Here is a 55,513-nt window from a genome sequence, read left to right as displayed (position 1 = left end):
CGGCTTCCGCGGCAGCAGACGCCCGCGCCGCCCGCGCCGCCGCAGCGGTGCCCGCGCCCGCGACCACCACGGTGACCACGGAAACCGTGAAGACCACCCCTACTGCGACGCGCAAGGCCGCTCCGGTCAAGCGCAAGGTGGTGCAGCGCACGACGAGCCCGGCCCGCGCTTCCGTGGTGGAGAAGACGACCACGACCGTCACCCAGCGCTGACGGCCGACGCCGGACCCCGGACATGGCGGCTTCCTGAGCGGAGCCGCCATGTTTCATGCACGGGAATGGATCGCGTCGGAACAATCGCAGGCGGCGCGACTTATCCAGCCTGACTTAGCGACAGCGAGGCCGATCATGTTGTGGACCATCCTTATCATCCTCCTCATCCTCTGGGCATTGGGCGCATTCATCGTGCCGGTGGGCGGGGGACTGATCCACCTGCTGCTGGTATTGGCGTTGGTCGTCCTCGTCTATCAGCTTGTGGCGGGCCGACGGGTTCCCTGATCGTTTCACCAGGATGATTGTCGGCACCCGTCCGGCAGTCATCATGGCCGTTTCCTGCAGAGTTGATCCGGATCAGTAAGATTTTCAGGAACGCTCGCCTGCCCCGGGATTTTTAGCCATGATGAATGAGAGGTTTTATCGTGGCGACACAATGGGAATATCACGGGTCACAATTTCTGCAGCAGCCGTTTCAGGAGGAACTTACCTACTGGAATCGTGAACGGCTTTCGCCAGCATTTCCTTCGGACATGACGGCGGAGAGATTCGACCGCGATCGGCGGATGCTTCGTCTGGAGCATGGCTTTATCGAGGAGCTGCGCGCGGAGGTTCGCGAGGAAGCGGCGCAGGCGCCGACCGACCCGGACGGGTTCATCGCCTGGTTCGAAGGGCTGAAGGAAAGCGGGCCCGGCCAGAAGGACGCGCTTTTCCCTTGGCTGGCGCAGGAGGCGAGCCGGGACGAGATTCGATGGTTCCTTTCGCAGGAAGCGGCGGGAGAGGCGGGTTTCGACGATCTGGTCGCCCTGACGCAGGTGAAGCTGCCGCCGCGCGCCAAGCTGGAACTGGCGCGCAACTATTGGGACGAGATGGGCCGCGGCAACGCCAAGGGCATGCACGGCCCGATGCTGGGCCAGCTGGTCGACATACTCCACCTCGACATCGAGGTCGAGAGCACGGTCTGGCAGAGCCTGGCGCTCGCCAATGCGATGACGGCGATGGCGACGTCGCGCTGTTATGCCTGGCACAGCGTCGGCGCGCTGGGCGTGATCGAACTGACCGCGCCCGGCCGTTCCGCCCATACCGCCCAGGGCCTGCGCCGCATCGGGCTCAGCGGCAGCGAAAGGCGCTATTTCGATCTGCATGCCGTGCTGGACGTCAAGCATAGCCGCGACTGGAACGACGAAGCCATAGTGCCGCTCGTCGCCGAAGACCCACGGCGGGCGACGGCGATGGCGGAAGGCGCGCTGATCCGCCTGCGGTGCGGGGAGCGTTGTTTCGAGCGCTATCGCGCGCATTTCGGATTGGGATGAGGCGCCATGGCGGCAAATCCCAAAATCCTGCTGGTGGAGGACGATCCGGCGATAGCGGGCATCATCGCGGACCTGCTGGAAGACGCGGATTATGAGGTGGACGGTCCATATGCCAGCCTGGCGGACGGCATGGCGGCGGTCGCGGCGGACTTCCCAGCGGGCGCGGTGCTCGACGTGCGGGTGAGGGATGGGGATGTCGGTCTGCTCGCCGACGATCTGGACCGATATGACATCCCTTATCTGTTCTGCACCGGCGCCTTTGCGCATCCTGCCGTCAACGCTCATCCCGGCGCTCCGCTCGTGCCCAAATGGGCCTTGTCCCGCCAGTTGATCGATGCCCTGCGCCGGATCGTGCATTAGAATGAGGATGGCCCGCCATGAGCGCATCGGATGGGAAGGGCGATACGGCGGAAACCCTGTCGCCCATCATTCCCGAAGATATTGAGAACGCCGCCGCCGCGTTGCTGAAGGACTGTTGTTCCGCCGAACTGACGCTGGCGACGGCGGAAAGCTGCACGGGCGGGCTGCTGGCGTCGCTGCTGACCGATGTGGAGGGCGCGAGTCACGCCTTCGAGCGCGGCTTCGTCGTCTATAGCGAGGATGCCAAATGCGAATTGCTGGGCATCCGCAGCGAGCGGATCGCGGCCTGTGGCGCGGTCAGCCGGGAGGTCGCCATGGCGATGGCCGATGGCGCGATCGAACGGTCCCATGCGGACATCGCGCTTGCCATAACGGGCTATGCCGGCGCGGCCCCGCCCGGGGAAGAAGCGGGCCTGGTCCATTTCGCCTGCGCCGCACGAGGCGGGCCGACCGAGCATCGGGAAGAGCATTTCGGGGACATAGGGCGAGGACCCGTGCGGATCAGGTCCATCCGGGTCGCGCTCGAGATGATGAGGCATGCCCTTGAGCGAGGTTGAAAGGTTCGCGTCGATCCATAGCCACGGCCTTGTCCGTGTCGCCGCGGCGACGCCCAAGGGCAGCGTTGGCGATGTCGGAGCCAATGCACAGGCGATCCGGACGCTTGCGCGGCAGGCGGCGGGCGGCGCGGCCGACCTCCTGCTGTTTCCCGAGCTATGCCTGTCATCCTATGCGATCGACGACCTGCACCTGCAGGAAGCGCTGCTCGACCGGGTGGAACGGGAGGCGGCGGCGCTGATCGAGGCGAGCGCCGGCTGGCCGGTGTTGCTGATCGGTGCGCCGCTTCGGCGCGGGGGGCGGCTCTACAATTGCGCGCTGGTCATTGCGGACGGGCGGCTGCTGGGGGTGGTGCCGAAAAGCTATCTGCCCAATTACCGCGAATATTATGAAAAGCGCTGGTTCGCGTCCGGAGCCGGTCTTTCCGGGCTGGAAATCGACGTCAGCGGCCATGTCGCGCCGTTCGGCACGGACCTGCTGTTCGCGGCCGACACCTGTCCCGACTTCATCTTCCATGTCGAGATCTGCGAAGATTTCTGGGCGCCGCTGCCGCCCTCCACCATGGGGGCGATGGCGGGCGCGCTGATCCTGTGCAATCTTTCGGCCTCCAACATCACCATCGGCAAGGCGCGCGACCGGCATCTGCTATCCGCCTCCCAGTCGGTGCGCTGTCAGGCGGCCTATGCCTATTCGGCGGCGGGCACGGGCGAGAGCACCACGGACATGGCCTGGGATGGGCAGGCCATGGTGCATGAACTGGGCGAACTGCTGGCGGAATCGGAGCGGTTCGGGGATGCGGCGGAACTGCTCTACGCGGATGTCGATGTGCAGAGGCTGCGGCTGGAGCGGATGCGCAACGGCACCTTCAACGACAATGCGGCCGCGGCCGGGCATCCGGAAACCCGCTTCCATACCGTGCGTTTTCCCTTTCTGCGCGGCGGCAAGGATGTCGGCCTACACCGGTCGCCCCGGCGCTTTCCCTTCGTCCCCGCCGATCCGGGGCAGCTTGCGGCGGATTGCTACGAGGCTTTCAATATCCAGGTCGAGGGGCTGGTCACGCGCTTTCGGGCGACCGCGGGCCGGCATTTCGTCATCGGCGTGTCGGGCGGCCTCGATTCCACCCATGCCCTGATCGTCGCCGCCAAGGCCTGCGACCGGCTGGGCCTGCCGCGCTCGGCCATATTGGGCTACACCATGCCGGGCTTCGCCACGGGCGAGTTGACCAAGGGCCATGCCTGGGCGCTGATGAACGCATTGGGGGTGAAGGGGGAGGAGATCGACATCCGCCCCGCGGCCCGCCAGATGCTGGGCGACATGGGGCATCCCTTCGCGCGGGGGGAGCCGGTCTATGACGTGACCTTCGAAAATGTGCAGGCGGGTTTGCGCACCGACTATCTGTTCCGGCTGGCCAACAGGCATGGCGGCTTCGTCGTAGGGACGGGCGACCTCAGCGAACTGGCGCTGGGCTGGTGCACCTATGGCGTAGGCGACCAGATGAGCCATTATGCGGTCAACAGCGCCATTCCCAAGACATTGATCCAGTTCCTGATCCGCTGGTGCATCGCGACCGGCCAGTTCGATGCGGCGACTGCGCGGATATTGGACGCGATATTGCATACCGAAATCTCCCCCGAACTGGTGCCGGCGGGGGAGGACGGCGCCTTGCAGAGCACAGAGGATCGGGTCGGCCCCTATGCGCTCAACGATTTCTTCCTGCATCATATTGTGCGCCTGGGCCTGCCGCCGTCGAAAGTCGCCTTTCTGGCATGGCACGCCTGGCGCGACGCCGGAAGCGGCGCATGGCCGATGGATTATCCGGAGAGCGCCAAACGCGCCTATGATCTGCCGACGATCCGGCACTGGCTGGAAAATTTCCTCTACCGCTTCTTCACGATCAGCCAGTTCAAGCGGTCCGCGCTACCCAATGGCCCGAAAATCTCCTCCGGCGGCGCGCTGTCGCCCAGAGGCGACTGGCGGGCGCCGTCGGACGGGACCGCGACGGTGTGGCTCGACGAATTGGCGCGTGGCCTGGATGGCGACGACAACGGGGGCTGACCTCCGCCGAAGTCGTCGTGGGATCACGCGGCCTGACGCCGGAACAATGTTTCGAACACGGATTTTATCACCCATGCCGATATTCCACATTCACCTGTTCAACGACGACAATGTGATCGACGAAGCCGGTCAGCAATTTGCTGACGTGGCGGAGGCGCGGGCCGAAGCGATCCGCAGCGGGCGCGAAATCATCGCGGAACATGTCATCCACGGCCGGCCTGTCAATCTCGATCATCATCTGGTCTTGCAGGACGATCAGGGCCGCAAGCTGGAAACGATCTATTTTCGCGATGTCGTGACGTTCGGTGGCTGACCTGCGGCGATTCTGCAGGCCGCCCCCCTCGCGCATCATCGCCCTGCGGCGGTTGCGCCCTCTTGTGGGGAGCGTCGGCTGATGCCGCATCCAGCCCTGCAATATTTCCTGAACCGGCTTCTGATCCGTTCCCCGCTGACGGAGGAGGAACGGCAGGCGATCCTGTCCATGCGCTTCCATTTGGCGCAGGTGTCGCCCAATGTCGACATCGTCCCTCCCGGTCATCGGGTGACCTATTCCTGCCTGGTGGCGGAAGGCCTGGCGGGGCGGTTCGGGCAGTTGCCCAACGGCATGCGGCAGATCACGGCGATGTATATTCCCGGCGACATGTGCGACCTGCATTCCGCCATGCTGCCGCGCGTGGAATGGGCGGTTCAGGCCCTTTCCGCGCCGCTGACCTACCTGAAGATCCCGCATGAGGAACTGCTGCGGGTCTCGCGCGCCCATCCGCGCGTGGCGGAGGCCTTCTGGCGCGACTGCGTGGTCGACGCTTCGATCATCGCCCAATGGGTGGTCAGCCTTGGCAGGCGGGATGCGGCGGCGCGCACCGCGCATCTGCTGTGCGAAATGGCGTTGCGGCTGGAATGTGCGGGCCAGGGTTCGCGCACGGCCTTCGAATTCAAGGCGACGCAGGCGCATATTGCCGACGCGCTCGGCATCACGCCGGTGCACATGAACCGCGTCGTGCGCTGGCTGAGGCAGCAGGGTGTCCTGTCCTGGACCGGGCGGACCATCCGCGTGCTGGACTGGGACGGCCTCGTCCGCATCGCGAGCTTCGACAGCGGCTATCTGGAAATGCGTCGGGAATAGGCTCATAGCAGCCAGCTCGCCGCCAGCGACAGGGCGCAGAGGAAGGTGACGCCGGTCGTCGTCCAGCCCAGCAGGTTGGTCCAGCGGCCATTGGTGCGCGCGCCGACCACGGCCGGGCGGTTGGTGAGCAGCATCATGAGCAGCAGCAGCGGCGGCACGGAAAAGCCCTGGACGATGCCCGACCAGACCAGCGCCTTCATCGGGTTGAAGCCCAGGAAGTTCATCGCCACCGCCAGCACCGTCACCGCCGCGATGATGGCATAGAACAGCCTGTTGTCCTGCGGCGCGTCATGCAGGCTGCCCGCGCGGCCCAGCCCCTGCACCACGTCATAGGCCGCGCCCGTGGTCATCACCGGCACCGCCAGGAAGCCCACCCCGACCACGCCGGCCGCGAACAGGAATTTCGCGGCCTGACCGGCGATGGGTTCCAGCGCGGCGGCGGCGTCGGCGGCGGTCTCGATCTCCGTCCGTCCGGCGGCGTGCAGGGTGATCCCGGTCGCGAGCAGGATGAAATAGAGGATGAGGTTGGAAAAGATCATGCCGGTCAGCACGTCGCGGCTCGTCCGCTTCATCTCCGACGCGGTCGCGCCCTTGCGCTGCCAGAGCCGGCGGCGGCCCAGGGCGATCTGCTCCTCCACCTCCTGATTGGATTGCCAGGTATAGATATAGGCGGAAAGCGAGGTGCCTATGCAGGCGACGATCAGCGACAGCGATTGCGCATCGATCCCGAGTGCCGGGATGAAGGTGGCGCGCAGCACCGCGATGGGATCGGGGCGGGCCATGACCGCCGCCGCCACATAGGCGAAGAGGATGAGCGCCAGCCAGCGGAACACGCGCCGGATGAGCATGTAGGAACCGAAATATTGCAGGGCGAAGATGATCGCCGCCGCGCCCACCACGATCAGCGGCACCGGGATCGGCACCAGCAGGTTGAGCGCCGCGCCGATGCCGCCCAGGTCCGCCGCCGCCTCTATGATGTTGCCGGCGAAGGCGAGCGTCACCAGCGGCAGCAGCAGCCAGCGCGGGAACTGATCGCGGATGCAGGCGAACAGGCCCTTGCCATAGACCTGCCCGATCTTCGCGGACAGATAGACGACGACATACATCATCGGCAGCAGGACCGGCGCGATCCACAGGAAGGCAAGGCCGTAGCGCGCGCCCGCGCTGGCATAGGTGCCGATCGCGGAAGGATCGTCGTCTGCGGCGCCGGTCACGATGCCGGCGGCGAGCATCTTCATGACGCCCCGGCGCGGCCTGTCCACCGGCCTGCGGGTTTTCAGCGGTTCACGGGATTGGGCAGTCAATTTCCACCTCGAATGGGCAAAGCCGTGGTTCAACACGGTAGGCACGGCGGGAGGTGCATGGCCGTTAACCCATGATAGCGGGCCGGTTTCCACGGCGCGCCGATGGCGGAATTTCGATCACATAGGTTAGCGGATCGTCCGGGTCGCGCCGGCGGTCCGGAACGCGCTCCACCGGGCGGGAATTGGGGCAGGCATGGCGGATCACATGGCAGATTGGGCGGCTGCGATGCGCGCGGGGGACCATGCCGCCGCCTGGGCGATTTCGGAACGGGAACTCCAGCGGCGCGATCCCGCCCGCCGGGACGATCCGACGCTGCCCTATCATCAGCGCTGGGTATGGGACGGGCGGCCTTATGAAGGCAGGCATTGTCTGGTGCGCTGCTATCATGGCCTGGGCGACAGCATCCAGTTCGCGCGCTTCCTGCCGATGCTGGCGGCGCGCACGGCCTCGCTGACGGTGGAGATGCAGCCGCGGCTGATCGACCTCATCGCCGGACCGGGCGGCGGCATCCGCTTCGTCCCCTTTATCGACGCCCATCCGCTGCCGCAGTCGGAATGCGATCTGGAGATCACGGAACTGGACTTCGCGCTTCGGCTGACGCCCGCCGATGCGGCGATGCCCTATCTCGCGGCGGAAAGCGGCGTGCTGCCGCATGGTTGCGTCGGGCTTTGCCATGGCGCGGGACCGTGGGACCCCGCGCGGTCCATTCCGCCGCACCTGCTGGCGCCGATCTGCGCCATGGCGCCCTGCATCAGCCTAATGCCGGAGGCGACGACGCTGCCCGTGCTCAATCCGGACGGCTGCCCCTTCGACATGAAGGCGACGGCGGCCCTGGTCGCCGCGACGGATCTGGTCATCACCGTCGACACGATGATCGCCCATCTGGCCGGCGCCATGGGCAAGCCGACCTGGCTGTTGCTGAAGTCCGATCCCGACTTGCGCTGGCCGGTCGGCGCGCGCGGCACGCCCTGGTATCCGTCGATGCGGATCTATGCCCAGCCCAGCGCCGGGGACTGGGAAACGCCATTGGCCGAACTGGCGCGCGACCTTGCCGCCTGTCCGGCGCTCGCAGCGGAAAGGTAGCTGAACATGGGATATATGCCGACCCCTTCCGTGCCGGTGTCCTGGGGGGAGCTGCTGGACAAGATGACGATCCTGCAGATCAAGCAGGAGCGGATCGCCACGCCCGCCGCGCGGGACAATGTGGGCAGGGAATATCGGTTGCTGAGCGCCATTGGCGAACAGGCCCTGCGCGACGGGGCCGTGGGCGGTTTGGTCGAAAGCCTGAAGCGGGTGAACGAGGCGCTTTGGGAAATCGAGGACGCGATCCGGGGGGAAGAGGCGGCAGCGCGGTTCGGCGCGTCCTTCATCGACCTTGCCCGGTCGGTCTACCGGATGAACGACCGGCGCGCCGCGATCAAGCGGGAGATCAACCGCCTGCTGGATTCCGAACTGGTGGAGGAAAAAAGCTATGCCGCCTGCGCAGCGGACTGAGATGCGGCGGCTGGGCGTCCTGACATTCCACCGTTGCATCAACTACGGTTCCTATTGGCAGGCGCGCTGTCTGGTCGAAGGGTTGCGGCGCATGGGCGTCGAGGCCGAATTGCTGGACCATGAGTCGCCGCGCGTCACCTGGGCGGAGCTTCGCTGCGCGCTCAGCCCCACCCTGCCGCAGCGGACGCCGCGCAGCGATTTTCCGGCCTATGCCCGCAAGACCCGGAAATTTCGCGAGGCGTTCGAGCGGTTGCCCCTGTCGCGCCGCTTTCCCATCGACCGGCCGGAAGAGATGGGCGATTATGACGCCGTCATCGTCGGCAGCGACGAGGTGTGGAACCTGCGCCACCCCTGGTATGGTGGATGTTCGGCCTTTTACGGAAAAGGGGTTCGCGGGACGCTGATCTCCTACGCGGCCAGTTTCGGCAATCAGAATGCGTCGGAGGGACTGTCCGACCATTGGGCAAGCCAGATCGGCAACTTCGCGTCCATTTCCGTGCGCGACCAGAACAGCCGCCGGATGATCAGAACCGCGCTGGGTCATGACCCCGACATCGTGCTGGACCCTTGCCTGCAATTTCCCGGACCGGCGGCGCGCAGGGGCGGGTCGGGCGAAGGCTATGTGGCGCTTTACGGTCATAATTTCCCGGAGTGGTTCTGTCTTTCCGTCCGCAACTGGGCAAGGACGCGCGGGCTCCCGATCCGCAGCATAGGCTATCGCAACGACTGGGCGGACGAGCAATGGCTGGAGGCCGGACCGCTGGAATTCGCCGAGCTGATGGCGGGCGCCGACGCCGTCGTCACCAATTTCTTCCATGGCTGCGTCTTCGCCCTGCTGAATGGGCGTCCTTTCGTCACGGCGCCCTCCGCCTACCGCATGAACAAGGTGCGCGACCTCCTCTGGGAGCTGGGCGCGGAAGGGCATATGATCCTGCCGGAGGATGATGATCGGGTCGTCGCCCGGAGCCTCGACGAACCGCCGGCATCGGCCGTGCAGCAGCGCATCGATCGATTGCGGGCGCAGTCGGGCGATTTTCTGCGGCGGGCGCTGGCGATGCCGTCATGAGCGCGGCGGCGGTCAGCCCCCGCGACATGGTTTCGTCGGGCCTCTGCATCGGCTGCGGCGGCTGCGTCGCGCAGGCCCGGCCCGAGCAGGCCCGGCTGGAGTGGAACAGGGACGGCCAGCGCAACCCGGCCGGCGATCCGGATTGGTACCGGCGGCGGAGCGAGGGCTTTTCGGCATGCTGTCCTTTTTCCCCGCACGCCATGAATGAGGATGAGATCGCCGGACAGCGCTTTCCGGCAGCGGCGGCGCAGGACGATTATATCGGCCGGTTCGACGCCGCCTATGTCGGCCACGCCGCCGAAGCCGGCTATCGCGAAAGGGGCAGTTCGGGCGGCATGGTAAGCTGGGTCGCGGGCGAACTGCTGCGCCAGGGGATGGTGGATGGCGTGGCGCATGTGACGCGGGCCGATCCCGCGACCGAGGGGCGTCTGTTCCGCTATCGCATAGCGCGCGATCTTCCTGCTTTGTGGGAGGGCGCGCAGTCGCGCTATTATCCCGTCGACATGGCCGAGGTGCTGCGCGAGATCCGGGAGGTGCCGGGCCGCTATGCCGTCGTCGGCATTCCCTGCTTCATCAAGGCGGTGCATCTCGCCCGCGCCGCCGATCCGCTGCTGCGGGAGCGTATTGTCTTTACGCTGGGCCTGGTGTGCGGGCATATGAAAAGCCGCCATATGGCGTCCAGCTTCGCCCGGCAGATGGGTTTCGACCCCGCCGCTGTCCGGCAGATCGACTATCGCGTCAAGGACCCGGAGCGGCCGGCCAACTGGTACAGGGCGCGGCTGACCGATCGCGCCGGCGAACAGCGGATGCGGGATTGGTGGCATCTGGTGGATGGTGACTGGGGGTCGGGATTCTTCCAGAACAGCGCCTGCGACTTTTGCGACGATGTGGTGGCCGAGACCGCCGACATCGCCTTTGGCGATGCCTGGGTGGAACCCTATTCCTCCGACGGGCGCGGCACCAATGTCGTGGTGGTGCGGTCGCCCGCGCTGCACGCGATGCTGCGCGAAGGCATCGATGCGGGAAGGCTGGCCTTGCAACCCGTCGATGCCGGTTTCGTGCGGGAAACGCAGGCGGCGGGCTTTCGCCAGCGGCGGGAAGGACTGGCCTATCGGCTTTGCTGGAGGAAGGCGGGCGTCCGGCCGCGCAAGCGCGTGCGGCCGGGCAGCGCGGGCCTGTCGTGGCGGCGCAGGATGATCTATCGGCTGCGCCACGCGATCAGCAGGGGCAGCGGCAGGGTGTTCCGGCTGGCCGAGGCTCTGGGCAGGCCCGGCCTGTTCCTGCTCTGGGCGCGGGCCATGCTGAAGCTCTACCATGGCCTCGCTTATTCGCGCGGCTGGCTGGGGAAGCTGTTCGACCGTTTTGCGTGACCCTTGGCCGCAATGGTCGGCGGGCGCCTGCTGCGGGCTTACCCCTTGTCGCGTTCCACGAATTTGCTGAACCGGCTTTCCTTCCCGTCCTTCCTCTTGTCCTGATAGAGGAAGGCGAGATTGTTCTCATCGAAGATGCGGAAGAATTCATCCCACTCGATTTCGTCCAGCGCCTCATCCTTTTCGCGAAAGTCGATGCGCAGCAGGCCGCCGCCCTTGCCATTGTCTTCGGTCGCCTTGACGACTGCGGGGCGGCCGCCGCGATCCTCCACCCATTTGCGGATGGTGTCATGGTCGGTGGTCGTGTCCGATGTGCTCATGATGAATTCCTTTCCTTATCCTGTCGCCGCGGCGTAGATGCCGTCCATGATGTCGGCCACATGCGCCAGTTCTTCGCATTCCGGATCGAAGCGAGGGGAGCGCGCCAGCTTTTCGGCCCATTCCGCCGCCATTCGGCCGCCCCATGGATCGCCGGGCTCCGACAGCGTTTCCCGCGCCGTGCCGCGGAACAGCTCTGCCCGGAAGTCGTAGAAGGAGCCGCCGATGTTGCGGAATGCGGCTCCCGCCCTGTCGCCGTAAAAATCGGCGGCGATCACCGCATCCTGCCCGGCGTGGAGGTTCCAGGAGCAGGCGATCCGGACCATGCGCCCGTCCGCCAGATGCAGCGTCGCCATGCCCAGATCCTCGACCTGCCGGCCGCGATCCTCCAGCGGGCGTCCTTTCGCGAAGAGGGCGGCTTCGATCCGATCCACCTCGGGGAAGTCGAGCACCCAGAGCGCCAGGTCGATCAGATGCACGCCAAGGTCCATCATGCAGCCGCCGCCCGACAGTGCGGGATCGTGGAACCACGGCTTGTCCGGGCCATAGGCATTGTGGAAGATGAGGTCGACGGCATGGACATGGCCCAGTTGGCCGGCGCGGACATGCTCCCGCAGGGCGCGCATGCCTGCGGTGCCGCGATAGGACAGGTCGACGCCCAGCAGCCGGTCGGCCGCGCGGGCGGCGTCGATCACGGCCCGGACCTCCGCCCCGGTGCGGCCCAGCGGCTTCTGGCAGAAGACCGGGACGCCCCGCTCCAGCGCGCGGATCGACTGTTCTGCGTGGAGTGCGCTGGGGGTGGCGATGACCATGCCGTCGAGCGGCTGTTCCAGCAGCGCATCGAGCGACTCCAGCCGCACCGCGTCGGGAGCGAGCAGGGCCGCCTCCGCGCCGTTGCCGGGCAGAGCGTCGGCAATGGCGGCCGCCTCGATCCTGCCGGTCGCCAGCATGGCCTCCATCCGGTTGCGACCGATCCAGCCCACGCCCAGAAAGCCGATGCGCGGGCGGGTGAGGAGGGCGGGGGCAGGGGCGATAGCGGCACTCATGGGACGATGATCGCCTTTACGAAACCGTCCGGCTTGTCGCGCGTGGCGTCCAGCGCCTCGCCCAGCCGGTCGAGCGGATAGCGGTGGGTGATGAGCGGCGCGGGATCGATGCGGCCGGAGGCGACGGCCGCCACCGCTTCCCTCATTCCCTCTGCATAGGCCGCGGGATCGCGCTCATGGGCGTTGATGACGTCGATGCCGCGCCAGTTCCACAGCCACATGTTCACCTGGCGCGGCCCGTCCTGATGATAGCCCGCGACGATCAGCTTGCCGCGCTCGGCGGTGAGTTCGCCCGCCAGGTCGAGCGGCCATTGCTTGCCCACCGCCTCTATCGTCCGTTCGCAGAAGCGTCCTTGGGTGAGCGCGCCGACCCGGTCGATGATCGCCTGATGATCGTCCATCGCGATCGTCTCCGCCGCGCCGTGATCGCGGGCGAGGGCGAGCGAGGAGGGGCGCCGCGAAATGGCGACGACGCGGGCTCCCGCCTCCGTCGCCAGCCGGGTGAGCAGCGCCCCCAGAAAGCCGATGCCGATGATCGCGATGGTCTGGCCGGGCTGGATGTCGGCGCGGCGGAAGATGTTGAATGCGCACCCCAGGGGCTCGCCGGGGAAGGGCAGCCCGTCCAGTTCGGACGGCAGCCGCACGATGGCGCTTTCGTCCGCGAGGTCATGGTCGGCATAGCTGGCATAGGAAAGCGCCGCCACGCGGTCCCCCACCGTTACGGAGGTCACGTCCTTCCCGATGGCATCGACAATGCCCCAGCCCTCATGGCCGAGCGCGCCCGGCTCCAGCGGGAAGCTTTGCCATTCCGGTCCCGCCCAGGGGGTGAGGTTGGAGGCGCAGACGCCGCATCCCTCCAGCCTTATGCGGACCTGACCGGGGCCGGGCCGCGGCATCGGAACCCGGTCGATCCGCACCGCGCCGGGGCCGGTGACAACCGCCGCGCGCATGGTCGCCGCCTTTTCGGCCGGTTCGCGCTCCGCCATCAGCAATGCGCTCATTCCGCCGCCAGCGCGATCGCGCCCTCCCCACGGATAAAGGCCTCCAGCGCTTCATGCGCCCGGTCGTCTGTCATCTGCATCGGCGGATGCTTGCAGAAATAGGCGGCCGCCGGATGGATGGGGCCCCCCAGACCGCGATCCAGCGCGATCTTGGCGCAACGGATCATGTCGATGGCGACGCCCGCCGAATTGGGGCTGTCCTCCACCGACAGGCGCAGTTCGAGGTTCATCGGCACGCCGCCGAAGAGTTGGCCCTCCATGCGCAGGAAACAGACCTTGTTGTCATTCTGCCAGGCGACATAATCGGACGGGCCGATATGGATATTCTCATCCTCCAGCCGGGTTTCCGCGACCGACTGCACGGCTTCGGTCTTCGAAATCTTCTTCGACTTCAGCCGCGAACGGTTCGACATATTGAGGAAATCGGTATTGCCGCCGGTGTTGAGCTGGTAGGTGCGGTCCAACTTCACGCCCCGCTTGGCGAACAGGTCGGTGAGAACCCGATGGACGATGGTCGCGCCCAGTTGCGCCTTGATGTCGTCCCCGATGATCGGCACGCCGGCCCGCTCGAACCGGTCCGCCCATGCGGGGTCGCTGGCGATGAAGACCGGAATGTTGTTGACGAAGGCGACGCCCGCCTCCAGCGCGCATTGCGCGTAGAATTCCGTCGCCTGCTGCGATCCCACGGGCAGATAGTTGAGCAGCACGTCCACCTTCGCCTCGCGCAGCCGTTCGACCACCTGCGCGCGGTCGGGTTCGGCGGCGTCGGCAGGCAGGAAGGTGCGATCGTCGGGATGGTCCGCCATATGATCGGCGCAGCCGTCGAGCAGGCGGCCCATCTCCACCTTCACCCCGCTTGGGCGGACGTCGCCGCAGAAGGTCTGGGTGCAGTTGGGCCGGGCGAAGATCGCTTCGGCAATGTCGCGGCCGACCTTCCGCCGGTCGATGTCCCAGGCCGCCGCCAGTCGGATGTCGCAGGGGCGATAGCCGCCCAGTTCCCAATGCATCAGGCCGCTATGGTCGTTGCTCTCGGCGCGATAGTGGGACAGGCCCTGCACCAGCGAACTGGCGCAATTGCCGACGCCGACGATGCCGATGTTGATAGGTTGCATGATGCGTCTCCGTCAGGCGGTGCGGGCGACCGGCAGGGCGGCCGATGCCGGCGCGTAGCGGTCGATCATCCAGGCGCAGAAATCCGCGAAGGCCTGCGGATCGTGGGCCGCGCTGCTGTGATGGGGGGCGATGCCTAGATGTTCGGGCGTGAAGCAGAAGGTGACGGTGACGTCGAAATCGCCGAGCGCCTCCATCTGCCGGTCGAACCAGTCGACCGCATTGGGACGGAAGCTGTCGGCCCAGCTCAGGCCGGTGCGCAATTTCCTGACGCCCAGCCGCTTCATCCAGTCGACGGCATCGTTCAGGCGCGGGTCCTCGAAATGGAACCATTGCATCAGCCCCATCTCGCCAGCGACCCTGGCATAGTCGTCCAGTGCGGGCTTGGGCGTGCCGTCGGCGCGGATCAGCCCCATGTAGAAATGGCGGTAATAGCTCGATCCTTCCGCTTCCCGATGGCGCGTGGTTGCGCCCCATTCCTGCGGCAGGTCGTAAAGGCTGTACCAATAGATGCGCGGCACCCGCCCGATCAGCAGTTCGGCGGTGCGGTTGAGGCCGAAGACCTGCACTTCCTCCGCGCCGAAGGAGCCGACGCCGACTTCCGTCACCCAGACCGGCTTGTCGGGCACCACCGCCTCGATCTCCGCGATCCGGGCGGGCCAGTCATTGAGCGGCCAGAGGTTCCAGTCGAGAGGGAAGCCGTGCACCGCCACGACATCCACCGCGTCCAGCGCGCCATGGTCGCGCATCCGGTTCACCCAATGCGGATCGATGGGCGACATGCCGCCCAGCACGCGGGTCACGGCGGGATTGGCGTCGGCGATGGCGGCGCCCGCGCGGATCACCATGTCGGCATAGAGCGACCAGTCGGGGTCGACCTCCGGGTCCCAATGCGACTTGTTATTGGGTTCGTTCCAGATCATCGCGGCTTCGATCATGCGTCGGTTCCCTCCTCTGGCCCTTGGGCTGGATAGACGGCCGGCCTGCCCATCAGCTCCCCGAAGGGGATCGAGGCGGCGCGGCAGAGATAGACTTCCTCCTCCGGCTCGGCCTCTATGGTGAAGCCGGCGGCGCGCAGCAGCGCCTGCGCGCCGGCCTTGTTCGGGGCCCACCAGTTGGTCCAGTCATGCGCGAATTTCCGTTCGATGAAGTGCAGGCGCGGATAGGCCGGATTGTCGAAGAAGCCGGGCGGGCGGCTGGTGCCGGGGACGTGGAAGGGATGATCCTCCGGCACCAGCAGCACGTCGGACGAACCCTGCTGCATCGTCTGGAACAGCATCATGTCGCCCGCCACGTGCTCGCGGATCAGGTCGAGCGCGAGCAGGGGGTGCCGCAGATGGTAGAGCACGCCCATGAAGATCACGAGGTCGAAGCGGCGACCGAGCTTTCCGACGTCATAGACGGACAGGTTGCGGAACTCGATGCCGTCATGGCCCAGCGCTTCGGCGGCGAAACGGGCCTGGGCCAGATACCGGTCGTCGGAATCGATGCCCAGGACTTCGGCTGCGCCCCGGCGTTTCATCTCGAGCGAATAGAAACCGGCGTTGCAGCCGATGTCGAGTACGGATTTTCCGGAAAGGTCTTCGGGAACGGCATCCGCAAAGCGCGCGAATTTGAAAGCCGGATAATCGCCCAGGAAATGATCCGGCGCGGTTTCCACGCCGCCGATGCGAAGATTGTGGAACCATGGGCCCAATTCTTCGATCTGGCGGCGCAATGCGTCGGTCTTGCGGTCTGCGGCGAGATTCACTGTCTTCATGCGGGTACCTCGTTCAATCGGGTCACGCTACCGCCGCCTGGTCCCAGCAGGATCGTGCTGATCGAACCGGGATCGACTTCGAACCTCAGCAGATTGTCGAGGCTGAGGCCGAGATAATGCGCGATCGTCCCGCGGATGATGTCGCAATGGGTGACGCAGAGGATGGTCGCGCCCGCCTTTTCCCGCGCGACTGTTTCCAGATGCCGGACGGTTCGGGCGACCGCGCCGCCCATCGTCTCTCCGCCCGGCGTCGCGCTGGTGGAGCGGTTGCGGTTCCAATCGCGCCAGCGCGGATCTTCCTCCAGTTCCGGAAAGGACTGTCCGTTCCAGGAACCGAAATCGACCTCGTCCAGATCGGGGACGATGGCGACCTCCAGCCCCAGGGACCGGGCAATGATGGAGGCGGTTTCCACCGTGCGCTGGCGCGGGCTGGCATGGACGGCGTCTATGTCGTGCAGGCCGCGCCATGCCGCGACGCCGGCTGCCTGCATGCGGCCCCGCGCAGTGAGGGGCGACGCGCCCGCCCGCCCGCTCAGCAGGCGGCCATATTCGCCATGCATCCCATGACGGATCAGGTGAAAGCAGGTGCGGGGCGGTTCGCGGGAGGAGGACAGCATCAACATAGATGCTGCTTAACAGGACTAAGAGAAGGAAAGTTCCATAGCCGTAATTCTCAAACAGGTAAATGGAAACATCATGAATAACCTGTGTTTTTGTCGTATAACATGAGTTATTTTCATGAGTTTATATTGAGTAGAGATTCAACGGTTTTCTGAAATATTTCCGGAACCTGACGGTAGAAGAAGATGTTCATGATCCCGTTGCCACGGTTGCGGGGAATATCACATTCTCGCGACCAATCCTTGGCAAATCATCATCAATGAAGGGGAGCGGCCGTGGAAAAGATTCTTGTCACGGGTGGCGCCGGTTTTATTGGCCGGACGGTTTGCCGGGAGTTGCTGGAGCGCGGCCATGCCGTTCGCGTGCTGGACAGCATGATCGAGCAGGTTCATGGAGACATCGAGCGACCGGCCGATCTCGATCCGGAGGTTGAGCTGATCCGCGCCGATGTGCGCAACGGCCATGCGGTGGATCGCGCCTTGCAAGGCGTCGACGCGGTCATCCACCTCGCCGCGGAAGTCGGCGTGGGCCAGTCCATGTATGAAGTGGAGCGCTATACCTCCGTCAACGACGTCGGCACCGCCGTCCTCTTCGAACGGCTGATCGACCGTCCGGTGCGGCGTGTGGTGACGGCCTCCTCGATGAGCATCTATGGCGAGGGGCTGTACCGCGACGAGGACGGCCGGATCGTCCAGGACGCGGAGCGCGGGTCGATCCGCGACAATCAGAAGGTCTGGGACCCGGTCGACCGGCAGGGCCGCCCGCTCACCCCTATCGCCACGCCGGAATGGAAGCAGCCCAATCTCGCCTCCATCTACGCGCTCAACAAATATGTGCAGGAACGCACGACCCACATCATGACCGCGCCCTATGGCATGGAGGGCGTCTGCCTGCGCCTGTTCAACGTCTATGGGCCGGGGCAGGCGCTGTCCAATCCCTATACCGGCGTGCTGGCGATCTTCGCGTCGCGCCTGCTGAACGGGCAGAAGCCGATGATCTTCGAGGATGGCGGGCAGCGGCGCGACTTCGTGCATGTCGGCGACGTGGCGCGCGCCTTTGCCGATGCGCTGGAACTGCCGCAGGCGGCGGGCGGCACCTTCAACATCGGCTCGGGGCAGGACCGCTCCGTCACGGAGGTGGCGCAATCGCTTGCACTGGCGATGGGCCGGAACGACGGGGAACCGGAAATCGTCGGCAAGGCGCGCACCGGCGACATCCGCCATTGCTTCTGCGACACCGGCAAGGCGGAAGAGGTGCTGGGCTTCAGGGCGCGGCAGGACTTCCAGCAGGGCCTTGCCGTGCTGGCCGAATGGGTGGCGCGGCAGACCGCCGACGACCGCGTCAATCAGGCGCGGGCGGAGCTGGAAGCGCGGGGGCTGGTCGCGTGAAGCGCGCCGACGGAAGGCCCGTGCTGGTCACGGGCGGCGCCGGTTTCATCGGCTGCAACATCGCCGACCGGCTGGCGGGGGAGGGTGAGCAGGTCGTCGTCTATGACTCGCTGGCCCGGCCCGGCGTCGAGCGCAACCTTGCCTGGCTGGAGCAGCGCCACGGCGCCGCGATCACGCCGGTCATCGCCGATGTGCGGGACGATGCGGCGGTGGACGGGGCCGTCGCCGGCGCGAAGGCGGTCTTCCACATGGCCGCGCAGGTCGCCGTCACCACCAGCTTCACCGACCCGCGCGCCGATTTCGAGGTGAACGCGCTCGGCACGCTCAACGTGCTGGAGGCTGCGCGCCGCCGCGCCACGCCGCCACCCGTGATCTTCGCCTCCACCAACAAGGTCTATGGCGGGCTGGAGGATTTGGATTTCCCGTTGATCGACGGCGCCTATCAGCCGGCCTCGGAGCATCTGCGCGCCAACGGCATCGACGAGAGCCGCCCGCTCGATTTCCATACGCCCTATGGCTGCTCCAAGGGGGCGGCGGACCAATATGTGCTGGACTATGCCCGCAGCTTCGATCTGCCCGCCGCAGTGCTGCGCATGAGCTGCATCTACGGCCAGCGGCAGATGGGGACGGAGGATCAGGGCTGGGTCGCGCATTTCCTGATCAGCGCCCTGGAAGGACAGCCGATCACCCTTTATGGCGACGGTCATCAGGTGCGCGACATATTGGACGTGCAGGATGCGGTGGACGCCTATCTGGCGGTCTGGCGGCAGATCGGACGGGTGGGCGGCCGCGCCTTCAACCTGGGCGGCGGGCCGGACAATGCCGTCAGCCTGCGGCAGATCCTGGCCTTCATCGGCGTCCATCTGGGCAAGTCCATCGTACCCGACTTCGCGCCCTGGCGGGCGGGCGACCAGCGCTATTTCGTCGCGGACACCGCCTCGGCGCGCACGGCGCTGAACCTGAAGGCGCGCAAGCCCTGGCGGCAGGGCGTCGCCGACCTGGCCCGCTGGCTGGCGGAGGAACGGGCGGAGCGCGCCGGGCCCAGGCTGATGACCGCGAGCGCGCTGTGAGGGGCGGCGGGCATCTGCTGCTGTCCGCCGACGCGGTGGGCGGCGTCTGGCAATATTCGACCGACCTCATCCGCGCGCTCCAGCCCCATGGCTATGAGGTGACGCTGGCCGTCATGGGCCCTGCGCTGAGCGAGGCGCAGCGGGCGGAGGCGGCGGCCATAGCCAATTGCCATCTGGTGGAAACCGGCCTCGAACTCGAATGGCTGGCGGCGGAAGCGGCGCCCATCGTGCAGGCCGAGGCGCGGCTGGCGGAAATGGCGGGCGACCTTCGCGCCGACGCAGTGCAACTGCATACGCCGGCGCTGGTCAGCGCCGGCCGTTATCCCTGCCCGGCGATCGCGCTGCTGCACAGTTGCGTCGCGACCTGGTGGGAAGCGGTGCGCGGCGGTCCCATGCCGGAGGATTTCAACTGGCGCACCGCGCTGGTCGCGGCCGGCCTTCGGCAGGCGAGCCGCATCGTCGCGCCCAGCATGGCCTTTGCGCAGGCGGCGCGCCGCCACTATGGCGTGCTCCCCATGGCGGTCCATAATGGCCGGTCCTTTCCGGTGACGCCGCAGGCGATGCAGGACCATGTGTTCACCGCCGGCCGCCTCTGGGACGAGGGCAAGAATGTCCGGGTGCTGGATGAGGCGGCCGCCCGCATCGCCGTGCCGTTCAGGGCCGCGGGGCCGCTTGAGGGGCCGCAGGGCGGGGCGATCGGTCTGCGTTCGCTGCTGCCGCTCGGCCCGCTCGACAGCATGGCGCTGGCCCGGCATCTGGCCAGCCGGCCGGTCTTCGCCTCGGCGGCGCTTTACGAACCCTTCGGCCTTGCGGTGCTGGAGGCGGCGCTGGCGGGTTGCGCGCTGGTGTTGTCCGACATTCCGACTTTCCGGGAGCTATGGGATGGCGCCGCCATCTTCGTCGACCCGCGCGATGCGCAGGCTTTCACCTGGGCGATAGAGGCATTGCTGGGCGACGGCGCCGCTCGCGGGGAAATGGGCCAGCGCGCCCAAGCACGGGCGGGCGCCTATACCCCCGCCGCCACGGCCGCGCACATGGCCGCCCATTATCGCGCCGTCCAGCGGAAGGTCGCCGCATGAAGATCCTCTATTTCACCCATTCGCTGCTGTCCTGCTGGAACCATGGCAATGCCCATTTCCTGCGCGGCGTGCTGCGCGAACTCGTCGCCATGGGCCATGACGTGCTGGCGCTGGAGCCGGAGGGCAATTGGAGCCTCGCCAACCTCCTGTCCGACCATGGGGAGGAGGGGCTCGCCGCCTATCGTCAGGCCTATCCCGAACTCCGTGCCCAAGGCTATGGCATGAAGGACGATCTGGTGGCCCTGCTCGACGGCGCGGACCTCGTCATCGTCCACGAATGGAATGAGCCTTCGCTGGTCGGGGCGCTCGGCCTGATCCGGGCGGGGCGGAGCGATTTCACGCTGCTGTTCCACGACACCCATCATCGCGCCGTGTCCGATCCCGACGCGATCCGGGCGTTCGACCTGTCGGGCTATGACGGCGTGCTGGCCTTCGGTGAGGCCCTGTCGGAGGTCTATCGAAGCTGGGGCTGGGGCGAGCGCGTCTGGACCTGGCATGAAGCCGCCGACACAAGGCATTTCCGCCCCTTGCCCGGTGAGAAGAGCGGCCTCGTCTGGATCGGCAACTGGGGCGATGGGGAGCGTACCGCCGAACTGGAGGATTACCTCTTCCGCCCCGCGCGGCAGGCGAAGCTCCCGCTCGACATCTATGGCGTGCGCTATCCGCAGGAGGCGCTGGCGACGCTGGAACGCTATGGCGTCGCCTATCATGGCTGGGCGCCCAATGCCGCCGCGCCGGCTATCTTCGCCCGCCACCTTGCCACCGTCCATGTGCCGCGCCGCTATTATACGCAGCTTCTGCCCGGCATTCCGACGATCCGGGTGTTCGAGGCGCTGGCCTGCGGCATTCCGTTGCTGTCCGCCCCTTGGGACGACAGCGAAGGGTTGTTCCGGCCCGGCGAGGATTTCCTCTTCGCCCGGACTGGCGATGAGATGAGGGGCCATATGCGCGCCATCAGCGAGGATGCGGACCTTCGCGCCAGCCTCGTCCGCAACGGATTGGAGACGATCCGCAGCCGCCATAGCTGCGCCCATCGCGCGCAGCAGCTGATGGACATCACGGCGTCGCTCGACGCGCAGCCGATCAGGAGCGTTGCATGAAGATCGCCTTTTACGGCTCCAGCCTGCTTTCCTCCTACTGGAACGGCGCGGCCACCTATTATCGCGGGATATTGGAGCAGCTTGCCCGGCATGGCCATCGCATCGCATTCTATGAACCGGATGCCTTCGACCGGCAGCAGCACCGTGACATCGACCCGCCCGACTGGGCGCGGGTGGTGGTCTATCCCGCCACGCCGGACGCGCTGAAGGGCGTGATGGACGAGGCCGCCGATGCCGACGTCGTCGTGAAGGCCAGCGGCGTCGGCGTGTTCGACGACGAGCTGCTGGACGGCGTCATGCGCCGCGCCGGCCCCCATGCGCTGCGCATCTTCTGGGATGTGGACGCCGCCGCAACGCTGGACGAGATGCGCGCCGATCCGGATCATGCCGTGCGCCGCGCCTTGCCCGGACTCGACATGGTGCTGACCTATGGCGGCGGCGATCCGGTGGTGAACGCCTATCGCGGCTTCGGCGCGGTGGAGTGCGTTCCCGTCTACAATGCGCTCGATCCGCAGAGCCACCATCCCGTGCCGCCCGATCCGCGCTTCACCGCCGATCTCGCCTTCCTTGGCAACCGCCTGCCCGACCGGGAGGCGCGGGTGGAGGAATTCTTCCTGAAACCCGCCGCCCTGTCGCCCGGCCGCCAGTTCCTGATCGGCGGCAATGGCTGGGACAGCAAGGCGATGCCCGGCAATGTCCGCCATCGCGGTCATGTCTACACCGCCGAGCACAACGCCTTCAATTGCAGCCCGCTGGCCGTGCTGAACGTCGCCCGCGACAGCATGGCGCATATCGGCTTTTCCCCCGCGACCCGCGTGTTCGAGGCGGCTGGGGCAGGGGCCTGCCTGATCACCGATGCGTGGGAGGGGATAGAGATGTTCCTGACCCCGGACGAGGAGGTGCTGGTCGCCCGCGACGGGCAGGATGTGGCGGATCATCTGGCGGCGCTGACGCCGGAGCGGGCGCGGGCGATCGGACAGGCGGCGCTCGCCCGCGTCCGGGCCGAACACAGCTATGAACTGCGCGGGCGCCAGGTCGACGAAATCCTGCGCGACCGGTCGGGGCGGCGCGCCGCCAGGCAGCATCAGATGGAGGGAGCATGAAACTCGTCGTCCTCGGCCTCAGCCTGTCTTCATCCTGGGGCAATGGTCATGCCACGACCTTCCGCGCCCTGCTCTCGGCCTTTGCCGGGCGCGGGCATGAGATACTCTTCCTGGAGCGGGACGTGCCCTGGTATGCCAGCCAGCGCGACCTCATCGATCCCGCCTTCTGCCGGCTGGAATTCTACGACAGCGTGGAAGCGCTGGAAGATTGGCGGCAGGAGATCGAGACGGCGGACGCGGTCATGGTCGGCTCCTATGTGCCCGACGGCATCGCGGTCGGCCATTATGTGCAGCGCATCGCGCGCGGGGTCACCGCCTTCTACGACATCGATACGCCCGTCACGCTGGCGGCGCTGCGCGAAGGGCGGTGCGACTATCTGTCGGCGGAACTGATCGCGGGCTATGACTGCTATTGCTCCTTCACCGGCGGCCCGACGCTCGACCTGCTGGAGCGGCATTATCGTTCCACCATGGCGCGGGCGCTCTATTGTTCGGTGGATGCGTCGGCCTATCGGCCGATGGACGTGCCGAAGAAATGGGATCTCTCCTATCTCGGCACCTACAGCCCGGATCGCCAGCCCACCTTGGAGAAGCTGCTGATCGAACCGGCGCGGCTGCTGCCCGACAGGCGTTTCGTCGTCGCCGGGCCGCAATATCCGGACGACATGGACTGGCCCGCCAATGTCGAGCGGATCGAGCATCTCGCCCCGCGCGACCACGCCGCCTTCTATTCCGCCTCGCGCTACACGCTGAACGTCACGCGCGCCGACATGATCGAGGCGGGCTGGTCCCCTTCCGTCCGGCTGTTCGAGGCGGCGGCCTGCGGCACGCCGATCATCTCCGACGTCTGGCCGGGGCTCAATGAGCTGCTGGAGCCCAATCGCGAAATCATCTTCGCCTGGAATCCGGAGCAGGTGATCGTCGCCCTCCATGAGGATCGCGCCGATGTGGGCGAGGCCGCACGCCGCCGCATCCTGGACCGGCATATATCGGGCAGCCGCGCCGCCGAGCTGGAAAACTGGCTGCAAGAGGCCGCCCGGATGCGCACGCGGGACATGGCGGCGGCCGAATGAAGAACGACAGGACAGAAAAGGACGGAGGGTCGATGAACGGAAAGCGTGAAACAGCCCTGGTGGCCGGAGGAGCCGGCTTCATCGGGTCGCATCTGTGCCGGGCGCTGCTGGACCGGGGGCATGAGGTGATCTGCCTCGACAACCTCCAGACCTCGCGGGAGGTCAACCTGCGGATGCTGGAGGGGCATCGCGCCTTCACCTTCGTGCGCGGCGACATCGTCGATCCCCTGCCCGATGCGGTCACGCGCCGGCGCGACATCAGCCGCATCTACAATCTCGCCTGCGCGGCTTCGCCGCCGCAATATCAGGCCGATCCCGAACATACGATGCTGACCAGCGTGGTCGGAACCGATCGCCTGCTGCGGCTGGCGGAGCAGGTCGGCGCGCGCTTCCTGCTCACCTCCACCAGCGAGGTCTATGGCGATCCGGAGGCGCATCCCCAGCGCGAGGATTATCGTGGCTGGGTGAACTGCACTGGCCCCCGCGCCTGCTATGACGAGGGGAAGCGCGCGGCGGAGGCCATGGCCTTCGACTTCGCCCGGCTGGGCCGCGCCGATGTGCGGGTGGCGCGGATTTTCAACACCTATGGCCCGAACATGCATCCCGACGATGGCCGGGTGATCTCCAACCTCGTCTGCCAGGCGTTGTCGGGCGAGGCCATCACCATCTATGGCGACGGATCGCAGACGCGCAGCTTCTGCTTCGTGTCGGACATGGTGGACGGGCTGATCCGGTTGATGGAGGCGCCCTTGTCCGACATGGCGCCGGTCAACCTGGGGAATCCTGAGGAATATACCATCCTGCAACTGCTGGATCAGGTCGTGGCCGCCACCGGCACGCGCTCCCAGGTCGTCTTCCAGCCGCTGCCGGTCGACGATCCGCGCCGGCGCAGGCCGGACATCCGCAGGGCGCGCCAGTTGCTCGGCTGGGAACCGCACGTTCCCTTGAGCGAGGGGCTGGCGATCACCTGCGCCTTTTTCGAGAAGGAGCTTTACGATCGCATGCCGGGCTTTGCATGCAGTCCTGCGTTGAGCGGCGCCTCCTTCGTGGGGGGCGCGGGCATCGCGGCCGAATGAGTGCGGGCGTCAGGCGCTGCCCTCGGCGCCTGGCGAGCGATGCGACGATCTCCCGGGGCGCGACCGGCTTTTGCAGCCGCAATGTATCGCCGAGATCGGGCGGTATGATCTCCTCGTCATAGCCGGTCAGGAACAGGAACGGCACGCCCCGTTCCTTCAGCAACCGGGCAAGGTCGAACGAGGGACCGTTTCCCAGGTTGATGTCCAGCACGGCGGCGGTGGGGCGTTCCTGGCGGATCGCAGCCATCGCCTTCTCCTCGGTCGGGAAAGGCCCCATGACCCCGGCTCCCGCGCCTCGCAGCGCTTCCGCCGTATCGAAGGCGAGATAATAGTCGTCCTCGACGATCAACACCGTCTGTGCCGCAAGGTCGGTCTGGCCCATCATGCCGGACTCAGCCTCCGTTCGCTTCGGCCGGGCTGGCCATGTGCGATCCGTCGGCGCCCGTTTCGGCAGTGCTGAAGAAGCCGCCCGCCAGAAGGATGGCGAAGGCGATCACGACCAGTAACAGGCTGATGCCCAGAACATAGCGGGTGACATGGGTGGAAGCGCCGCTTCGCGCCTCCTGCCGTGAGACATGGGTGACGATGCGGCCGTCTTCCTCTTCCTTGTGCATCGAAAACTCTCCTTTCGTTGAGGAGAGAACAGGCGCGCCGACGGGCTGGTTCCCGGAAAGGCGCGGCCCTGGTCGATCTTTTATCCGGTTGCAACAAGGGTCTGGCCGTCACGCCCCCCGTCAGCCGCTGTGGTGGAGGAACTCCGCTATGGCGCTGACATTATGGCCGACCTGCTCGACCGCCTGCTCCAGCCGGGCACGCGATGTGCTGAAACGCTGCTGCCAGTAGCGCGCATCGCTTTCCCGATCCAGCGAGACATGCTTCAGGTCCGGGGGAGCGGCAGGGGCGGCGAGGCTATGGATGTCCGTCATCGGCCTGCGTTCAGAAGGTCGAGATGATGTTTCACCACAGGCACGATCTTCGCCGCCGCGTCCTTGAGCGACCGGTCGGAACCGTGGGCGGCATAATCCTGATGCAGTTGCAGCGCCTGGCTGTGAGCCGCCTTCTGCTGCTGCCAGTAGAGGGTGTCGCGGGCGGCGCCCTTCGCCTGCTTCAGCGCCCTGACCTTCGCCTGCTGATCGGGCGTCAGAGTGGGCGGCGGCGCCTTGACGCCCGATGCCGCAGCCGCGCTTTTCAGCATGGCGGTGCTCTTGCCGTGATCCCCCACCATCATGGTGGCGAAGCTCTTGACCCTGGCATCCCTGGTCGTTTCCAGCACGATCTTGCTGGATGTCTGTTCGTACAGGTCGCCCGCGCCCGCTTTCCCCAGATAGGCAGTGGGCGATTCCGCCGCGGCGGCGGGCATCGCCACGGCGATCAGCGGCATCAGCAAGAGCATTTTGGACATGGTCGTTCCTCCTGCAAAGCCAGCGGTTTTCGGGGTTAGGAGGTTCCACGGCCCGACGCCCGCGCGATAACCTGCATTAGGCTGTGTGGGGATTCAGCCCATGGCGGGCTGCAAATGGCGGCTTTCTGCGCTTCCAGTGCTCACGTACTTTGAGTACGCTGCGCGCTGGTTCTCGAAAGCCACCATTTTCGCTCCACCCTGAACTGAATCCCCACACACCCTAGACAAACGGCAATTTTCCGGAGGCCGCCGGAGGGCGTGCCGCGTTCATCGGCTCTTTTTCTCGCTCCATCCCAATTATTTGCTGCGAGGAAACATAGGTGAATCCAGCATGAACCAGAAACGCTATGGTGGGGGCAGGTTCAATCGATATTGGTCCAGGGGGGCTTAACAGGGAGTAGTCCATGTTAAGCCAGGTTGCCGAAGGCGAAAACCAGGTTCATTTCCGAATGCATCAGTTTCTGGCCCGGGAAAATGAAAAACCCGACGCCATGCTTTATGTTCAGGAAGGGTGGGCGTGCCGATACCGGCTGCTGTCGGATGGCCGCCGCCAGATTACGGCGCTTTATCTGCCGGGCGATTATTGCGATCCGCAATGGGCGCTGGGCGGGGTGGCGTCCCAGCCCGTGGTGGCGATCACCAACGTCAGGGCGCTCCGGCTGCCCTGTCGCATACCCTCGCACGCCGGTTTCGACGGGCATAACGGCTTCTGGCAGGCGCTGTCCGGCATGATCGAGCGGCAGGCCAACTGGCTTGTCACCCTGGGCCGCAAGACGGCGCTCGAACGGGTGGCGCATCTGCTGCTGGAATTGTTCGAACGCATGCGGCAGGCGGGCCTTGCCTATGGCCAGCAATGCGCCATGCCGCTGACGCAGATGGAGATCGCGGACATGACCGGGCTGACCCCGGTCCACGTGAATCGCACGCTGCAATCCATGCGGGCGCGCGGTCTGGTCGAACTGCAATCCAAATGGCTGCGCATACCGGAGCTTCAGGCCCTGCGCGAAGTGGCCGCCCTCACCGGCCAGGACATGGCGGCCTGATCGGACGGGCGCGAACTTCTTGATGTCGCGCAACTTCTGCAACCGTCCAGCGCCGGAAAATGAGGCCCAACGGCAAAAATTACACCTGCATTAGCATATGTTAGCGAGCGTCGGCGGGCGGCTGGAGCAAGGTGAATCCTTCTTCGTTCGAACGTCGGTGCCGGCCGGTCGACCGAAGGAGAATGAGCAGCGCCACCAAGACGACGAGTCATGACACGATCCGGGATGAATTCCTCCACCCTTATAATGAGTCCCATGCCGCACTGCTCCGTCGTTCTTCCCGCCGGGGGGAGAGCGCCGCGTCGCGACGGCCCGGTCCTGCATGCGGCAGGCCGGCATTCCGCCATGGACAACCGGACCGCCAGCGGGGAGCATCGCGGCCGTGGCGGAGACGAAGACGGCATCCCATCCCGCTCATGAAAATGCCATCACCGATCCTGTTGCCGCTGCTGGCGCGCCTTGGCGGGCGCACGGCTCTCTCGAAGGAAGACGGCGCCGCTCTGCTATCCCTGCCGCACAGCCTGCGTCATTGCGAACCGGGGGACTATATCATCCGGGAGGGCGACCGGCCGCAATCCTGCCTGATCCTGCTGTCGGGCTTTGCCCATCGCCATCGCATATCGTCCAATGGCGGCCGCCATATCGTGGGAATACATGGCCGGGGCGACATATTGACGCTGCCGCCGGTGCAGCTCTTTCCATCGGAGGATTTCGTCCAGGCGCTGACCGATGTGCGCGTCGCCGCCATTCCGCTGGAGGACGTGCTGGCGCTGATGCGCGAGCGGGCGAACATCGCCGATGCGCTGTGGGCGGAGATGACGGCCGAAACATCGGTCTTCCGCGCCTGGATCAGCAATATGGGCCGGCGGGACGCCAGGGGAAGGATAGCCTATCTGCTTTGCGAGCTGGTGATGCGCAGCTATCCGGAAGGGGGATCGGACGGGTGCCGGCTGATCCTGCCCCTGTCCCAGGTGGAGCTGGCCGACGCCACCGGCATGACCACCGTGCATGTCAACCGGACGCTGAAGGCGCTGGAAAAGGCGGGGGTGATCGAGCGCGACCGGCGGCGGATCACCATCCCCAACTGGCGCCGCCTGACAGAACTGTCCGATTTCCGCCCCCAGGCCTGGCTCGGCCGGATGGACCGGCAAGTGGAGTTGGAGGAAGAACAGGGCTGAATGTCGATTGGCTCTAGTCGCTGGGGTGCAGCAGCCTCTTGGTCATGGGCAGGCTGATGTGCACCTTGAACGCGCCGGGCGTCCAGTCGATGGTGCCCGAACCGTCCAGTTCGAACGGGATCGTCTTGGTCAGCATCTCCGTGCCGAAGCCGGACCGGCGGGCGGCTGTCGGGCTGTCGCCGCCTTTTTCCTCCCAAAGGATGCGCAGCACCGGACCGGCCGGTTCGCGATCGCTCCACCATCGGACCCAGACCCGGCCGCCCTCTGACCCGAGCGCGCCATATTTGATGGAATTATTGCCCAGTTCATGAAAGGCGAGGGCCAATGTCGTCGCGGCGGAGGTGCGCAGCCGGACATCCGGCCCCTCCAGAAAGGCCTGTTCCCCCGCACGGACGGCGAACGCCGCCAGCTCGTCCATGATCAGGTCGTGCAGTTCAAGTCCATGGCGTTCCGCCAGGGCGAGATTGGATTCGATCCGGGCGATGGCGTCCAGCCGTCCCAGGAAATGGCTGGTGAGATGGTCGACGGAATCGCTGGTCGCGGCTGTCCGCCGGAAGATGGAGCGGACGGAGGCGATCAGGTTGCGCAGCCGATGCTGCACGTCGCGCAGCAGATATTGCCGCGCCGCCGCCTCCAGGGCGTCGACATTGCCGAACTGCACGACGCAGACGCGATAGTCGGGCGTCGTCACCAGCACGGCGGCGAACAGCCGCGCCTCGCATTTGCCGTCGTCCCAGCTCAGCCGTGCCGCCGACTCGCCCGATGCCGGCACGACCAGCCGCCCGCCGATCAGCCGGTCCGGCCGAATGCCGAGCAATTCCGTCAATGCCGCATTGGCGCGCAATATATTGTCGCTGGGCCCGACCTGGATCTGGGGCAGGGGAGAGGCATCGAAGAGTGCGAGGAAGTCGCGCCAGCCGTCGGTCGGGGATGGTGTCGTCACGATGCCTCTTGCGCCGCCGGATGCAGATAGGAAGGGTCGAAGGCGCAGACGCGCTCCAGCGACGCGAGATCCGGCACGACAAGATGGCGCCGGTGCAATTCTATCAGCCTTTGGCGACGCATTTCCTGCAATATTCTGTTGGTGTGCACCATCGTCAATCCCGTTGCGTCCGCCAGTTCGAGCTGCGTGACGGGAAAGTGGAAGCCGTTGCCGCTGACCAGGCCCACTTTCAGCAGCCGGTGATAGAGTTCGCAGAAGAGATGGCTGAACCGTTCCAGCGCGGTGCGGCGGCCCAGATTGACGCACCACTCCCGCTGGATGGACGCGGTGATCAGGGCGTTGATCCACATCGCCTTGGTGATTTCGGGATGGGCCAGCGCGATCTCCTCGAACTGGCTGCGTCCGACTTCGGCGACCCTGACCGGCGTGAGCGCGGTGACGCCATGGTCGGCGCGATGCAGCAGGAAGCAGAAGGGATCGCACAGATCGCCCGGCAGCAGCAGGCTGACGATCTGGCGGCGGCCGTCCTCCAGCATCTTGTACCGGGCCGCCCATCCCTCCAGCAGGAAGAAGATGGAGGTCAGCCGGTCCCCCTGGGTGAACAGGTCCGTGCCGGTGCGCAGCGGTTGAAGCGCCCGACCGGCCAGGCCGTTGATCACATCCCGGTCGCGCCGGCCGAGCGGCCAGTGCGCCGCCAGTTTCTGGGCAGTGATGCTATCCTTCATCGCAACCTGCGGGATATCGAGCGATGACATGGCGCGTTTCCACCTATGTTATTTTCTGCCGCCCATTCCCGTGCGACGGCTGGCGGGAGAGGAGAGATGAATGATGGAAGGGGTGACCCCCGGCGCGGTTCGCGTGCTGGTGGTGGAGGATGATTATTTTCTCGCGAGCGACCTTGGCGCCTTGCTGGCCGAAGAGGGGTTTTCGGTGATGGGCCCGCATGGCAGCCTGTTCGGCGCGCTCAAGGCCATTGCGGAGCACTTGCCTGACATCGTCATGCTCGACGTCAATCTTCAGGGGGAGATGAGCTATCCCCTGATCGACGAACTGGTCGCGCGTTCCGTGCCGGTGATCATCGTGACGGGCTATGACGAGCAAAGCCTGCCGTCGGCTTATGAAAGCTGCAGGCGGGTGATCAAGCCCTATTCCCGCACGGACATATTGGGGGCGATCGGCATGGTTCTGGCCGGCACGGACCACAGGCTCTGACATCGGGCTCTCCCTTTCTTTCCGAACCGGTCGTGCGCTGGACGTTCCGCCCGACCGGGGCGTCTGTCATTCACACCGATGGTCTGCCCTTGCCCATATCGGTGGGGCGGGGAAGGGACAAGGCCATGCATACTGCGTGACAATGGCAGTGGACCGGCCGACGCCCGGACGATCGGCGAGGATAGGGCGAGTGGCATGGCAGAGCAACCAGCGGCAGGTCTTCCTGTTCCCCGACGGATATTGATCTGAGTTAATAATCGCCTGCTTTCCCGGCGGATGACATATCGGGGTCGCCGCGCCATGGCGGGACGAAAGCTCAACCCCGGCCGCGGATCGAAAATTCCGACATCATCTGAACCAGCGCTTCGAACCCTTCGTCGCCCTTTTCCAGCGCATCGTTCAAGGCGCGTTCGATGATGTCGGAAACGAAATGGGAAGGGCCGGCATAGGCGAGGGACCAGGTGACGAAATGGCGATGCGGCGCTTCGCCCGATGCGATCGTCTGAACCTCCCTGTGGCGCCGGTCGCGCAGGATGCTCGCCTTGAGGTTTTCGATGGCGGCCGGCGCGCCTTCCAGATATTGGGCGAAGCGGTTGCCCGTGAACAGCAGCGCGCCCGTCACTTCCAGCGAGCGGTTGCGCGGAATGGAGACCTGGACGATCTCTTCCATGTGTTTTTCGGCTTGGGTTGCATCCAACTGGCTGGTGCTAATATAGGACCATCGAGCAAGCATGCGACGATGATGCCATTTGTCTGAGGAAAGTAAAGGCGAGGCGCATGATGGGACTGAAAATGCGCCCCGCCGGTTCCAGGCCGACCTCAGCGGAGGAAACGGCCCCCGGCTGTCTAGGAGATGAAGGTTAATGCAACCGCTCCGGGCGATACCGTAAAAATACCTATTTCCCCGCTAATCGGCGTGCAAGTCCAATCATTTATGGGATTCCGCGAATCTGTGGGAACCCGTATGACCGAGCCGCTAGAAAAGCCGTCCGACGACCGGAGCGCGATGATGGAGAAACGCCGGCACCCCCGGCAGACCGTCTTCAAGACGGCATTGCTCTATCCGGTCGTCGAGGAAGCGAACCTGTCTGTCGAAAATGTGTCCCATGCGGGACTGAGCGGACGGTGCGCCCTGTCGCTGGGCTTGCACCAGCAGGTGCATGTGAGCTTCGACGACGCCAGCTTCCGCACGGCGGAGGTCCGCTGGATCAACGGGCCCAAATGCGGTCTTCTGCTTGAAGAGACATTGCCCTGGATTCCGGGCGAGGAGCCTGATGCGAACCCCGCGCCCCAAACCTACGAGCCGCGCAGCCGCCGACTGGCGGTCGATTTCTCCGCAACGCTGGTGACTTCCACGCCCGTGTTGATCGGGACGATCCGCAACCTGTCGGCCGAAGGGATGATGATCGAAGTGGGCGGTCTGGGCGAAGGTACGCGGCTGCTTGTGAAAACCCGCGGCCTGGATGTACGGATGGGGCGGGTGCAGTGGTCGAGCGGCGGGATGATCGGGGTCTTCTTCGAACCCCGCCGGACGGCTGCGAACTGACGCGATAAAAAAGAAAGGATCGGAGCCGAAACCATTGGCGGCTTCGCGCGTTGGCGCGGGAATGATGGTCTAGGCAATTGGCTATGAACCCAGGATGTCCAGTCTATATCGTGGACCACGACAGCAGGATGCGCCAGGAACTGGTGCGAATCCTGCGCCGGGAAGGGTTCGGGCCCGTCCCCTTTTCCTGCGGTTCCGACTTTATCGAGGCGCTTGATTTCCTGGCACCCGGCATTGCGGTGATGGAACTGCACCTGGCCGACATGGCCGGGCCGGCGGTTCAGCAGGAACTGTCCGCGCGGCGGGTGGACATCCCCCTGATCGTCATGACGGCGTCGCGCGATATTCCGACGGCGGTCGACGTCATAAAGCGGGGCGCCATCGACTTTCTGGAAAAGCCCTTTGCCGACGGCCTGCTGCTCAAGGTGCTCGCCAATGCCTGGCCCATGCTGGAACGGAACATCGAGATACAGCGCCGGCGGGAAGCCGCCGCAGCCTATTTCGGCAGCCTCACCAAAAGGGAGCTGGATGTCGTGCGCGCGCTGAGTTCCAGCGGCAGCAACAGGGATGTGGCGGACGCGCTGCAGATCAGCATCAGAACGGTGGAAATGCACCGCGCCAGCATCATGAAGAAGTTCGGCGTCAAGAAATTCTCCGAAATCATCCGGTTCTTGCCCGATTCAGGATTACCCTGACCTGTTGAATATGTGAAATCGTCGCCATCATTCCCAATATACAGGATTGGAAATGACAAAGATGGATGTTCCCGGCCCCATATTCGGGGGCGGGATTGTCAGAAAGAAATGGACCGATCTCAGGCAGGCATCTGATTGTGAAACATCGTCTGCGTTTACGCCATGGTTAATGGTGAAAAAACCGAAGCAGGACAGAGTCCCGGGTGACGATGATTTCGGATATTTCAAGTCGCAGGAAGAATGCAGGCGAATAATAGGCAGATATAAGAAGGTGGCGGACGCCATGATTTCCGACGAAGAGGAATCAGGTGTCGACTGCCTTTGCTGAGCCTGTCGACTTTTCCATGAAGCGCTTTTGCGATTCGCCGATTTTTCTCAGCTTCGCGCCTGGCGGCAGCGCAGGGCGGCCATTGAGGCGAGCAGCATGACGCCCGCTGCAAAGGCCATGGTCCAGATCGGCTCCGTCGGGAAAAAATGCCGCATGATCGTGCCCATGACGGTGGCCACCAGCAATTGCGGGATGACCACGAAGGCGTTGAACAGCCCCATATAGATGCCGAGCTTCGCCTGCGGCACGCTGGAGGCGAGCATCGCATAGGGCATGGCGAGCGTGGATGCCCAGGCGATGCCGATGGCGACTTCCGACAGCAGCAGCATGCGGGCGTCGCGCAGGAACAGGAAGGAAAGGAAGCCCAACGCGCCCAGCATCAGCGCCAGGGCATGGGTCTGCGCCTGGCCGATCCGGCGGGCGAGCGGTTGCAGCAGGAAGGGTGCGGCCAGGGCGGCGACGCCATTATAGGTGGCGAAGAGGATGCCGACCCAGTTGCCGCCCGCATTATAGGCGGCGCTGGCGGGATCGGCGGACCCGAAGACATATTGGGCGACGACCGGCGTGGTGTAGATCCACATGATGAACAGCGCGGACCAGGTAAAGAACTGGACGAGCGCAAGGCGCTTCATCATCGCGGGCATGGCCGCGAAATTGCCGACCACCTGGGTGAGCAGATTGTCGGTGCGACCGCCCCGGTGCAGCCGGCGCGCCAGCATCCGCGCCGCGCCATAGCCGGCCAGCAGCGCGCCGAGCAGGTACAGTTCCTTCTCCAGCGACCGGATGCGGACGATCGCGACGACGGCCAGCCCGGCGACGATCCAGAGCGTGCCGCCGGGCGGGATGGCCGGGACAGCGTCCCTTTCAGCGACTGGCTTGCCCTCCGACGGTTCGAAGCGCGTCATCTGCTCGGGCGAATATTCGCGGGTGGTGAGCACGGTCCACAACACCGCCAGGAACAGGGCCGCGCCGCCGATATAGAAGCTGATCCGCACCGTGTCGGGAATGCCGGACCCGCTGGCGACATTGGCGACCCCCAGCCGGTCCAGCAGCCACGGGGTGGACGACCCGATCACCGCGCCCGCGCCGATGAAGGCGGTCTGGAGCGCGTAGCCCGCCATATGCTGTTCCTTCGCCAGCATATCCCCGACAAAGGCCCGGAACGGCTCCATCGAAACATTGAGCGAGGCGTCGAGCACCCACAGCATCATCGCCGCGGCGAGCAGGCCGGGCGCATTGGGCATGCCGACCAACGCCAGCGCCGCGAACAGCGCGCCCGCGAAGAAATAAGGCCGCCGCCGCCCGAAGCGGCACCATGTCCGGTCGCTATAATGGCCGATGATCGGCTGGACGAGCAGCCCCGTCAGCGGGGCCGCGATCCACAGCAGCGCCAGATCGTCCAGACTCTCGCCCAGCGACTGGAAGATGCGGCTCATATTGGCGTTCTGCAGCGCAAAGCCGATCTGGATGCCGAAAAAGCCGAAGCTGATGTTCCACAGGCCCCAAAAGCCCTGGCGGGGGCGGGACTGCGGTTCCAGATTATCTTGCGCCTGCTCCATGCGTCCCCAACCTTTGCTTTATACTTATTCCTATCCCCGTTCAGGCTCAGGGCGAACGGCGTGGGGTATCTTATCGTATTGAGCGCTTGCCCTTGCCCCCACCCGCCACGAAGCGGATCGCTTCCCCCCCACCCGGCGCGAGATCGATGCTCAACACATCCCCCCTCTTCACCGCCTTCTTCTCGATCACGATCGCATGACGCGCCTCGGTGCGATAGTCCGCCCCCGGCCCATCCCGATAAATCTCCGCCACATAGGACCGCCCGGCCTCCAGAAAGTCGAGCTTCACCTGGCTGGAGCGCGCCTCTTCATCCCCGACCGCGCCCAGATACCAGTCATTGCTGCCCTTGGCCTTGCGCGCGATGGTCACATAGTCGCCCACCTCGCCATTCAGCACGCGGGTGTCGGACCAGTCGGTCGGCACATCCTTGATGAACTGGAACGGCCCCGGATATTTCGCGTAATTTTCGGGCGTATCCGCGGCCATCACGAAGGGCGAGTACAGCACCACATAAAGCGCCAGCTGCTTGGCGATGGTCGACTGGATCGCACTCCCCTCCGACCCGGAAAGGCTGAGCACGCCCGGCGTGAAGTCCATCGGCCCGCCCAGCATCTGGGTAAAGACGAGATTGGCCTCATGCTCAGGCGGATTCTTGCCGCCGACCCAGGCATTATATTCCATGCCGCGCCCGCCCTCGCGCGCCACCCAATTGGGATAAGTGCGGCGCAGCCCCGTATCCTTCACCGGCTCGTGACTATCGATGCTGACCTTATATTTCGCCGCCGCCTGCACCACGCGGAGATAATGGTTCACCATCCACTGCCCCTCATGCCATTCGCGATGCTGCGAGCCGTCGGGATCGACCCGCTCGATCTGCCCGGCATCGGTGACATAGCCGGTCTTCACCACCCGCTCGCCATGGTCGGCGGCCCATTTGAACGCACTGTCGAGCTGCCCGTCATAATGGCTGGCCGAACCGCCCGTCTCATGATGGCCGATCAGCGTCACGCCCTTCGACCTGGCATAGGCGGCCAGCCCATCGGCATCGAAATCCTCGGTGGGCTGGGAGAAGTTCATGCCGTTGCCATTGCCGAACCAGTTGCCGTCCCAGCCGACATTCCATCCCTCGACCAGCACGGCGGGGATGCCGTTGGCGGCGGCGAAGTCGATAGCGCGGCGGACATTGGCGGTGGTCGCGCCATGCTTCGGCCCGCGCGCCCACGTCCACTCGCCCTTGATCATGTTCCACCACACGCCGACGAACTTGCCCGGTTTGATCCAGCCCGACACGTCGCCCAGCCTGTTCGGCTCATTGAGGTTCAGGATCATATGGTTCATGTACAGCCCGGCCGCATCGTCCGCGATGGCGATGGTGCGCCATGGCGTCGAGAAACCGGCGTCCCGCGAAACCTTGGGCGCCCCGGAACCCGGCGTCAGCGCGGCGCGGAATATGTTGCCCTGCGCCCGCGCCAGGTTCATCCCCGCATAGTCCACCAACGCCGCCTCATGCAGCGCGACATGGGTGCCGCTGGCGAGCTTCACCGTCATCACCGTCTGCGCGGTGCCGACCGCATCGAGCGGCGTCCTGTTGTAGAGATATTCCTCCCGGTTCCATTCGAAGGCGGGCTTCCACCAGGCGGTCCCGCCCTCCGCAAAGGCGAACTGGGTCAGTTCCTCCGCGATATTGGCGTGGTGCAGATGGGCCTGATCGGGCAGCGTGTAGCGGAAGGCCACGCCATCGTCGAACAGGCGGAAGGTCACGTCCATCTCGCGCTGAAGGTCGCTTTTCTCGCGAAAGGCGAGGCGGATCTCATTGTGATGGTCGCGGATGCTGGACCATTCGCCCCAGGGCTGGGTCCATGTCGTGTCGCTCTTGCCGGTCTGGCTGTCGGCTAGCGTCAGGTTGCGCTCGATCTTCGGCGCGTCGGTGAACAGGAAGCCAAGGCGGCTGTCCGCGATCAGCGCCTTGCCGTCGCGCTGCACGGCGTAGCTGGGGCGGCCTTCATTATCGAGGCTGACGGTCAGCGTGATGCGGCCATCGGGGGAAGCTGCCTTGGCTACCACATCGGCGCGGGCAGCCACCGGGGCCAGCGAAAGCGCGAAAAGCGGCAGGGTGAGCGCGGTCAGTTTCTTCATGGTAATTCCTTTTGAGTCTGCCCTGACGAGATCAAAGCGCGACGCGCTGCCGCGGAGGCAGGAGCCCAGTTCAGGTGGTGGGACTGGATTCCTGCCTACGCAGGAACATTGTACGATGCCTTTAAACGCGCGCGACAAGGCCGGAAGCTGCGGGGAAATGCCATCCTTCGACGCCGCCGGTCGACAGCAATGGCTGCCAATGACCCGCCGGCGTCCATGTCACAGGCTCGTCCCCAAGGTTGAACACGCACAGCAACCGCTCGCCCTCATGCTCCCGCTCGAACGCCAGCAATTCCTCCGGCGTCTCCAGAAAATCGATCGCCCCCACGCGCAGCGCGGGCGACCCGTTGCGCAGCGCCAGCACCCGCCGCGTCCAGTGCAGCAGCGAATCCGCATCCGCCTCCTGCACATCTACGGCGAGCGCGCGATGCGCCTCCCCGACCGGCAGCCAGGGCTTGGCCTCCGAAAATCCCAGATAGGGCGCATCGGACCGCCACGGCATCGGCGTCCGCGCTCCGTCGCGGGAAAGCGTCAGCGGCCAGTTGGCGATGGCCTCCGGGTCCCGCAAATCCTCGAACGCGATGTCGACCTGCGGCAACCCCAGTTCCTCGCCATAATAGAGGAAGATATTGCCGCGCAGGCAGGCGAGCAGCAGCATCTTCATCCGGCAATAGGCGTTCGGGTCCACCCCCTTGGCCCATCGCGACACCGCACGCGGCGCGTCATGATTTTCGAACGCCCAACTCGGCCAGCCCGTATGGGTTGCGCAGGGCCATTTGACGAGCGCCGTCTTGAGGAATTCGGCGGTCAGTTCCGGCGCATAGAGAAAGTCGAATCCATAAGCCGTATTCAGCCTGCCGTCGCCCTGCGTGAAGGCCTTCATCTCTATGTCGCTGTCCGCTCCGCCGACTTCGGCCACGGTGAAGCGATCCCGATATTCATCGAATACTTGCCGGACTTTTTCCAGGAACAGCGGAATGTCCGGATGGCTCTGGCTGTACTTCTTGATCTGGAAGTCGAACGGCCGTGTCCGCACTTTGCCATCCTCCGGCGCGGGCGGATTGTCGCGCAACTCCGGATCGTGCATCGAATGGTTGATGGCATCGATGCGGAACCCGTCCACCCCCCGGTCCAGCCAGAAACGGATGATGTCGAAGACGCTCTCCTGCACCTGCGGATGATGCAAATGCAGTTGCGGCTGCTGCGCCAGAAACTGGTGCATATAATATTGCCCGCGCCGCGCATCCCAGGTCCAGGCCGGGCCGCCGAAAACCGACTGCCAGTTGTTGGGTGGGGAACCGTCCGGCTTGGGATCGGCCCAGACATACCAGTCCGCCTTGGGATTGTCGCGGCTGGAGCGGCTTTCGATGAACCAGCGATGCTCCTCCGACGTATGCGCCCAGACCTGATCGACGATGATGCGCAGCCCCAGCTCATGCGCCCGCGCCGCCAGCGCGTCGAAATCCTCCAGCGTGCCGAAGATCGGATCGACGTCGCAATAATCCGACACGTCATAGCCGAAATCGCGCATCGGGCTCTTGAAGAAGGGCGACAGCCAGATCGCATCCACCCCCAGCGACGCCACATAGGGCAGATGGGCGGTGATGCCTTTGAGGTCGCCGATGCCGTCGCCATTGGAGTCGGCAAAGCTGCGCGGATAAATCTGGTAGATGGCGGCGCCGCGCCACCAGGGGAGGGTCGTGTCGGTCATTGGGGTACGGCACTCCGGACAGCGCAGACGCTGTAGCTGAGAGGGGGGAGGGAGACGGCGATGCTGCCGGGGGCGGAGGCGCTTGCGGCGCATTCGGCTCCGGCCAATGTGGTGAACTGGTCGGACCGAGCATCGACCTCGACCTGCGCCCTGATCGGCGCGGTGGACGTGTTGAAGGCGATCAATGTTTCCGCCCCGCTCTCCGGATCGAAGCGGGAGAGGGCGAACAGGCCCGGCTCGTCGCCCCGCGCCCGGATGACCTCCCGGCCGCGCCGCAACGCCGGATGGGCGGTGCGCAGACGGGCCAGCGCGGCGATCTCCCGATAAAGCGGATGGCCGGTGTCGAAGCGCGGCGTCGCCGTGGTGGCGTCGGTCCCCAGCAGGCGGTTGTCGTTATAGCTCGCGACCCGGCTGCCGAACATATCCTCCCGCGCATCCTGATCGCCGCCGTCCCCGACAAAGCCCTGCTCGTCGCCATAATAGACGGTCGGCACGCCGCGCATCGTCAGCAGCATGGCGTTGGCCAGCATCACCCGGCGCAGCACTTCCTCATCGCTCGCCTGCGGGAAAGCCTTGCGCACGAAGGTGGCGAAGCGCCCGGCATCATGATTGCTGACGAAGGTCGGCAAGGTCCGCGCCGTCGCCTCGCCATCGCGATAGAGCGCGTCGCCGGCCAGCATCCGTTCCCAGATCGCGGTCGCGCCGTTGCCCGCCACCGTCTCCAGCGCCGCCTGCCGGAAGGCGAAGTCCAGCACCGCCGGAAAGCCGCCTTCCTTCGTATGCCAGGCGAGCGGCCCGGCATCGACCGTCTCGACATAGACTTCCCCGAAAATATGGAAATTGGGGATGCCTTTCGCCCTGGCGCGGGCCTGCATTGCGGGAACGAACTGCTGCCAGAAATGCGGATCGACATGGCGCGCCGTGTCCACCCGGAAGCCATCCACGCCGAAACGGTCGATCCAGCCGCCGAAAATATCGATCATCCCCGCGATCACCCGCGGATTCTCCGTCATCAGGTCGTCCAGCCCCGCAAAGTCCCCCATGGTCGCGCTCTCGCCCGAATAGGTCGTTTCCCCGCGATTATGATAGTAAATCGGATCGTTGAGCCAAGCCGGGTTTTTGACCCGTTCCTCGCCCTTGGGCACATAAGGCGTATAGGCATAGGACGGGTCGGTCAGCCTGGCGAAATTCGCTTCGCCATGATCCTGATCGCCCGTGAAGCCCTCGTTGATCGGCTTGCCCTCGACGCCGCCCTGCCGCTGATAGGGATAGTCGGCCCGCGAACGATAGGGGCATGGTGTGTCCGCATTTGTGCTTGGGCATTCCCGGTAACGGATCACGTCCGCCGTATGATTGGCGATGATGTCCATATAGACCTTCATCCCCCGGCGATGCGCGGCCTCCACCAGCGCCGCGAAATCGGCGTCGGTGCCGAAATGCGGATCGACATGGGTGAAGTCGGTGATCCAGTAACCGTGATAGCCCGCGCTTTCCTGCCCCTTCGGCCCCTGCACCGGCTTGTTGCGGAAGATCGGCCCGACCCAGATGGCGGTCGCGCCCAGCCCCTGAATATAGTCGAGCCGCCGGATCAGCCCTTTCAGGTCGCCGCCATGATAGAAACCCTTGGAGGCGGGATCATGGCCGGTGACGAGCCGGTCGCCCTTCAACCCGCCCTTGTCGTTGGCCGGGTCGCCATTGTCGAACCGGTCGGGCAGCAGGAAATAGATGACCTCATCCTCCGGCAGCCGCGCCCGGAAATCGGATGGCTCGGCTGCCGGCGACAGGGCAGGGAGGGCCAGGGCAGCCAGCGCGGCAAACAGCATCGCCTTCCTTCCACGCATGGCGTTCCTCCCTTGGCCTTCTGGCTTGATCGCAGCGGCTTTCATAGGGGGTCTTAATCGGTTCGCACCCGCCGGGCCAAGCAGCCGACATACGTATTCAAAAGCTTATCTTTCCAATATCGGGGGCAGGGCGTAGGATCGCGCGATGGCCGTGAACGAAAAACCGACGTCCTTCGACATCGCGACGCTTGCGGGGGTTTCCCAGCCGACCGTGTCCCGGGCCCTGCGCGGCGACCGCACCGTCAGCGAAGCCACCCGCAAGCGGATCGAGGCCATCGCCCGCCAGCTCAACTATACGGTGGACAAGAACGCTTCCTCCCTCCGCCGGGGCAAGAGCAACACGCTGGCGCTGCTCTTCTTCGAAGATCTGCTGCCCGATGAAAGCTATATCAATCCCTTCTTCCTCTCGATGCTGGGGCCGATCCTGCAAACCTGCGCCAAGCGGGGCTACGACCTGCTGACCTCCTTCCAGCAGCTTTCGACCGACTGGCATGTCGATTATGAGGACAGCCGCAAGGCCGACGGCATCATCCTGCTGGGCTATGGCGATTATGAAAGCTATCGCGCCCGGCTGGAGCAACTGGTGGCGCAGGGCACCCATTTCGTGCGCTGGGGATCGGTCGACCCCAATGCGCTGGGCATGACCATCGGCTGCGACAACCGGCGGGGCGGGCGCGAAGCGGGAGAGCATCTGATCGAGCGGGGGCGCCGGACCATCGCCTTCCTGGGCGATGCGTCGAGCCGTTATCCGGAATTCCGCGACCGCTATGCCGGACTGACCGAGGCGATGGGGGAGGCCGGATTGCCGGTCGACATCGGCCTGCATGTCGACGCCCTCTCGACCGAACAGTCGGGGCATGAGGCGGCGAGCCGCCTGATTGCGCGCGGCCTGCCCTTCGATGCGATCTTCGCCGGGTCGGACCTGATCGCCATCGGCGCGATGCGGGCGCTGGACGAAGCGGGCATGCGCGTGCCGCAGGATGTGGCGCTGATCGGCTTCGACGACATCCCCGCCGCCAGCCTGACGCGCCCGCCGCTGACCACCGTCGCCCAGGACTATCTGCGCGCGGGCGAGGTGCTGGTGGACGCGCTGATCGGCCAGATCGACCGCAAGCCGGTGGAGCCCACGCTGCTCGCGCCAAGACTGGTCACAAGAATGACCGCCTGACTTCTCCCCTCCCGCAAGCGGGAGGGGCCGGGGGTGGGCAAGCCGCGCAGCGGCGTTCCTCCCTAACCGACAGTGAAGAAGCTCGCTCCGCTCGCACCCACCCCTAACCCCTCCCGTCTATGGGAGGGGAACATAAAAAGGGAGGACCGCCACCCCTGAAAGGGGCGGCGGTCCGGGGGAGAACTGCCTGCGTGCAGTCAGGCAGTCGGGGGGACGTTAAAATTTGTAGGTCAGACCCAGATAATAATCCCGGCCATAGCGCTGATAGTCGATCACCTGCCGCGGATCGTCATTCTGATAGGTGACGAAGGGCTGATCGGTCAGGTTCTTGCCCTGCAACAGGATCGAAAGCCCCTGAAGCGGCCCGGACTGGAACTCATACCCAATCTGCGCATCGAGAATGCCCTCGGCCTTCGCCGTGCGGAAGGTCGGCGCCGCCGAAAGCCCCGCCACTTCGCCCAGGAAGGAGGAGCGGTAACGATAGCTCACCCGCGCCTGGAAACCCGCCTTCTCGAAATAGGCAGTGCCGCTGGCGACCCATTTCGACAGGCCGGGCAGGGTGACGCTTTCGGTCGGGTTGCTGCCATATTCGACCTCGCTATGCGTATAGGACCCGCTGGCGAAGATGCCGAAGCCGTCGAGCGCCGGGCTGAACAGCTTGAACGGCAGCGACGCGGTCGCCTCTACGCCCATGATCGTGCCCTTGCCGGTATTGGCGGGCGACTTCACCAGCCCGATATAGCTTCCGTCGGCCAGAATGGCGTCGCGCTGATCGGCCGGCAATGTCGGCAGAACGGCGGAAAAGTCGTAAGCGATATTGTTGTTGGGATCGACGAAGTCGGTCAGGTTCTTGAAGAAGCCGGAGACCGATACATAACCGCCGCCCCGGAAATATTTCTCCAGCGACAGGTCGATATTGGTCGACTGATAAGGCCGCAGGAAGATGTTGCCGCCCTCCGACTTGAACGGACTGAACTGCGGATCGGAAGATCCGATTCCGACATAGCTCAAATTATATTTGAACTCCTGGTTGATCCGCTCCTGGTCCAGACGCGGACGCACCATGGTCTGCGCCGCGCCCAGCTTCACGAAGAAGCTCGGCTCCAGTTCCACCGAAATCTGCGCGCTTGGCAGGACGTTGGTGTAGCTGTCCTTGCCCGACACCGGCAGTATCGTCACCACGCCGTTGGCGAAGTTGGAAATCGTGCCGGTAGAGGCCTGCCGCGAATGGATGACCTGCACGCCGATCGCGCCCTTCAGCGGCTTTCCGCCCAGTTCGCCGTCCATGCTGAGCTTCGCATAGCCGGTGAATACGTCTTCCTTCACCACATTGTCGCGGACCAGTGAGCCGGGGCGATTGTCGTACACCGCATCCAGCACATTGTCGTACAGATAGAGCGGGTTCAGCGTCAGCATCGCCGGCACGCCGAGATAATCGAGCGAGACGTTCGATCCCAGCAGCGCTTCGTTCGGCACCGCCACCGATCCCGGCGTCCCGCCGGCGATGGTGCAGTCCGTGCCGCCCGGCGGGCAGAGGAAATAGGATGTATAGGCGCTGGTCTTCTTGCGCCGGCTATAATTGCCGCCGACTTCCCATTGGGAGAAGAGACTGCCCGAAATGTCCCCGACCAGGTTCGCGCGGAACGACTTCATGTCGTCGATGAATTTCGGCCGGTTGAGGAAGCCCGCCTGCACCACCGCGGTCGTGCCGTTATAGCCCCAGCCATTGGGATCGGTCAGGCTGATGATGCCGGTATCGGTATAGTCGAGCGTCGGGGCGATGTGGAACAATCCGTTCGACTGGCGTTCCACCCGCACGGTATCCGGCACGCCCGAACGCAGATAGCCGGTGCCCGAATAGGTCTCCAGCAGGAAGTCGGTGCGCTTGGCCCGCGACCAGCTCGCATCGACATTGAGTTTCAGCGCATCGTTCAGGCGGATGTCATTGTTCCACCCCAGCGAGATCATGTCCGCCTTGCGCTTGTTATAGTCGTTGCGCTGCACGCCATAGACATTGCTGAAGGTCGCAGCGGTGACGAAGCCGTTGTCGATCGTCACGTCGCTGACGCCGACATCGGTGCCCCAGACCAGCGGGAATTCGATGCCGCGCAGCCGCTGTTCTTCCTCGAAATGCGACGCCAGCACGTCGAAGGTCGAATGGAAATCGTCGCTGGGCTGCCATTCCAGCGTGCCCACCGCGCCATAGCGCTTCAGCAGGTTCGATTGCACATAGGGCTTCGCGCCGCCGATGATGAGCGTGCCGTCAGGAGCGGAAGGATAGCCCCAGGAATTGAACCGCTCGTTCTGGGAGGGCGTTTGCGAGGCGGAAAAGCCCAGCGACAGGCCCAGCGTGTCGTCCGCGAACTGGTCGATATAGGTGGCCGAAGCGCGATAGCCGTAGCGCTTGCCGTCGGGATTGAGCTTGTCCATCCCGTTCATCTGCCCGCGCAGCGACACCGCCATCACGCGGTCCTTCTTGTCCAGCGGCCGCAGCATGCGCAGGTCGACCGTGCCGGAAATCCCGGCCGCGATCAGCGCTCCGTCGGCGCTCTTGTACACATTGACGTTCTGGAAGAATTCGGACGGATATTGGTCATATTCGACGCCGCGATTGTCGCCCACCGTCACCTGCTCGCGCCCGTTGAGCAGCGTGGTGGAGAAATCGGGCCCAAGTCCACGGATCGACAGACGCTGGTCGCGCCCCTCCAGCCGCTGCGCCGTCACGCCGGGCAGGCGGGCGAGCGAATCCGCGATGGACACGTCGGGCAGCTTGCCGACATCCTCGGCGGAGATGGAATCCACGATCAGCACCGAATCCCGCTTCAGCTTCGCGGCGGAGGCGAGCGATGCGCGGATGCCGGTGACGACGATGGCCTCTCCCTGCGGCTCGGCGGGGGCGGCGGTCTCAGCCGCGGTCTGAGCGGAGGCTGCCGCCGCGACCGACAGCGAAGCGCCGGCCAGAAGGGCCGCGCGCAGGATGGAATGATGGGACATGTGCATTTGTGGACCCTCCCCAAGACGCATTGCTTGTGTTTCTTGCCGTCACCGATAGCCGCGCCGCCCATGGTCTGCACAGAATCCCACATACGTATTCAGTATGATAAGCTATCTATTTGAAAAAACATGACTATCGTGAAATTCCATCCGTCCGGCAGCCAGTGGCGCGCCGCTTTCCTCTACGGTTTCGGGGAATTTCGCTGCATGGAAGACGCCTCTTGAAACTGCTGGCGCTGCTGGCATTTTCATCGTCGGCCGATGGATTTCCATGTCATATGGCCATGATGCGGATGGACGGGGGGGAGGGCCAATGCACCCGATGCAGTTGTTCGAACTGGTGATCGTCATGCTGCTGGCGATCATCGTCCTACATTATGCCGCGAACAGGCTGGGCCTGCCGCCCGCCGTCGCGCTGCTGGCGGGGGGCGCGCTGTTCGCTTTCCTGCCGGGCCTGCCGGTGATCTCCCTCGATCCGCAACTGGTGCTGGTGATCTTCCTGCCGCCGCTGCTGATGGACGGCGCCTGGTTCATCGCCCTGCGTCACTTGCGGCGGCATATGTTCGGCATATTGGCGCTGGCCCTGGGCGCGGTGGTCTTCACCACAGCCGTGGTCGCGGCGGTCGCGCACTGGCTGGTGCCCGGCCTCCCCTGGGCGGCATGCGCAGCCCTGGGCGCCATCGTCTCGCCGCCCGACGCCGTATCGGCCCGCGCGGTGTTGCAGCATGTCCACCTGCCCCGTCGCCTCTCCATCCTGCTGGAGGGGGAAAGCCTGTTCAACGACGCCACGGGGCTGGTGCTCTTTCGCTTCGCCATAGCCGCCGGCGTCACCGGCGCGTTCAGCATGGTCGACGCCTTGCAGAGCTTTGCCCTGCTGGCCGTGGGCGGGGCGCTGGTCGGGGCGATCATCGGCGCGCTCTGGGTGCTGACGGTCAAGCGGCTCGACGACAAATATCTGATGATCGCCTCCTCCCTGCTGGCGCCATGGGCGTCCTATCTGCTGGCGGAATCCATCCATGCCTCCGGCGTGATCGCGACCGTCACCACCGGCCTTATCTGCGGCTGGTACCAGCATGTCGTCTTCCCCGCGATGGTGCGGATGAACGGCACGGCCTTCTGGGCGGTGATGATCTTCCTGATGGAGGCGTTCGTCTTCCTGCTGATCGGTTCGTCGCTGCGCGGCGTGATCGATCGCGTCGGCGGTTTCGGCGTCGTGCTGGACGAAATGGCGCTGCCGATATTGGCGATACTGGCCGCGCTCACCGCCGCACGCTTCATCTGGGTTTTCGGTTCCGACGCGGTGATCGCGGGGCTCAGGGCGACGGGCCTTTGCGGCTATCGCCCGCTGGGATTCCGGGCGGCGACCATATTGGGCTGGGCCGGGATGCGCGGCGTGGTGACGTTGGCGGTCGCGCTCAGCGTGCCGGCCGATTTCCCCGGACGCGACTTCATCCTGACGGCCGCCTTCGCGGTCATCATCGGCACCGTATTGCTGCAAGGGACGACCCTGGGCGCCGTGATCCGGCTGGTGAAGCTGGAGGAACCGGAAAGCGACCGTCCGCGCATGACGATGAGCGAGGCGGAAGCCGCCATGGCGCAGGCGCAGGTCCGCGTCGTGGAGGTGCACGCCTATGATGAGCAGGGCACGCTGCTCCACCCCCGGCTGCTGGAGCGCTATCAGCGCCATGCCGAACTTTCCGCCAATTATGCCGGGCAGGAGGCGCAGTTTTCGGAGACGCTCCACGCCCATTTCGACCTGGTGCTGAAGGCCATAGCCGCCGGGCGGGCGGAACTGCTGCGCCTCCACCGCACAGGAGAGATCGATGAACATACGTTGCAGGAACTGGAACGCGACCTCGATCTGGAGGAACTGAGCGCCCTGTCCGCCAAGGCATGACCGACCGACGTCACCCCAGGCGCCATGCCATCCCCGCCGCGCTGCGGCTGATCGAGGCGGCCGAGGCGCTGTTCGCGGAGCGGGGCATCGACGCCGTTTCGATGCGGGAGATCGCAGCCGCCGCCCGTTGCGGCGACACCAATGCGGTGACCTATTATTTCGGATCGAAGGAAGGGCTGCTCTCCGCCATCTTCGCGAGCCGTGCCGAGAAGATGGAGGGCGTGCGGGGCGGGATGCTGGACAGGCTGGAACGGCAGGGCAGGCTGGACGATCCGATGGCGCTGCTCGGCATATTGTTCCTGCCGCAGCTTCATCTGGCCGATGGCCGGGGACGGCACCCCTATGCGGCGTTCATGCTGCATTTCGCGACGCGCTACTGGTCGCTGAACGCCGGCCTGCTTGCACAGGTGCGGGACAAGGCGCCGAACCTGATGCGCCTGTTGGGGCATTTGACGGCGCTGCTCGGGCATGTGCACCCGGACATCGCCCGCAATCGCATCCTGCTCTGCAACATGATGCTGCAATGCGTGCTGGTCCGCTGGGACCATGGCGAGCCGCAGGATCGCGCGGTGCCGTTGCAGGCGCATGTGCGCGACGTGATGCGAGCCGCCTGCGCCAGCCTGCTGGCGGGGCCGGAGGACAAGGGCGTGCCCGCCTCCGTAGAGGAATGGTTCGACGGCCTCGGCTGATACGGCCCTCCGGTTCCGGACGCGCCGATGAAGCCGAATCCCACCGTTGAGACCGCGCTCCCGCGAGCCGCTTGTCTCGTTCGGGCCCCTTGCGGAGGCGCGGCGCCCGCCAGCTTATCTGATCGTCACCTCGACCCGGTCCAGCGGCCCGTTGAACCGGCTCGCCGCGCTGTCATAGGCCGCCGGGTCGACGGGGCTCACCAGGTCCATGCCGATGTCGAAGTCTTCCGTATGCGAAACCACCTGCGCGAAGGTCCGTTCGACCCGCCCTTGCGCCACCGCCTTGCCATCGACGGTCAGCGTGACGGTGGCGCCGCTGGTCGGGGCTGCCCTGTCCATCGCGAAGTCCAGCCCGACGACATGCGCGCCGGCCGCCAATGGAGCAGGCGCCACGATCCGCGTCATATGCGCGGGCGTCAGATTATAGGTGAAGGCAATCCTCCCCCGGTCGAAGAACAGGCTGTAGCCGCCGAAGCGTCCGCCCTGCGCGACGATGACGCCCTTGCCGCCCTCCGCCGCTATGCCGAGCTTCGCCGTGATCGTGAAGGATCGCCCGACCAGGGCCGGCGCGGCGCTTTCCGGAATATGGCTGACGGGCGCGCTGTAGACGAAGTTCGTCCGCCCCTCATTGGGGTCTGGCCTGCCCTTCTGCCCGCCCTCGCTGCCGTGGATGGGCAGGATGTTGGACAGCGCGGCCTCCGCCCAGAACGACTCCTTCAGCGCCTCCAGCTTCTGCGGGTTGGCGGCGGCGACGTCATGGGCCTCGCTGAAGTCGCTGCGGGTGTCGTAAAGCTGCCATGTCCGTTGATCCAGCGGCACCGGCGGGGGGGGCGTCCGCTCCCAGGGGGTCGCCATGGGCGCGGTCGCGGCCACCCAGCCATCCTTGTAGATGCTGAGATTCTGCGCCATGGCCGACACCTGCACGGTGCGGCGGGAGGGCGCGTCCTTGGCTCTGAAGCTGTAGGCCATGCTGATCCCGGTGATCGGCTGTTGCGGTACGCCGTCCAGTATCTCCGGGGCTTTCACTCCCGCCGCCTCCAATATGGTGGGCATGATGTCGCTGACATGGTGGAACTGGCTGCGCAGGCCGCCGGCATCCTCGATATGCCCCGGCCAGGCGATCACCATGCCGTTGCGCGTGCCGCCGAAATGCGATCCATAGCGCTTGGCCCAGGGGAAGGGCGCGTTCATCGCCCAGCCCCAGCCGCCCGGCATCAGATTATAGGCGTCCTTCGTCCCGATCTCATCGATATGGGCGAGGGCGTAGGACGGGTCTTCCCTGACCCCGCTCAGCGCCGACTGCTCGAACAGCTTGCCGTCGAAGCTGCCTTCCGCGCTCGCGCCATTGTCGCCCTGGATGTAGATGATCAGCATATTGTCCAGTTCGCCATTGTCGCGCAGCTTCTGGATGACCCGCCCGATCTGTTCGTCGGCATAGGCGAGCGAAGCGGCATAGGCCTCCATATAGCGGGCATAGAGCCGCTTCCGGTCTGGCGTCAGACTGTCCCAGCGCGGCAGCGTGCCGGGATGCGGCGCATCGTCGGTGCCGGGCGGAATGACGCCCAGCTTCTTCTGCCGCGCCACGGTTTCGGCGCGCAGCACGTCCCAGCCCGCGTCGAACCTGCCCCGGAATTTCTTCAGCCAGTCGGCGGGCGGCTGATTGGGTGCATGGGCCGTGCCGGTGGCATAATAGAGCAGGAGGGGCTTGTCGGGGGCGGCCGCATGCTGGCTGTCGATCCAGCCTATCGCATGGTCGGCCAGATCGCGCTCCAGATGATAGCGGGGATCGGCGGGCGGTGTGACCGGATTGATATTCTCGACCAGATTGGGTTCCGCCATGCTGCTGTCGGCGCCCAGAAAGCCGTAGAAATATTCGAACCCCAGACCGGTCGGCCAGCGGTCGAACGGCCCGGCGCGGCTCATTTCCCATTCCGGGGTCACATGCCCCTTGCCGATCATGGCGGTGTTATAGCCATTTTCCTTCAATATCTGCGCCATCGTCCCGGCGCTTTTGGGGATGACGCTGTTATAGCCGTCATAGCCCGTCGCCCAATTGGCGACATAGCCCATGCCCACCGCCTGCGGATTGCGCCCCGTCAGCAGCGAGGCGCGCGTGGGGGAGCAGATGGCGGTGGTGTTGAACTGATTGTAACGCAGCCCTGCCTTCGCCAGCGCGTCGAAGGTCGGCGTAGGCACCGGTCCGCCGAAGGTGCTGCTGGACCCGAAACCGACATCGTCGGTCATGATCAGCAGGATATTGGGCGCGCCCCTGGCGGCGCGCACCGGTTGAGGCCAGGCGGGCGGAGAGGATTCGGCGGGCGTGCGGCCATAGACCTTTTGCGCGGGCGCGTCCTGCGCCGTGGCCGGCGCCATGGCGAGCGCCAGCAGGGGGAGGGCTGGCAGGCATTGCCCGACGAGCTTGGCGCGAAGGGAGGACATGGGCTCTCCTGCTGCAATATTATTATCCTATGGTGCAGATTTAATATTAACGCAGTTGATTGAAGTCAAGCCGGAACCGCATCCTCCCTCCTCTTGTCGCGCCGCCCTAGTCGCCCCATATTGTGATGAGGTTCATGCAGAACGAGGCGCGCCATGGAAAACCGGCTGCTCCAGATCGAGAAAGCGTGGGAACAGGCGCTGGGCGATATTTTCCAGCCTTATGTCGATCTGAAACGCGAACCGACCGCCAGCGCCATGGAGGCGTTTCGCACCGTGCTGGGATCGACCGATCATGACATCCGCCGCCACATCGCGCGAACGGCGGCGCGGCAGGGATCGACATTCCTCAGCCGCTATCTGGTCGAGGAAGACTGGCGGCGGCCCAGCCCCTGAAGCCACGGGCGTTCCCACGCCCCATTCACCCTGAGCCTGTCGAATGGCTTCACTTCTCTTCAAGAAAAGAGCGGGGTGGTGTGCGACCCGCCGGCATCGCCCTATCGCGACGCAACCGCCTTCGGCTGCGGCAAAGGCGGCGCTCCCGTCCCCAAGGTCGCCAGATATTTGATCACCGCCGCCCGATCCTCCGGCTTGCGCAGCCCGGCAAAGCTCATCTTCGTTCCCGGCACATCGCGCCCCGGAGAGGCGAGGAAAGCGAACAGCGACTCATAGCTCCAACTGCCCTTATGTCCCTGCATGGCGGGCGAATAGGCAAAGCCCGCATGGCTCGCCACCGGCCGCCCGACCACGCCCCACAGATTAGGCCCGATCCGGTTGGGTCCGCCCTGGGCGAAGTCATGGCAACTCATGCAAAGCTGCACCTTCTGCTTCCCCACCCCCGCATCCGCGCTGGCGAGCAGGGTGCCCAGATCGACCGGAGGAGCAGCCGCCGTCCCGCCGCCGCCCGTCCCAGGCATCGGCGCCCTCCCCCGCATGTCCCGATGATAGGCGATGACCCGGCTGCCTTCCCCCGCCTCGCTGAAACCGGCGGGCCAGTCGCGCTGGATCGACGCCATGTCGACGCGCGGCGGCATCTCGTCCATCGGCTTATAGGCCAGCTCCCCCGGCCGCACCCGCGTATAGAGCTTGTCGCTGAACCATCCCAGCCCCAGCGCCGTCACCGCCGCCCCCGCAACGCACAGTCCCACCGCCATCCCATGCATCCGGCCCATGGCTCACCCCCCTCCGCCCATGAAGATGGCGCGGGTCCAGAAGGCGTAATTCGCCTCGATCGTCATGATCCGCACCAGCACCAGCAGCACCAGCGGCGGCACCAATATCGCATAGATCAGCGACAGCCGCTCCCACGCCAGATGCATGAAGATGGACAGGATCAGCCCCGCCTTCAGCAGCATGAAGGTCACGATCAGCACCCAGCGCACGATCCCCTGCACATGCATATAATCGACCAGATAGGACATGGCGCTGAGCAGGAACAGCAGGCCCCAGACCTTCAGATACAGGCCGACTGGATGTTGCTGGCCCTCATGGGCGGCGGAAGGATCATGCTGCATGGAGCCCCTCACCAGAGATAGAAGAAGGCGAAGATGAACACCCAGACGAGATCGACGAAGTGCCAGTACAGCCCGGCGATCTCGACCGCCGAATAATCGCCCGCCTTGTCATAATGTCCCCGCCCCACCTTGGACGCGATGATCAGCAGCAATATGACCCCGCAGGTCACATGCAGCCCGTGAAAGCCGGTGATCATGAAGAAGGTCGCGCCGAATTGCGGCGCGCCCATCGGATTATACCAGGGCCGCACGCCCTCTTCGAAGATCAGCTTGCTCCATTCGAACGCCTGCATGCTGAGGAAGACAAGCCCGAACAAAGCGGTGAGCAGCATCAGCGCCGTCGTTTTCCGCCGGTCGCGCTGATAGCCGAAGTTCACGGCCATCGCCATGGTGCCGCTGGAACTGATCAGCGCGAAGGTCATGATCGCGATCAGGACGAGCGGAATGTCCTGCCCGCCGATATTCAGGGCGAACACTTCCGCCGTATTGGGCCAGGGCAATACGGCCGACGCCCGCATCGTCATGTAACCGGTCAGGAAGCAGGAAAAGATGAAGGTGTCGCTCAGCAGGAAGATCCACATCATCGCCTTGCCCCAATGGGTATGGCGGAAGACTTCCTGATCGGCGGACCAGTCGGACGCGATCTCCCTCAACGTGGGAGCGATGACTTCTCTATCTGGGACAGCCTGAGCCATGGTAATACATCCTCAAGTCGACAGCAGCAAAGCGGCCAGAACCAGCCAGACGATCAACAGAAAATGCCAGTAGAGCGCGCAAAGAACGACATTGCGCATATTGGCCGCCGCCAGCGCCCGTCCGGCGGCAAACAGCCCGCCGATGATGTGCAGACCATGCAGCGCCGTCAGCAGATAGAAAAAGGCATTGGCCGGATTGCTCGACAGCGTATAGCCCGCCCCCTGATAATGCCGCCAGAGCAACAACTGCCCACCAAGGAACAGCACCCCCAGCGCCGATCCGACGATCGCCGCCCGAACCGCCCGTTCCCTCCGCGCCACTTCCCAGGCGACGCTGCTCGCCGCCAGCACCAGCGTATTGATCCACAGCGGCGGCGGATCGGGCATCGGCTTCCAGTCATGGACATGTTCCGTGCCTGCATGCAGCCCCATGCGCATCAGATAGGCCGCCAGCAGCAGCGAGAACATCACCATGGCCACGCCGAAATAGGCGACCATCCCCACCGCCCCCGCCGACGGCCGATCCCGCTCCACCGGCTGCGCGCCCGGCTCCCAGCTCTTTTCGGTGAGGCGCGCGAGGATGGTCATGCGCGCTGTTCCGCTTGGGGTTCCGTCTGGGGAATGAAGTCCTGCGCCGCGTCCGGCACGCTATAATCATAGGCCCAGCGATAGACGACCGGCAGATGCGGCCCCCAATTGCCATGCGCCGGCGGCGTGTCGGGCGTCAGCCATTCCAGGCTGGCCGCGCCCCAGGGATTGTGATCGGCGCGAGGCCCCCGGAACAGGCTCCAGATCATGTTGAAGAAGAACAGCCCCTGCGCGCAGAAGACGACCAGCGCCGCGATGCTGATCCACGCATTGGCGAGATGCACCGACTGCGGAATGAAGGCGGTCTCGCCCAGCGCATAATAACGGCGCGGAACCCCCAGAATCCCCAGATAATGCATCGGCAGGAAGATCGCATAGACGCCCAGGAAAGTGATCCAGAAATGGAGCTTCCCCAAAGTTTCGTTCCACATCCTGCCGAATATCTTGGGATACCAGTGATAGATGGCGCCGAATATCACCAGGACCGGAGACACGCCCATCACCATATGGAAATGCGCGACGACGAAGAACGTGTCGGACAACGGCACGTCGACACTGACATTGCCCAGAAACAAGCCCGACAGCCCGCCGTGGATGAAGGTGAAGATGAAGGCGATGGCGAACAGCATCGGCACGCGCAGATGGATGTCGCCGCGCCACAGGGTCAGCAGCCAGTTATAGACCTTGATCGCCGTCGGAATGGCGATGATCAAGGTCGATGTGGCGAAGAAGAAGCCGAAATAGGGATTCATGCCGCTCACATACATATGGTGCGCCCACACCAGGAAGCTCAGCGCCCCGATGATCACGATCGCCCACACCATCATGCGATAACCGAAGATGTTACGCCGCGCATGCACGCTGATCAGGTCCGACACGATGCCGAAGGCGGGCAGGGCGACGATATAGACTTCGGGATGGCCGAAGAACCAGAAGAGATGCTGGAAAAGCAGGGGACTGCCGCCCTGCGTCGGGGTGATCGCACCCATCGACTGCATGGTGGGCATGAAGAAGCTGGTGCCCGCCAGATGATCGAACAGCATCATGATCGCCGCGACGAACAAAGCCGGGAAGGCCAGCAGGCCCATCACCGAAGCGGTGAAGATGCCCCACACCGACAGCGGCATCCGCATCAGCGTCATCCCCCTGGTCCGCGCCTGCAGCACCGTGGTCACATAATTCAACCCGCCCATGGTGAAGGCCGCGACGAAGATGGCGAGGCTGACCAGCATGGTCACGATGCCCCATTGATGCCCCGGCGTCCCCTCGCTGATCGCCTGCGGCGGATAGAGCGTCCATCCCGCCCCGGTCGGCCCGCCCGGCACGAAGAATCCCGCCACCAGCACGATCACCGACAGCAGATAGAACCAGAAGCTCAGCATGTTGACGAAGGGAAACACCATGTCCCGCGCCCCGATCATCAGCGGGATCAGATAATTGCCGAACCCGCCCAGCAGCAGCGCCGTCAGCAGATAGACCACCATGATCATGCCGTGCATCGACACGAATTGCAGATAATTATCAGGCTGGATCGCCGGAAAAGCCCCCGGAAACCCAAGCTGCAACCGCATCAGCGCCGACAGCACCAGCGCCACCAGCCCGATCCCGATGGCGGTGCAGCTATATTGGATGGCGATGACCTTGTGATCCTGGCTCCAGACATATTTGGTGACCCAGCTATGCGGATGATGCAGCGGGCGCAGGTCGTCGGCCAAAGTGGTAGCCATCAGCGAATGCTCCAGGAGGCAGGGACGATACAGGCATTGGCCTTGATCAGCAGGATCGACATGGCGGCCGGCGGCGCCTCCGCCAGAATCTGTCCGAAGCTGCTCTGCTGCGCCTGCCATTGCGCGAAGGCCTGGGGCGTCTCCACCACCACCTTGCCGCGCATCGCATGGTGGCCGGTGCCGCACAGTTCGGCGCAGAGGATGTCGAACGTGCCCGTCTTGGTCGGGGTCAGCCAGAAATAGGTGACGATGCCGGGTACGAGGTCCATCTTGGCCCGGAATTCCGGCACATAGAAGTCGTGCAGCACGTCCTTGGAGCGCAGCACGATCTTCACCGGCTTGCCGACCGGAAGATGAAGGTCGCCGCTTTCCACCAATATGTCATCCCGGCCGAACGGGTCGAGCGGATCGAGGCCCAGCCCATTGTCGGGGGTGATATATTTGACCCCCGCCGCGCCCAGCACGCCATCCGGACCGGGATAGCGGAAGGACCATTGCCATTGCTGGCCGACCGCCTCGATGACGGTGGCTTCTTTCGGCACCGAGACATATTTGCCCCAGGCCGCGAGCCCCGGCGCCAGCATGCCGGCGATGCCGATGGCGGTCCAAAATGTCAGCCGCCTTTCCAGCGAAGGGTTTTCCGGCTCATAATGGGCGCGATGGCCGGGGCGATGGCGATATTTGACCAGCGCCCAGGCAAGGAACAGGTTCAGCCCGACAAAGGCCGCCCCGCATATCCAGAGCGTCACGTCGAGGGCGGAATCGATCGATCCCCAATTGGATGCGATGGGCGTGCGCCACCATGGACTGAACAGGTGAAAGGCGACCGAACCGACCACGAGCATGGCGATGGCTACCGCAACCGGCACAAGCCCTCTCCCACATTGGCAGGCGCTCGCAGCCTTTCAGTCCGGCATTTCGAGTCGCCTCGGTAACACCCGCCGCGACAACTTACAGAAAAAGCGCTGACGGGGGAAGCGTTTGGGAAATTGCGGGGTGCGAGCGTCGCCAGCGCCTTTTCCGGCTCGGGCCTTCACGGTCGATTGACAGCGCCTGCCATTGCGGCGAAAAGAACAAACAGGGAACGAATATATGGCTGAGTCGGTGAAGACCCTCGCCGCCCTCAGGCGGCATATCGCATCGCTGGAGGGCGTTCTAGCCTCCCAGCCCCATGCGCGGGTGGAAACCGGCTATGCGCCGCTCGATCTGGCGCTGGACGGCGGTCTGGCGCGGGGGCGGGTGCATGAATTCTTCGCCGCGACCGAAGAAGGGGCGGCGGGGGCTGGGCTGGCCCTGATCCTCGCGCGGCTGGCGGCGGGGGAGGCGCCCCTGCTCTGGCTGCGCACGATGGCGGCGGGCCGGGCGGGGGGCATGCCCTATGGTCCCGGACTGGCCGCATTGGGCATCGATCCCGCCCGGTTGCTGATCGGCGCGATGGCCGATGACGCCATGCTGCTGCGAGCGGCGGTCGACGCGCTGCGATGCCCCGCTTTGGGCGCACTGGTGGTGGAATTGCGCGGGCCGGCGCCCTTGCTCGACCTGACAGCCAGCCGGCGGCTGGCGCTGGCGGCGGAGTCGTCCGGCGTCACGGCTTTCCTGTTGCGGGTGGGCGG

At 65.1% G+C, this 55,513-nt stretch carries 56 protein-coding genes and 1 pseudogene (1 of these 57 only partly in view); 30 read left to right on the top strand and 27 right to left on the bottom strand.

What is annotated here, in order from left to right:
- From A8G00_RS01695 to A8G00_RS01660, 8 genes and pseudogenes are all read left to right on the top strand, one after another.
- Nucleotides 1-212: pseudogene (locus A8G00_RS01695) on the top strand (hypothetical protein); the annotation flags it as partial.
- A 135-nt stretch (nt 213-347) separates the two neighbouring features.
- Entirely contained in the window at nt 348-497 is a 150-nt protein-coding gene (locus A8G00_RS24680) for a lmo0937 family membrane protein (RefSeq protein ID WP_130029753.1), read from the top strand.
- Between the two features lie 125 nt (nt 498-622).
- Nucleotides 623-1,525 carry an iron-containing redox enzyme family protein gene (locus A8G00_RS01685; protein WP_102999795.1) on the top strand — a complete coding sequence of 301 codons (903 nt, stop codon included), beginning with the start codon at nt 623-625 and terminating at the stop codon, nt 1,523-1,525.
- 6 nt (nt 1,526-1,531) lie between these two features.
- Nucleotides 1,532-1,885, top strand: coding sequence for a response regulator (locus A8G00_RS01680; RefSeq protein ID WP_025550112.1), 354 nt, complete (start codon nt 1,532-1,534; stop codon nt 1,883-1,885).
- Nucleotides 1,886-1,902: 17 nt separating this feature from the next.
- A complete protein-coding gene (locus A8G00_RS01675) occupies nt 1,903-2,442 on the top strand; it encodes a CinA family protein (protein ID WP_044662675.1) in 540 nt (179 codons plus the stop codon).
- Nucleotides 2,423-4,495, top strand: coding sequence for an NAD(+) synthase (locus A8G00_RS01670; RefSeq protein WP_253257880.1), 2,073 nt, complete (start codon nt 2,423-2,425; stop codon nt 4,493-4,495). The genes A8G00_RS01675 and A8G00_RS01670 overlap by 20 nt, the downstream gene beginning before the upstream one ends.
- Nucleotides 4,496-4,568: 73 nt before the next feature.
- Nucleotides 4,569-4,808 (top strand): hypothetical protein, encoded by a 240-nt coding sequence (locus A8G00_RS01665; RefSeq protein ID WP_025550110.1) that lies wholly within the window; start codon nt 4,569-4,571, stop codon nt 4,806-4,808.
- Between the two features lie 81 nt (nt 4,809-4,889).
- The gene (locus A8G00_RS01660; RefSeq protein WP_102999794.1) at nt 4,890-5,618 is read left to right on the top strand and encodes a Crp/Fnr family transcriptional regulator; all 729 of its coding nucleotides are present in this window, start codon (nt 4,890-4,892) and stop codon (nt 5,616-5,618) included.
- Between the two features lie 2 nt (nt 5,619-5,620).
- On the opposite strand, the gene A8G00_RS01655 is transcribed toward A8G00_RS01660, so the two are convergent.
- Entirely contained in the window at nt 5,621-6,922 is a 1,302-nt protein-coding gene (locus A8G00_RS01655; protein WP_253257879.1) for an NRAMP family divalent metal transporter, read from the bottom strand.
- A gap of 205 nt (nt 6,923-7,127) precedes the next feature.
- Here A8G00_RS01655 and A8G00_RS01650 point away from each other — a divergent pair, with 205 nt between their 5' ends.
- The 4 genes from A8G00_RS01650 to A8G00_RS01635 are packed head-to-tail and all read left to right on the top strand — an operon-like array spanning nt 7,128 to nt 10,853.
- Nucleotides 7,128-8,006 carry a glycosyltransferase family 9 protein gene (locus A8G00_RS01650; protein ID WP_253257878.1) on the top strand — a complete coding sequence of 293 codons (879 nt, stop codon included), beginning with the start codon at nt 7,128-7,130 and terminating at the stop codon, nt 8,004-8,006.
- Nucleotides 8,007-8,021: 15 nt separating this feature from the next.
- Nucleotides 8,022-8,417, top strand: coding sequence for a DUF6165 family protein (locus tag A8G00_RS01645; protein WP_025550107.1), 396 nt, complete (start codon nt 8,022-8,024; stop codon nt 8,415-8,417).
- Complete coding sequence (locus A8G00_RS01640; protein WP_102999791.1) at nt 8,395-9,483, top strand: polysaccharide pyruvyl transferase family protein; 1,089 nt, start codon at nt 8,395-8,397, stop codon at nt 9,481-9,483. The genes A8G00_RS01645 and A8G00_RS01640 overlap by 23 nt, the downstream gene beginning before the upstream one ends.
- On the top strand, nt 9,480-10,853 hold the full coding sequence (locus A8G00_RS01635; RefSeq protein WP_102999790.1) for a Coenzyme F420 hydrogenase/dehydrogenase, beta subunit C-terminal domain: 1,374 nt from the start codon (nt 9,480-9,482) through the stop codon (nt 10,851-10,853). The genes A8G00_RS01640 and A8G00_RS01635 overlap by 4 nt, the downstream gene beginning before the upstream one ends.
- A gap of 38 nt (nt 10,854-10,891) precedes the next feature.
- On the opposite strand, the gene A8G00_RS01630 is transcribed toward A8G00_RS01635, so the two are convergent.
- From A8G00_RS01630 to A8G00_RS01600, 7 genes are read right to left on the bottom strand one after another with little or no spacing between them, the layout of a single operon-like run.
- Entirely contained in the window at nt 10,892-11,173 is a 282-nt protein-coding gene (locus A8G00_RS01630) for a hypothetical protein (RefSeq protein WP_102999789.1), read from the bottom strand.
- A gap of 15 nt (nt 11,174-11,188) precedes the next feature.
- Nucleotides 11,189-12,217, bottom strand: a complete 1,029-nt coding sequence (locus A8G00_RS01625) for a Gfo/Idh/MocA family protein (RefSeq protein ID WP_102999788.1) — start codon at nt 12,215-12,217, stop codon at nt 11,189-11,191.
- Nucleotides 12,214-13,218 (bottom strand): zinc-binding dehydrogenase, encoded by a 1,005-nt coding sequence (locus tag A8G00_RS01620; protein ID WP_102999787.1) that lies wholly within the window; start codon nt 13,216-13,218, stop codon nt 12,214-12,216. Before A8G00_RS01620 ends, A8G00_RS01625 begins: the two co-directional genes overlap by 4 nt.
- Entirely contained in the window at nt 13,215-14,330 is a 1,116-nt protein-coding gene (locus tag A8G00_RS01615; protein ID WP_061938361.1) for an inositol-3-phosphate synthase, read from the bottom strand. The genes A8G00_RS01620 and A8G00_RS01615 overlap by 4 nt, the downstream gene beginning before the upstream one ends.
- Nucleotides 14,331-14,342: 12 nt before the next feature.
- Nucleotides 14,343-15,266, bottom strand: coding sequence for a glycosyl hydrolase (locus A8G00_RS01610; RefSeq protein WP_102999786.1), 924 nt, complete (start codon nt 15,264-15,266; stop codon nt 14,343-14,345).
- Nucleotides 15,263-16,087 carry a TIGR04290 family methyltransferase gene (locus tag A8G00_RS01605; RefSeq protein WP_102999785.1) on the bottom strand — a complete coding sequence of 275 codons (825 nt, stop codon included), beginning with the start codon at nt 16,085-16,087 and terminating at the stop codon, nt 15,263-15,265. The genes A8G00_RS01610 and A8G00_RS01605 overlap by 4 nt, the downstream gene beginning before the upstream one ends.
- Nucleotides 16,084-16,710, bottom strand: a complete 627-nt coding sequence (locus A8G00_RS01600; RefSeq protein ID WP_102999784.1) for a histidine phosphatase family protein — start codon at nt 16,708-16,710, stop codon at nt 16,084-16,086. Before A8G00_RS01600 ends, A8G00_RS01605 begins: the two co-directional genes overlap by 4 nt.
- A 273-nt stretch (nt 16,711-16,983) precedes the next feature.
- Between A8G00_RS01600 and A8G00_RS01595 the strand changes: the two genes are divergently transcribed.
- Genes A8G00_RS01595 through A8G00_RS01565 form a run of 7 tightly spaced genes read left to right on the top strand, consistent with a single transcriptional unit; the run spans nt 16,984 to nt 24,597 of the window.
- Nucleotides 16,984-18,096: an NAD(P)-dependent oxidoreductase gene (locus A8G00_RS01595; protein ID WP_025551718.1), complete on the top strand. Its 1,113-nt coding sequence runs from the start codon at nt 16,984-16,986 to the stop codon at nt 18,094-18,096.
- A complete protein-coding gene (locus A8G00_RS01590; protein WP_102999783.1) occupies nt 18,093-19,166 on the top strand; it encodes an SDR family NAD(P)-dependent oxidoreductase in 1,074 nt (357 codons plus the stop codon). The genes A8G00_RS01595 and A8G00_RS01590 overlap by 4 nt, the downstream gene beginning before the upstream one ends.
- The gene (locus tag A8G00_RS01585) at nt 19,163-20,245 is read left to right on the top strand and encodes a glycosyltransferase family 4 protein (protein WP_102999782.1); all 1,083 of its coding nucleotides are present in this window, start codon (nt 19,163-19,165) and stop codon (nt 20,243-20,245) included. Before A8G00_RS01590 ends, A8G00_RS01585 begins: the two co-directional genes overlap by 4 nt.
- Nucleotides 20,242-21,345 (top strand): glycosyltransferase, encoded by a 1,104-nt coding sequence (locus tag A8G00_RS01580; RefSeq protein WP_102999781.1) that lies wholly within the window; start codon nt 20,242-20,244, stop codon nt 21,343-21,345. The genes A8G00_RS01585 and A8G00_RS01580 overlap by 4 nt, the downstream gene beginning before the upstream one ends.
- Entirely contained in the window at nt 21,342-22,448 is a 1,107-nt protein-coding gene (locus A8G00_RS01575; protein ID WP_099185651.1) for a glycosyltransferase, read from the top strand. The genes A8G00_RS01580 and A8G00_RS01575 overlap by 4 nt, the downstream gene beginning before the upstream one ends.
- Nucleotides 22,445-23,521: a glycosyltransferase gene (locus A8G00_RS01570; protein ID WP_102999780.1), complete on the top strand. Its 1,077-nt coding sequence runs from the start codon at nt 22,445-22,447 to the stop codon at nt 23,519-23,521. The genes A8G00_RS01575 and A8G00_RS01570 overlap by 4 nt, the downstream gene beginning before the upstream one ends.
- A 32-nt stretch (nt 23,522-23,553) precedes the next feature.
- Nucleotides 23,554-24,597 carry an NAD-dependent epimerase/dehydratase family protein gene (locus tag A8G00_RS01565; RefSeq protein WP_253257877.1) on the top strand — a complete coding sequence of 348 codons (1,044 nt, stop codon included), beginning with the start codon at nt 23,554-23,556 and terminating at the stop codon, nt 24,595-24,597.
- Here A8G00_RS01565 and A8G00_RS01560 read toward each other — a convergent pair.
- The 4 genes from A8G00_RS01560 to A8G00_RS01545 form a co-directional block, all read right to left on the bottom strand.
- Nucleotides 24,485-24,982 (bottom strand): response regulator, encoded by a 498-nt coding sequence (locus A8G00_RS01560; RefSeq protein WP_253257876.1) that lies wholly within the window; start codon nt 24,980-24,982, stop codon nt 24,485-24,487. The two genes, A8G00_RS01565 and A8G00_RS01560, sit on opposite strands and share 113 nt — an antisense overlap.
- 7 nt (nt 24,983-24,989) lie before the next feature.
- On the bottom strand, nt 24,990-25,211 hold the full coding sequence (locus A8G00_RS01555) for a hypothetical protein (protein ID WP_025551728.1): 222 nt from the start codon (nt 25,209-25,211) through the stop codon (nt 24,990-24,992).
- A gap of 120 nt (nt 25,212-25,331) precedes the next feature.
- The gene (locus A8G00_RS01550) at nt 25,332-25,523 is read right to left on the bottom strand and encodes a DUF3606 domain-containing protein (RefSeq protein ID WP_102999778.1); all 192 of its coding nucleotides are present in this window, start codon (nt 25,521-25,523) and stop codon (nt 25,332-25,334) included.
- Nucleotides 25,520-25,999: a DUF4142 domain-containing protein gene (locus A8G00_RS01545; RefSeq protein WP_253257875.1), complete on the bottom strand. Its 480-nt coding sequence runs from the start codon at nt 25,997-25,999 to the stop codon at nt 25,520-25,522. The genes A8G00_RS01550 and A8G00_RS01545 overlap by 4 nt, the downstream gene beginning before the upstream one ends.
- 404 nt (nt 26,000-26,403) lie before the next feature.
- Here A8G00_RS01545 and A8G00_RS01540 point away from each other — a divergent pair, with 404 nt between their 5' ends.
- Complete coding sequence (locus A8G00_RS01540; RefSeq protein ID WP_025547767.1) at nt 26,404-27,042, top strand: Crp/Fnr family transcriptional regulator; 639 nt, start codon at nt 26,404-26,406, stop codon at nt 27,040-27,042.
- 416 nt (nt 27,043-27,458) lie between these two features.
- A complete protein-coding gene (locus A8G00_RS01535; RefSeq protein ID WP_172451718.1) occupies nt 27,459-28,220 on the top strand; it encodes a Crp/Fnr family transcriptional regulator in 762 nt (253 codons plus the stop codon).
- Nucleotides 28,221-28,233: 13 nt separating this feature from the next.
- On the opposite strand, the gene A8G00_RS01530 is transcribed toward A8G00_RS01535, so the two are convergent.
- Both A8G00_RS01530 and A8G00_RS01525 read right to left on the bottom strand, forming a co-directional pair.
- The gene (locus A8G00_RS01530; protein WP_102999776.1) at nt 28,234-29,163 is read right to left on the bottom strand and encodes an HWE histidine kinase domain-containing protein; all 930 of its coding nucleotides are present in this window, start codon (nt 29,161-29,163) and stop codon (nt 28,234-28,236) included.
- Entirely contained in the window at nt 29,160-29,918 is a 759-nt protein-coding gene (locus tag A8G00_RS01525) for a Crp/Fnr family transcriptional regulator (protein WP_102999775.1), read from the bottom strand. The genes A8G00_RS01530 and A8G00_RS01525 overlap by 4 nt, the downstream gene beginning before the upstream one ends.
- Nucleotides 29,919-29,988: 70 nt before the next feature.
- Here A8G00_RS01525 and A8G00_RS01520 point away from each other — a divergent pair, with 70 nt between their 5' ends.
- Nucleotides 29,989-30,375: a response regulator gene (locus A8G00_RS01520; protein WP_037481721.1), complete on the top strand. Its 387-nt coding sequence runs from the start codon at nt 29,989-29,991 to the stop codon at nt 30,373-30,375.
- 316 nt (nt 30,376-30,691) lie between these two features.
- On the opposite strand, the gene A8G00_RS01515 is transcribed toward A8G00_RS01520, so the two are convergent.
- Entirely contained in the window at nt 30,692-31,108 is a 417-nt protein-coding gene (locus A8G00_RS01515) for a BLUF domain-containing protein (RefSeq protein WP_025547774.1), read from the bottom strand.
- Nucleotides 31,109-31,339: 231 nt separating this feature from the next.
- Here A8G00_RS01515 and A8G00_RS01510 point away from each other — a divergent pair, with 231 nt between their 5' ends.
- The 3 genes from A8G00_RS01510 to A8G00_RS01500 all read left to right on the top strand — a co-directional run bounded on the left by A8G00_RS01510 (nt 31,340) and on the right by A8G00_RS01500 (nt 32,944).
- Nucleotides 31,340-31,921 (top strand): PilZ domain-containing protein, encoded by a 582-nt coding sequence (locus A8G00_RS01510; protein WP_025547775.1) that lies wholly within the window; start codon nt 31,340-31,342, stop codon nt 31,919-31,921.
- Between the two features lie 83 nt (nt 31,922-32,004).
- The gene (locus A8G00_RS01505) at nt 32,005-32,616 is read left to right on the top strand and encodes a response regulator transcription factor (protein WP_025547776.1); all 612 of its coding nucleotides are present in this window, start codon (nt 32,005-32,007) and stop codon (nt 32,614-32,616) included.
- A 52-nt stretch (nt 32,617-32,668) separates the two neighbouring features.
- Nucleotides 32,669-32,944 carry a hypothetical protein gene (locus tag A8G00_RS01500; protein WP_062017419.1) on the top strand — a complete coding sequence of 92 codons (276 nt, stop codon included), beginning with the start codon at nt 32,669-32,671 and terminating at the stop codon, nt 32,942-32,944.
- Between the two features lie 47 nt (nt 32,945-32,991).
- On the opposite strand, the gene A8G00_RS01495 is transcribed toward A8G00_RS01500, so the two are convergent.
- From A8G00_RS01495 to A8G00_RS01480, 4 genes are all read right to left on the bottom strand, one after another.
- Complete coding sequence (locus A8G00_RS01495; protein WP_102999774.1) at nt 32,992-34,503, bottom strand: MFS transporter; 1,512 nt, start codon at nt 34,501-34,503, stop codon at nt 32,992-32,994.
- Nucleotides 34,504-34,573: 70 nt separating this feature from the next.
- A complete protein-coding gene (locus A8G00_RS01490; RefSeq protein ID WP_102999773.1) occupies nt 34,574-36,640 on the bottom strand; it encodes a glycoside hydrolase family 97 protein in 2,067 nt (688 codons plus the stop codon).
- A gap of 121 nt (nt 36,641-36,761) precedes the next feature.
- The gene (locus A8G00_RS01485) at nt 36,762-38,351 is read right to left on the bottom strand and encodes an alpha-amylase family glycosyl hydrolase (protein WP_102999772.1); all 1,590 of its coding nucleotides are present in this window, start codon (nt 38,349-38,351) and stop codon (nt 36,762-36,764) included.
- Nucleotides 38,348-40,192: an alpha-amylase family glycosyl hydrolase gene (locus tag A8G00_RS01480; protein WP_102999771.1), complete on the bottom strand. Its 1,845-nt coding sequence runs from the start codon at nt 40,190-40,192 to the stop codon at nt 38,348-38,350. The genes A8G00_RS01485 and A8G00_RS01480 overlap by 4 nt, the downstream gene beginning before the upstream one ends.
- A gap of 145 nt (nt 40,193-40,337) precedes the next feature.
- On the opposite strand from A8G00_RS01480, the gene A8G00_RS01475 reads away from it, so the two are divergent.
- Nucleotides 40,338-41,360 (top strand): LacI family DNA-binding transcriptional regulator, encoded by a 1,023-nt coding sequence (locus tag A8G00_RS01475; RefSeq protein ID WP_102999770.1) that lies wholly within the window; start codon nt 40,338-40,340, stop codon nt 41,358-41,360.
- 216 nt (nt 41,361-41,576) lie between these two features.
- Here the strand turns inward: A8G00_RS01475 and A8G00_RS01470 are convergent, their stop codons facing one another.
- Nucleotides 41,577-44,360 carry a TonB-dependent receptor gene (locus tag A8G00_RS01470; protein ID WP_102999769.1) on the bottom strand — a complete coding sequence of 928 codons (2,784 nt, stop codon included), beginning with the start codon at nt 44,358-44,360 and terminating at the stop codon, nt 41,577-41,579.
- A gap of 307 nt (nt 44,361-44,667) precedes the next feature.
- On the opposite strand from A8G00_RS01470, the gene A8G00_RS01465 reads away from it, so the two are divergent.
- Both A8G00_RS01465 and A8G00_RS01460 read left to right on the top strand, forming a co-directional pair.
- Nucleotides 44,668-46,251 carry a Na+/H+ antiporter gene (locus A8G00_RS01465; RefSeq protein ID WP_102999768.1) on the top strand — a complete coding sequence of 528 codons (1,584 nt, stop codon included), beginning with the start codon at nt 44,668-44,670 and terminating at the stop codon, nt 46,249-46,251.
- Nucleotides 46,248-46,940 carry a TetR/AcrR family transcriptional regulator gene (locus A8G00_RS01460; protein WP_102999767.1) on the top strand — a complete coding sequence of 231 codons (693 nt, stop codon included), beginning with the start codon at nt 46,248-46,250 and terminating at the stop codon, nt 46,938-46,940. Before A8G00_RS01465 ends, A8G00_RS01460 begins: the two co-directional genes overlap by 4 nt.
- Before the next feature lie 114 nt (nt 46,941-47,054).
- Here A8G00_RS01460 and A8G00_RS01455 read toward each other — a convergent pair whose 3' ends face one another.
- Entirely contained in the window at nt 47,055-49,379 is a 2,325-nt protein-coding gene (locus A8G00_RS01455) for an arylsulfatase (protein WP_102999766.1), read from the bottom strand.
- A gap of 153 nt (nt 49,380-49,532) precedes the next feature.
- Between A8G00_RS01455 and A8G00_RS01450 the strand changes: the two genes are divergently transcribed.
- Nucleotides 49,533-49,772, top strand: coding sequence for a hypothetical protein (locus A8G00_RS01450; RefSeq protein ID WP_025547794.1), 240 nt, complete (start codon nt 49,533-49,535; stop codon nt 49,770-49,772).
- A gap of 101 nt (nt 49,773-49,873) precedes the next feature.
- Here the strand turns inward: A8G00_RS01450 and A8G00_RS01445 are convergent, their stop codons facing one another.
- Genes A8G00_RS01445 through A8G00_RS01420 form a run of 6 tightly spaced genes read right to left on the bottom strand, consistent with a single transcriptional unit; the run spans nt 49,874 to nt 54,769 of the window.
- A complete protein-coding gene (locus tag A8G00_RS01445) occupies nt 49,874-50,548 on the bottom strand; it encodes a cytochrome c family protein (protein WP_102999765.1) in 675 nt (224 codons plus the stop codon).
- Between the two features lie 3 nt (nt 50,549-50,551).
- Complete coding sequence (locus A8G00_RS01440; RefSeq protein WP_102999764.1) at nt 50,552-50,890, bottom strand: cytochrome C oxidase subunit IV family protein; 339 nt, start codon at nt 50,888-50,890, stop codon at nt 50,552-50,554.
- 8 nt (nt 50,891-50,898) lie between these two features.
- Complete coding sequence (locus tag A8G00_RS01435; protein ID WP_102999763.1) at nt 50,899-51,585, bottom strand: heme-copper oxidase subunit III family protein; 687 nt, start codon at nt 51,583-51,585, stop codon at nt 50,899-50,901.
- 12 nt (nt 51,586-51,597) lie between these two features.
- Nucleotides 51,598-52,173, bottom strand: a complete 576-nt coding sequence (locus A8G00_RS01430) for a cytochrome c oxidase subunit 3 (protein ID WP_102999762.1) — start codon at nt 52,171-52,173, stop codon at nt 51,598-51,600.
- The gene (locus A8G00_RS01425; RefSeq protein WP_102999761.1) at nt 52,170-53,900 is read right to left on the bottom strand and encodes a cbb3-type cytochrome c oxidase subunit I; all 1,731 of its coding nucleotides are present in this window, start codon (nt 53,898-53,900) and stop codon (nt 52,170-52,172) included. Before A8G00_RS01425 ends, A8G00_RS01430 begins: the two co-directional genes overlap by 4 nt.
- Nucleotides 53,900-54,769 (bottom strand): cytochrome c oxidase subunit II, encoded by an 870-nt coding sequence (locus A8G00_RS01420; RefSeq protein WP_044662638.1) that lies wholly within the window; start codon nt 54,767-54,769, stop codon nt 53,900-53,902. Before A8G00_RS01420 ends, A8G00_RS01425 begins: the two co-directional genes overlap by 1 nt.
- Before the next feature lie 223 nt (nt 54,770-54,992).
- Between A8G00_RS01420 and A8G00_RS01415 the strand changes: the two genes are divergently transcribed.
- On the top strand, nt 54,993-55,513 hold the 5' portion of the coding sequence (locus tag A8G00_RS01415) for an ImuA family protein (RefSeq protein ID WP_102999760.1). 325 nt of this gene lie beyond the right edge of the window; the window shows 521 of its 846 coding nt (coding positions 1-521); it begins with the start codon at nt 54,993-54,995; its stop codon lies beyond the right edge, outside the window.

Source organism: Sphingobium sp. SA916, from assembly GCF_002894065.1.
Taxonomy (GTDB): Bacteria; Pseudomonadota; Alphaproteobacteria; order Sphingomonadales; family Sphingomonadaceae; genus Sphingobium; species Sphingobium fuliginis.
This window is presented reverse-complemented; position numbering and strand designations above follow the sequence as displayed.

Bases quoted from the DNA above. Each gene is read 5' to 3' on its own strand.
- A8G00_RS24680 (WP_130029753.1), top strand. From the start codon at position 348: ATGTTGTGGACCATCCTTATCATCCTCCTCATCCTCTGGGCATTGGGC.
- A8G00_RS01685 (WP_102999795.1), top strand. From the start codon at position 623: ATGAGAGGTTTTATCGTGGCGACACAATGGGAATATCACGGGTCACAA.
- A8G00_RS01680 (WP_025550112.1), top strand. From the start codon at position 1,532: ATGGCGGCAAATCCCAAAATCCTGCTGGTGGAGGACGATCCGGCGATA.
- A8G00_RS01675 (WP_044662675.1), top strand. From the start codon at position 1,903: ATGAGCGCATCGGATGGGAAGGGCGATACGGCGGAAACCCTGTCGCCC.
- A8G00_RS01670 (WP_253257880.1), top strand. From the start codon at position 2,423: ATGCCCTTGAGCGAGGTTGAAAGGTTCGCGTCGATCCATAGCCACGGC.
- A8G00_RS01665 (WP_025550110.1), top strand. From the start codon at position 4,569: ATGCCGATATTCCACATTCACCTGTTCAACGACGACAATGTGATCGAC.
- A8G00_RS01660 (WP_102999794.1), top strand. From the start codon at position 4,890: ATGCCGCATCCAGCCCTGCAATATTTCCTGAACCGGCTTCTGATCCGT.
- A8G00_RS01650 (WP_253257878.1), top strand. From the start codon at position 7,128: ATGGCAGATTGGGCGGCTGCGATGCGCGCGGGGGACCATGCCGCCGCC.
- A8G00_RS01645 (WP_025550107.1), top strand. From the start codon at position 8,022: ATGCCGACCCCTTCCGTGCCGGTGTCCTGGGGGGAGCTGCTGGACAAG.
- A8G00_RS01640 (WP_102999791.1), top strand. From the start codon at position 8,395: ATGCCGCCTGCGCAGCGGACTGAGATGCGGCGGCTGGGCGTCCTGACA.
- A8G00_RS01635 (WP_102999790.1), top strand. From the start codon at position 9,480: ATGAGCGCGGCGGCGGTCAGCCCCCGCGACATGGTTTCGTCGGGCCTC.
- A8G00_RS01630 (WP_102999789.1), bottom strand. From the start codon at position 11,173: ATGAGCACATCGGACACGACCACCGACCATGACACCATCCGCAAATGG.
- A8G00_RS01625 (WP_102999788.1), bottom strand. From the start codon at position 12,217: ATGAGTGCCGCTATCGCCCCTGCCCCCGCCCTCCTCACCCGCCCGCGC.
- A8G00_RS01620 (WP_102999787.1), bottom strand. From the start codon at position 13,218: ATGAGCGCATTGCTGATGGCGGAGCGCGAACCGGCCGAAAAGGCGGCG.
- A8G00_RS01615 (WP_061938361.1), bottom strand. From the start codon at position 14,330: ATGCAACCTATCAACATCGGCATCGTCGGCGTCGGCAATTGCGCCAGT.
- A8G00_RS01610 (WP_102999786.1), bottom strand. From the start codon at position 15,266: ATGATCGAAGCCGCGATGATCTGGAACGAACCCAATAACAAGTCGCAT.
- A8G00_RS01605 (WP_102999785.1), bottom strand. From the start codon at position 16,087: ATGAAGACAGTGAATCTCGCCGCAGACCGCAAGACCGACGCATTGCGC.
- A8G00_RS01600 (WP_102999784.1), bottom strand. From the start codon at position 16,710: ATGTTGATGCTGTCCTCCTCCCGCGAACCGCCCCGCACCTGCTTTCAC.
- A8G00_RS01580 (WP_102999781.1), top strand. From the start codon at position 20,242: ATGAAGATCCTCTATTTCACCCATTCGCTGCTGTCCTGCTGGAACCAT.
- A8G00_RS01575 (WP_099185651.1), top strand. From the start codon at position 21,342: ATGAAGATCGCCTTTTACGGCTCCAGCCTGCTTTCCTCCTACTGGAAC.
- A8G00_RS01570 (WP_102999780.1), top strand. From the start codon at position 22,445: ATGAAACTCGTCGTCCTCGGCCTCAGCCTGTCTTCATCCTGGGGCAAT.
- A8G00_RS01565 (WP_253257877.1), top strand. From the start codon at position 23,554: ATGAACGGAAAGCGTGAAACAGCCCTGGTGGCCGGAGGAGCCGGCTTC.
- A8G00_RS01560 (WP_253257876.1), bottom strand. From the start codon at position 24,982: ATGATGGGCCAGACCGACCTTGCGGCACAGACGGTGTTGATCGTCGAG.
- A8G00_RS01555 (WP_025551728.1), bottom strand. From the start codon at position 25,211: ATGCACAAGGAAGAGGAAGACGGCCGCATCGTCACCCATGTCTCACGG.
- A8G00_RS01550 (WP_102999778.1), bottom strand. From the start codon at position 25,523: ATGACGGACATCCATAGCCTCGCCGCCCCTGCCGCTCCCCCGGACCTG.
- A8G00_RS01545 (WP_253257875.1), bottom strand. From the start codon at position 25,999: ATGTCCAAAATGCTCTTGCTGATGCCGCTGATCGCCGTGGCGATGCCC.
- A8G00_RS01540 (WP_025547767.1), top strand. From the start codon at position 26,404: ATGTTAAGCCAGGTTGCCGAAGGCGAAAACCAGGTTCATTTCCGAATG.
- A8G00_RS01535 (WP_172451718.1), top strand. From the start codon at position 27,459: ATGAAAATGCCATCACCGATCCTGTTGCCGCTGCTGGCGCGCCTTGGC.
- A8G00_RS01525 (WP_102999775.1), bottom strand. From the start codon at position 29,918: ATGTCATCGCTCGATATCCCGCAGGTTGCGATGAAGGATAGCATCACT.
- A8G00_RS01520 (WP_037481721.1), top strand. From the start codon at position 29,989: ATGATGGAAGGGGTGACCCCCGGCGCGGTTCGCGTGCTGGTGGTGGAG.
- A8G00_RS01515 (WP_025547774.1), bottom strand. From the start codon at position 31,108: ATGCTTGCTCGATGGTCCTATATTAGCACCAGCCAGTTGGATGCAACC.
- A8G00_RS01510 (WP_025547775.1), top strand. From the start codon at position 31,340: ATGACCGAGCCGCTAGAAAAGCCGTCCGACGACCGGAGCGCGATGATG.
- A8G00_RS01505 (WP_025547776.1), top strand. From the start codon at position 32,005: ATGAACCCAGGATGTCCAGTCTATATCGTGGACCACGACAGCAGGATG.
- A8G00_RS01500 (WP_062017419.1), top strand. From the start codon at position 32,669: ATGACAAAGATGGATGTTCCCGGCCCCATATTCGGGGGCGGGATTGTC.
- A8G00_RS01495 (WP_102999774.1), bottom strand. From the start codon at position 34,503: ATGGAGCAGGCGCAAGATAATCTGGAACCGCAGTCCCGCCCCCGCCAG.
- A8G00_RS01490 (WP_102999773.1), bottom strand. From the start codon at position 36,640: ATGAAGAAACTGACCGCGCTCACCCTGCCGCTTTTCGCGCTTTCGCTG.
- A8G00_RS01485 (WP_102999772.1), bottom strand. From the start codon at position 38,351: ATGACCGACACGACCCTCCCCTGGTGGCGCGGCGCCGCCATCTACCAG.
- A8G00_RS01480 (WP_102999771.1), bottom strand. From the start codon at position 40,192: ATGCGTGGAAGGAAGGCGATGCTGTTTGCCGCGCTGGCTGCCCTGGCC.
- A8G00_RS01475 (WP_102999770.1), top strand. From the start codon at position 40,338: ATGGCCGTGAACGAAAAACCGACGTCCTTCGACATCGCGACGCTTGCG.
- A8G00_RS01470 (WP_102999769.1), bottom strand. From the start codon at position 44,360: ATGCACATGTCCCATCATTCCATCCTGCGCGCGGCCCTTCTGGCCGGC.
- A8G00_RS01465 (WP_102999768.1), top strand. From the start codon at position 44,668: ATGCACCCGATGCAGTTGTTCGAACTGGTGATCGTCATGCTGCTGGCG.
- A8G00_RS01460 (WP_102999767.1), top strand. From the start codon at position 46,248: ATGACCGACCGACGTCACCCCAGGCGCCATGCCATCCCCGCCGCGCTG.
- A8G00_RS01455 (WP_102999766.1), bottom strand. From the start codon at position 49,379: ATGTCCTCCCTTCGCGCCAAGCTCGTCGGGCAATGCCTGCCAGCCCTC.
- A8G00_RS01450 (WP_025547794.1), top strand. From the start codon at position 49,533: ATGGAAAACCGGCTGCTCCAGATCGAGAAAGCGTGGGAACAGGCGCTG.
- A8G00_RS01445 (WP_102999765.1), bottom strand. From the start codon at position 50,548: ATGGGCCGGATGCATGGGATGGCGGTGGGACTGTGCGTTGCGGGGGCG.
- A8G00_RS01440 (WP_102999764.1), bottom strand. From the start codon at position 50,890: ATGCAGCATGATCCTTCCGCCGCCCATGAGGGCCAGCAACATCCAGTC.
- A8G00_RS01435 (WP_102999763.1), bottom strand. From the start codon at position 51,585: ATGGCTCAGGCTGTCCCAGATAGAGAAGTCATCGCTCCCACGTTGAGG.
- A8G00_RS01430 (WP_102999762.1), bottom strand. From the start codon at position 52,173: ATGACCATCCTCGCGCGCCTCACCGAAAAGAGCTGGGAGCCGGGCGCG.
- A8G00_RS01425 (WP_102999761.1), bottom strand. From the start codon at position 53,900: ATGGCTACCACTTTGGCCGACGACCTGCGCCCGCTGCATCATCCGCAT.